Annotated in this window: 49 protein-coding genes and 4 pseudogenes; 29 read left to right on the plus strand and 24 right to left on the minus strand. The window is 67.3% G+C overall.

From position 1 onward, the window contains the following. The 3 genes from ACIRR9_RS52085 to ACIRR9_RS52095 all read left to right on the plus strand — a co-directional run. The coding region (locus ACIRR9_RS52085) for a TetR/AcrR family transcriptional regulator C-terminal domain-containing protein (RefSeq protein WP_403767884.1) at nt 1-426 on the plus strand (426 nt) is incomplete at its 5' end. A 230-nt stretch (nt 427-656) separates the two neighbouring features. Beyond that, on the plus strand, nt 657-1,238 hold the full coding sequence (locus tag ACIRR9_RS52090; RefSeq protein ID WP_403767887.1) for a GNAT family N-acetyltransferase: 582 nt from the start codon (nt 657-659) through the stop codon (nt 1,236-1,238). A gap of 10 nt (nt 1,239-1,248) precedes the next feature. Further along, entirely contained in the window at nt 1,249-2,031 is a 783-nt protein-coding gene (locus ACIRR9_RS52095) for an MFS transporter (protein ID WP_403767890.1), read from the plus strand. An 80-nt stretch (nt 2,032-2,111) separates the two neighbouring features. Here the strand turns inward: ACIRR9_RS52095 and ACIRR9_RS52100 are convergent, their stop codons facing one another. Together ACIRR9_RS52100 and ACIRR9_RS52105 are read right to left on the minus strand one after the other, a co-directional pair. Continuing rightward, complete coding sequence (locus tag ACIRR9_RS52100; protein WP_403767893.1) at nt 2,112-2,753, minus strand: DUF305 domain-containing protein; 642 nt, start codon at nt 2,751-2,753, stop codon at nt 2,112-2,114. A gap of 96 nt (nt 2,754-2,849) precedes the next feature. Further along, the gene (locus ACIRR9_RS52105; protein ID WP_403767896.1) at nt 2,850-3,299 is read right to left on the minus strand and encodes a hypothetical protein; all 450 of its coding nucleotides are present in this window, start codon (nt 3,297-3,299) and stop codon (nt 2,850-2,852) included. A 269-nt stretch (nt 3,300-3,568) separates the two neighbouring features. Here ACIRR9_RS52105 and ACIRR9_RS52110 point away from each other — a divergent pair, with 269 nt between their 5' ends. From ACIRR9_RS52110 to ACIRR9_RS52120, 3 genes are all read left to right on the plus strand, one after another. Next, nucleotides 3,569-3,940 (plus strand): hypothetical protein, encoded by a 372-nt coding sequence (locus tag ACIRR9_RS52110; RefSeq protein WP_403767898.1) that lies wholly within the window; start codon nt 3,569-3,571, stop codon nt 3,938-3,940. 385 nt (nt 3,941-4,325) lie between these two features. Next, nucleotides 4,326-5,105, plus strand: a complete 780-nt coding sequence (locus tag ACIRR9_RS52115) for a hypothetical protein (RefSeq protein WP_403767901.1) — start codon at nt 4,326-4,328, stop codon at nt 5,103-5,105. 227 nt (nt 5,106-5,332) lie between these two features. Continuing rightward, complete coding sequence (locus ACIRR9_RS52120) at nt 5,333-5,755, plus strand: zinc-binding dehydrogenase (RefSeq protein ID WP_403767904.1); 423 nt, start codon at nt 5,333-5,335, stop codon at nt 5,753-5,755. On the opposite strand, the gene ACIRR9_RS52125 is transcribed toward ACIRR9_RS52120, so the two are convergent. From ACIRR9_RS52125 to ACIRR9_RS52155, 7 genes and pseudogenes are all read right to left on the minus strand, one after another. Continuing rightward, nucleotides 5,756-7,657: a zinc ribbon domain-containing protein gene (locus ACIRR9_RS52125; protein WP_403767907.1), complete on the minus strand. Its 1,902-nt coding sequence runs from the start codon at nt 7,655-7,657 to the stop codon at nt 5,756-5,758. Between the two features lie 73 nt (nt 7,658-7,730). Further along, nucleotides 7,731-7,988 carry a hypothetical protein gene (locus tag ACIRR9_RS52130; protein ID WP_403767909.1) on the minus strand — a complete coding sequence of 86 codons (258 nt, stop codon included), beginning with the start codon at nt 7,986-7,988 and terminating at the stop codon, nt 7,731-7,733. Continuing rightward, entirely contained in the window at nt 7,985-8,209 is a 225-nt protein-coding gene (locus tag ACIRR9_RS52135; RefSeq protein ID WP_403768008.1) for a recombinase family protein, read from the minus strand. Before ACIRR9_RS52135 ends, ACIRR9_RS52130 begins: the two co-directional genes overlap by 4 nt. 9 nt (nt 8,210-8,218) lie before the next feature. Continuing rightward, a pseudogene (locus ACIRR9_RS52140) lies at nt 8,219-8,350 on the minus strand (helix-turn-helix domain-containing protein); the annotation flags it as partial. Nucleotides 8,351-8,567: 217 nt separating this feature from the next. Next, nucleotides 8,568-9,713 (minus strand): hypothetical protein, encoded by a 1,146-nt coding sequence (locus tag ACIRR9_RS52145; protein WP_403767912.1) that lies wholly within the window; start codon nt 9,711-9,713, stop codon nt 8,568-8,570. 59 nt (nt 9,714-9,772) lie between these two features. Next, nucleotides 9,773-11,335 (minus strand): hypothetical protein, encoded by a 1,563-nt coding sequence (locus ACIRR9_RS52150; protein WP_403767915.1) that lies wholly within the window; start codon nt 11,333-11,335, stop codon nt 9,773-9,775. A 225-nt stretch (nt 11,336-11,560) separates the two neighbouring features. Beyond that, nucleotides 11,561-12,526, minus strand: coding sequence for a hypothetical protein (locus ACIRR9_RS52155; RefSeq protein WP_403767918.1), 966 nt, complete (start codon nt 12,524-12,526; stop codon nt 11,561-11,563). Nucleotides 12,527-12,645: 119 nt separating this feature from the next. Between ACIRR9_RS52155 and ACIRR9_RS52160 the strand changes: the two genes are divergently transcribed. Then, nucleotides 12,646-12,864, plus strand: coding sequence for a hypothetical protein (locus ACIRR9_RS52160; RefSeq protein ID WP_403767921.1), 219 nt, complete (start codon nt 12,646-12,648; stop codon nt 12,862-12,864). Between the two features lie 361 nt (nt 12,865-13,225). Here the strand turns inward: ACIRR9_RS52160 and ACIRR9_RS52165 are convergent, their stop codons facing one another. Continuing rightward, the gene (locus tag ACIRR9_RS52165; RefSeq protein ID WP_403767924.1) at nt 13,226-14,029 is read right to left on the minus strand and encodes a hypothetical protein; all 804 of its coding nucleotides are present in this window, start codon (nt 14,027-14,029) and stop codon (nt 13,226-13,228) included. A 149-nt stretch (nt 14,030-14,178) separates the two neighbouring features. On the opposite strand from ACIRR9_RS52165, the gene ACIRR9_RS52170 reads away from it, so the two are divergent. Further along, entirely contained in the window at nt 14,179-14,817 is a 639-nt protein-coding gene (locus ACIRR9_RS52170; RefSeq protein ID WP_403767926.1) for a hypothetical protein, read from the plus strand. A 665-nt stretch (nt 14,818-15,482) separates the two neighbouring features. Here the strand turns inward: ACIRR9_RS52170 and ACIRR9_RS52175 are convergent. Together ACIRR9_RS52175 and ACIRR9_RS52180 are read right to left on the minus strand one after the other, a co-directional pair. Continuing rightward, nucleotides 15,483-15,716 (minus strand): hypothetical protein, encoded by a 234-nt coding sequence (locus tag ACIRR9_RS52175; RefSeq protein WP_403767929.1) that lies wholly within the window; start codon nt 15,714-15,716, stop codon nt 15,483-15,485. Nucleotides 15,717-15,757: 41 nt separating this feature from the next. After that, nucleotides 15,758-16,339 (minus strand): hypothetical protein, encoded by a 582-nt coding sequence (locus ACIRR9_RS52180; RefSeq protein ID WP_403767932.1) that lies wholly within the window; start codon nt 16,337-16,339, stop codon nt 15,758-15,760. A gap of 247 nt (nt 16,340-16,586) precedes the next feature. Between ACIRR9_RS52180 and ACIRR9_RS52185 the strand changes: the two are divergent. Further along, nucleotides 16,587-17,682 (plus strand): annotated as a pseudogene (locus tag ACIRR9_RS52185) (integrase core domain-containing protein). 50 nt (nt 17,683-17,732) lie between these two features. Here ACIRR9_RS52185 and ACIRR9_RS52190 read toward each other — a convergent pair. Next, the gene (locus ACIRR9_RS52190) at nt 17,733-20,312 is read right to left on the minus strand and encodes a tetratricopeptide repeat protein (protein ID WP_403767935.1); all 2,580 of its coding nucleotides are present in this window, start codon (nt 20,310-20,312) and stop codon (nt 17,733-17,735) included. Nucleotides 20,313-20,545: 233 nt separating this feature from the next. On the opposite strand from ACIRR9_RS52190, the gene ACIRR9_RS52195 reads away from it, so the two are divergent. The 5 genes from ACIRR9_RS52195 (at nt 20,546) to ACIRR9_RS52215 (ending at nt 23,612) form a co-directional block, all read left to right on the plus strand. After that, nucleotides 20,546-20,977, plus strand: a complete 432-nt coding sequence (locus ACIRR9_RS52195; protein ID WP_403767938.1) for a hypothetical protein — start codon at nt 20,546-20,548, stop codon at nt 20,975-20,977. Between the two features lie 175 nt (nt 20,978-21,152). Further along, complete coding sequence (locus ACIRR9_RS52200) at nt 21,153-21,563, plus strand: peptidase inhibitor family I36 protein (protein ID WP_403767941.1); 411 nt, start codon at nt 21,153-21,155, stop codon at nt 21,561-21,563. 343 nt (nt 21,564-21,906) lie between these two features. Continuing rightward, nucleotides 21,907-22,281, plus strand: a complete 375-nt coding sequence (locus ACIRR9_RS52205; RefSeq protein WP_403767944.1) for a peptidase inhibitor family I36 protein — start codon at nt 21,907-21,909, stop codon at nt 22,279-22,281. A 310-nt stretch (nt 22,282-22,591) separates the two neighbouring features. Beyond that, complete coding sequence (locus ACIRR9_RS52210; protein WP_403767947.1) at nt 22,592-22,993, plus strand: peptidase inhibitor family I36 protein; 402 nt, start codon at nt 22,592-22,594, stop codon at nt 22,991-22,993. Between the two features lie 184 nt (nt 22,994-23,177). Next, nucleotides 23,178-23,612 (plus strand): peptidase inhibitor family I36 protein, encoded by a 435-nt coding sequence (locus ACIRR9_RS52215; protein WP_403767949.1) that lies wholly within the window; start codon nt 23,178-23,180, stop codon nt 23,610-23,612. A 9-nt stretch (nt 23,613-23,621) separates the two neighbouring features. Here the strand turns inward: ACIRR9_RS52215 and ACIRR9_RS52220 are convergent, their stop codons facing one another. After that, nucleotides 23,622-24,284, minus strand: coding sequence for a transposase (locus ACIRR9_RS52220; RefSeq protein WP_403768011.1), 663 nt, complete (start codon nt 24,282-24,284; stop codon nt 23,622-23,624). Continuing rightward, nucleotides 24,209-24,514, minus strand: a complete 306-nt coding sequence (locus ACIRR9_RS52225) for a transposase (RefSeq protein ID WP_403768014.1) — start codon at nt 24,512-24,514, stop codon at nt 24,209-24,211. The genes ACIRR9_RS52220 and ACIRR9_RS52225 overlap by 76 nt, the downstream gene beginning before the upstream one ends. Before the next feature lie 114 nt (nt 24,515-24,628). Here ACIRR9_RS52225 and ACIRR9_RS52230 point away from each other — a divergent pair, with 114 nt between their 5' ends. The 3 genes from ACIRR9_RS52230 to ACIRR9_RS52240 all read left to right on the plus strand — a co-directional run bounded on the left by ACIRR9_RS52230 (nt 24,629) and on the right by ACIRR9_RS52240 (nt 26,758). After that, on the plus strand, nt 24,629-25,054 hold the full coding sequence (locus tag ACIRR9_RS52230) for a hypothetical protein (RefSeq protein WP_403767952.1): 426 nt from the start codon (nt 24,629-24,631) through the stop codon (nt 25,052-25,054). A 256-nt stretch (nt 25,055-25,310) separates the two neighbouring features. Then, nucleotides 25,311-25,631, plus strand: a complete 321-nt coding sequence (locus ACIRR9_RS52235) for a hypothetical protein (protein ID WP_403767955.1) — start codon at nt 25,311-25,313, stop codon at nt 25,629-25,631. 92 nt (nt 25,632-25,723) lie between these two features. Then, the gene (locus ACIRR9_RS52240) at nt 25,724-26,758 is read left to right on the plus strand and encodes an IS630 family transposase (protein WP_403767958.1); all 1,035 of its coding nucleotides are present in this window, start codon (nt 25,724-25,726) and stop codon (nt 26,756-26,758) included. 181 nt (nt 26,759-26,939) lie between these two features. Here the strand turns inward: ACIRR9_RS52240 and ACIRR9_RS52245 are convergent. Further along, nucleotides 26,940-27,971, minus strand: a pseudogene (locus tag ACIRR9_RS52245) (ISAs1 family transposase); the annotation flags it as partial. Nucleotides 27,972-28,195: 224 nt separating this feature from the next. Next, nucleotides 28,196-29,545, minus strand: a complete 1,350-nt coding sequence (locus ACIRR9_RS52250; protein ID WP_403767960.1) for an IS30 family transposase — start codon at nt 29,543-29,545, stop codon at nt 28,196-28,198. Nucleotides 29,546-29,824: 279 nt separating this feature from the next. Between ACIRR9_RS52250 and lexA the strand changes: the two genes are divergently transcribed. Together lexA and ACIRR9_RS52260 are read left to right on the plus strand one after the other, a co-directional pair. Further along, nucleotides 29,825-30,496, plus strand: coding sequence for a transcriptional repressor LexA (gene lexA, locus ACIRR9_RS52255; RefSeq protein WP_403767964.1), 672 nt, complete (start codon nt 29,825-29,827; stop codon nt 30,494-30,496). A gap of 88 nt (nt 30,497-30,584) precedes the next feature. Next, a complete protein-coding gene (locus ACIRR9_RS52260) occupies nt 30,585-30,989 on the plus strand; it encodes a hypothetical protein (protein ID WP_403767967.1) in 405 nt (134 codons plus the stop codon). On the opposite strand, the gene ACIRR9_RS52265 is transcribed toward ACIRR9_RS52260, so the two are convergent. The 5 genes from ACIRR9_RS52265 to ACIRR9_RS52285 form a co-directional block, all read right to left on the minus strand. After that, nucleotides 30,932-31,510, minus strand: coding sequence for a GNAT family N-acetyltransferase (locus ACIRR9_RS52265; protein ID WP_403767970.1), 579 nt, complete (start codon nt 31,508-31,510; stop codon nt 30,932-30,934). The genes ACIRR9_RS52260 and ACIRR9_RS52265 overlap by 58 nt on opposite strands. Before the next feature lie 591 nt (nt 31,511-32,101). Beyond that, nucleotides 32,102-32,422: a DUF1048 domain-containing protein gene (locus tag ACIRR9_RS52270; RefSeq protein ID WP_403767973.1), complete on the minus strand. Its 321-nt coding sequence runs from the start codon at nt 32,420-32,422 to the stop codon at nt 32,102-32,104. Between the two features lies 1 nt (nt 32,423). Next, on the minus strand, nt 32,424-32,780 hold the full coding sequence (locus tag ACIRR9_RS52275) for a DUF1048 domain-containing protein (RefSeq protein WP_403767975.1): 357 nt from the start codon (nt 32,778-32,780) through the stop codon (nt 32,424-32,426). Beyond that, nucleotides 32,777-33,103 (minus strand): PadR family transcriptional regulator, encoded by a 327-nt coding sequence (locus tag ACIRR9_RS52280; RefSeq protein ID WP_123982899.1) that lies wholly within the window; start codon nt 33,101-33,103, stop codon nt 32,777-32,779. The genes ACIRR9_RS52275 and ACIRR9_RS52280 overlap by 4 nt, the downstream gene beginning before the upstream one ends. A gap of 245 nt (nt 33,104-33,348) precedes the next feature. After that, entirely contained in the window at nt 33,349-33,693 is a 345-nt protein-coding gene (locus ACIRR9_RS52285) for a hypothetical protein (RefSeq protein WP_403767978.1), read from the minus strand. A gap of 142 nt (nt 33,694-33,835) precedes the next feature. Here ACIRR9_RS52285 and ACIRR9_RS52290 point away from each other — a divergent pair. Then, nucleotides 33,836-34,075, plus strand: a pseudogene (locus tag ACIRR9_RS52290) (transposase); the annotation flags it as partial. Nucleotides 34,076-34,188: 113 nt separating this feature from the next. Here the strand turns inward: ACIRR9_RS52290 and ACIRR9_RS52295 are convergent. Then, nucleotides 34,189-35,073, minus strand: coding sequence for an alpha/beta hydrolase (locus ACIRR9_RS52295; protein WP_403767981.1), 885 nt, complete (start codon nt 35,071-35,073; stop codon nt 34,189-34,191). Nucleotides 35,074-35,269: 196 nt separating this feature from the next. On the opposite strand from ACIRR9_RS52295, the gene ACIRR9_RS52300 reads away from it, so the two are divergent. The 9 genes from ACIRR9_RS52300 (at nt 35,270) to ACIRR9_RS52340 (ending at nt 42,301) form a co-directional block, all read left to right on the plus strand. After that, nucleotides 35,270-36,064, plus strand: coding sequence for a leucine-rich repeat domain-containing protein (locus ACIRR9_RS52300; protein ID WP_403767984.1), 795 nt, complete (start codon nt 35,270-35,272; stop codon nt 36,062-36,064). A 176-nt stretch (nt 36,065-36,240) separates the two neighbouring features. After that, complete coding sequence (locus tag ACIRR9_RS52305) at nt 36,241-36,414, plus strand: hypothetical protein (RefSeq protein WP_403767986.1); 174 nt, start codon at nt 36,241-36,243, stop codon at nt 36,412-36,414. Nucleotides 36,415-36,663: 249 nt separating this feature from the next. Next, the gene (locus ACIRR9_RS52310; RefSeq protein WP_403767989.1) at nt 36,664-37,365 is read left to right on the plus strand and encodes a GntR family transcriptional regulator; all 702 of its coding nucleotides are present in this window, start codon (nt 36,664-36,666) and stop codon (nt 37,363-37,365) included. 211 nt (nt 37,366-37,576) lie between these two features. Next, a complete protein-coding gene (locus tag ACIRR9_RS52315; RefSeq protein WP_403767991.1) occupies nt 37,577-38,158 on the plus strand; it encodes a TetR/AcrR family transcriptional regulator in 582 nt (193 codons plus the stop codon). Between the two features lie 37 nt (nt 38,159-38,195). Continuing rightward, the gene (locus tag ACIRR9_RS52320; protein ID WP_403768018.1) at nt 38,196-38,375 is read left to right on the plus strand and encodes a 2Fe-2S iron-sulfur cluster-binding protein; all 180 of its coding nucleotides are present in this window, start codon (nt 38,196-38,198) and stop codon (nt 38,373-38,375) included. A 125-nt stretch (nt 38,376-38,500) separates the two neighbouring features. Then, nucleotides 38,501-39,619, plus strand: a complete 1,119-nt coding sequence (locus ACIRR9_RS52325; protein WP_403767993.1) for an SRPBCC family protein — start codon at nt 38,501-38,503, stop codon at nt 39,617-39,619. Nucleotides 39,620-39,628: 9 nt separating this feature from the next. Further along, on the plus strand, nt 39,629-40,558 hold the full coding sequence (locus ACIRR9_RS52330; RefSeq protein WP_403767996.1) for a 3-keto-5-aminohexanoate cleavage protein: 930 nt from the start codon (nt 39,629-39,631) through the stop codon (nt 40,556-40,558). After that, nucleotides 40,545-41,537 carry a 3-hydroxyacyl-CoA dehydrogenase NAD-binding domain-containing protein gene (locus ACIRR9_RS52335; protein ID WP_403767999.1) on the plus strand — a complete coding sequence of 331 codons (993 nt, stop codon included), beginning with the start codon at nt 40,545-40,547 and terminating at the stop codon, nt 41,535-41,537. The genes ACIRR9_RS52330 and ACIRR9_RS52335 overlap by 14 nt, the downstream gene beginning before the upstream one ends. Next, nucleotides 41,534-42,301, plus strand: a complete 768-nt coding sequence (locus ACIRR9_RS52340; protein ID WP_403768002.1) for a VOC family protein — start codon at nt 41,534-41,536, stop codon at nt 42,299-42,301. Before ACIRR9_RS52335 ends, ACIRR9_RS52340 begins: the two co-directional genes overlap by 4 nt. 152 nt (nt 42,302-42,453) lie before the next feature. Here the strand turns inward: ACIRR9_RS52340 and ACIRR9_RS52345 are convergent, their stop codons facing one another. Further along, complete coding sequence (locus ACIRR9_RS52345) at nt 42,454-42,675, minus strand: integrase core domain-containing protein (protein WP_403768005.1); 222 nt, start codon at nt 42,673-42,675, stop codon at nt 42,454-42,456. Nucleotides 42,676-42,851 lie beyond the last annotated feature (176 nt).

Here is a 42,851-nt window from a genome sequence, read left to right on the forward strand (position 1 = left end):
ACCCGCCACCCCTGGCTCGTCCAGGCGTTCGGCAGCCACCTCCTGTACGGGCCCGGCCAGGCCCGGCACAACGACCTCAGCCTCGCCATCTACGAAAAGGCAGGCTTCAGCGCCGCCTCCGCGGACCAGGCGGCCGCCACCGTGTTCACCTTCGTGCTCGGCAGCGCGCTCGGCCCTGCCGCACAGGTCTCGCTGAACCGCCGGCTGAGCAAGAACGGCGCAGACGCCGAGCAACTGATGGCCGACGCCATGACCCGCGCGACCGAGACAGCCATGCAATTCCCGCGCCTGCGCGAACGCCTCGACACCATGGCCGCGACGGAGTACGGCGCAGCGCCCGACAACACCTTCGCATTCGGCATTCAGTCCCTCCTCGACGGCTTCGAGGCCCGCCTCGCCGCCGACCGCGCCACCCAGCGCGAGTGACCCGCCTCGGCCAGCACCCGCCCGACCAGCCACGGCCCCTTTCCGGCTTCGCACCGACACACGAGGGCGTGTTGCGAAAGTGGATCAAGGCCGTGGTTGCTCACTCACTGCGAGATGAGGCGATCTCGCATCGATCTCGCTCACCCACTGCGTTCCACTCGACGAGCCATGGTCTCGATCCAGCACAAAGTGCCTGATCACCAGGAGGTGCGGGTGTTACCGTCCCTCGCATGGCTGAACTGATCGCTCCCACGGGACGGCTGCATTCCTCGTGGCTCACGGCACGTGACGAGTGGCAGCCTGGTGCTCACCAGGACGGGACCGGCCTGCGTCTGGTTGCTGACGATGACCTCAACATTCCTGCAGGATTCGCCTCCTGGGTCGAACGACTGCGTCAGCAGTCAGACCGGTCGCTGCCTGTCGGGGAAGGACGCGTCCACGCCACCCACTGGTGGATCGTAGACGGCGAGACCTACCTCGGAGCCATCGACCTTCGGCACTATCTGAACGCCTTTCTGCTGGAAGGCGGCGGACACATCGGCTACAGCATTCGGCCTTCTGCCAGAAGACGCGGACTTGCCACGTGGGCGCTGGGAGCGGTTCTCCTCAAGGCGCCGGCGCTCGGTCTGGACCGAGTCCTTCTCACCTGTGACGATGGCAACGTCGGTTCGGCGCGCACCATCGAAGGCAACGGCGGCGTCCTTGAAGATGTGCGCAGCACCGAAATCGGGGTCAAGCGCCGTTACTGGATTGCCCTCGACGACGCTGGTCACAGCCATTCATTGATGACAGCGACGAGGACGGTCTCCTAGGCCCAATGCCGTGACTCTGCTGGTGATGTTGACGAGTGGCCGCGGGCTGGGCTGGCGGGGTGCTTTGCTGGGAAGAGTGCGGGGCGGTGTCGTGGTGGAGGTGGTCGCGGTGTCGCTGCGGCCGGAATGTCATCAGCGGATCCCGGCGAGGACACTGCTGACAGCGCGGGCGGCGTGCCCGAAGGGCACCCCGGCGATGCTCATCCGGGACCGGCTCGATGTCCTGTTCGAGGACGAGGAGTTCGCCGCGTTGTATCCGGACGACGGCAGGCTGGGACGGGGCTTCAGCCTGTTGAGGATGGGGCTGGTGTTCCTGCCGGTGGCCGTGGCGACCGGTATCGGCGCCCATCTCGGATCCCGGCTGGTCGGGCGGATCGGCAGCCGTCCCACCGCCGTGGCCGGCATGGCGATCGCGGCGGGCGGCAGTGTCCCGCTGACCCGGCTGTCGGCCGGCGGCAGTGTGTACGCCGGACTGCTGCCCGGCCTGGTGATCGCCTCGTTCGGCCTCGGCGCGGTCTTCGTCACCGCCACGACCACGGCACTGGCCATGGTCGCCCACGAGGAGGCGGGTCTGGCCTCGGGCGTCGTCAACACCTCCCGCGAAGTGGGCGGTTCGATCGGCGTGGCCGTGATGTCGACGGTCGCCGCGGCCGGTATCGAGCATGGGGCGGTCGGCGGCTTCGGACGCCTTCATGCTCAGCGCGGTCGCGGCGAGCGCGCTGGTCGCCCTGGCGCTCGTACCGCGCGGGAAGCCGCAGATGACCAGGGGCCCGCACGTCCACTGAGACTGTGACGAGGGCAGCGGTACTACAGGCCGCTGCCCTCGCCGACCATCTCGGGTGTCAGTGCGGGCGGTCGGTGAGCGGCGGAGGCTCAGAACCGGTCGAGGATGCTCTGCAGCTGCTTGACCTCTGCGGACTGGCCCGTGACGATGTCGCCCGCCATCTTCTTGGCGTCGGCGTTGTGGCCCTTCTTCTGCTCGTGCTTGGCCATGGTGATCGCGCCGTTGTGATGCTGGATCATCATCTGGGCGAACATCTTGTCGAACTCGGCGCCCTCCATGGACTTGAGCTCCTTCACGTCCTTGTCGGACATCATGCCCTCGCCCATGCTCATCCCGGGCATGTCGCCCATGGCTTCCGGCTTGGCCCAGGACTGCAGCCAGCCCTTCAGGGTCGTGATCTCGGGGTCCTGGGCCTTCTCGATCTTCGCAGCGATGTTCTTGATCGCCGAGTCGGAGGCGCGGCCGTCGGCCAGCTTGGCCATTTCCAGGGCCTGTTCGTGGTGCGGGATCATCATCTGGGCGAACTTGACGTCGGCCTCGTCGTAGGTGCCGGTCGTGGACGTCGACGTGGCGGAGGACGTGCTGCTGCCGTGGTCCATGCCGGGCATGCCGCCCATGTCGTCGCTGTTGCTGCCGCAAGCCGAGAGGATCAGGGCTCCCGCGGCTATGACGCCCAGGGCGGCGATGGGGCGGGTGGGCCTGCGGCGCAGGGTGCGGGTGAAGGCGGTCATGGTCGATGTCACCTCGTGTGTCTGGTTCTTGTGGCTGTTTTGGCGCATACGGCATCGCGGGTCGCGTGTTGCACGCGACTGCGAGGGCGGTTCGGCCTACAGCCGCAGAACCGACAACTGTGTGAGATGGGGGCCGCGCGGAGGCGGGTTGGGCCGCAGCAGGACGGGAGCCTGGGCCAGGAGATGCGCCAGCCAGTCGGGGCGGCGGGCGAGTGCCGCGCGCAGAAGCGCGGCAAGAATCCAGGCTCCGAACAGCACGGCCAGACACAGCGACAGCATGTCCATCGGCGGCAGGGGCACGTGAGCCGACGGCGACCTGCCGGTGTTCATCGCCGGGCGCGCCCCCGTGGACGCGTCGGCTGAGCTGGCTTCGTGAACCGCCGGACCGTCTCCCACCGCCGCTGCCGGAGCGTGGGATGCCGTGATCATCCCGGCGGAAGGGGAGTCAAGGTGTCCCAGGGTGTGCATCACGAAGACGCAGACCGCGAGCACGACGACGAGCAGCAGATGCCCGAGGGCGCCTGCTGTCCGTACGCGTCGGCTCACGTGCACGCGGGACCTCCGGGGCGGGCCGCTGTGGATTCCATGTGGATCTCGGCATCCGAGAGTACAGAAGCGGACGAGGGCGTGCCGCAGGTGTTCGCTGTTCTGGATACGCCCCTCACTCTACTAAGCTATTTGGTATTCATGGTTGTGGCAGAGGGCGGGCGGATGCGTACCTGGACGCCGCGTCAGTGGCCGGCGGCGGTGGCCCTCGTCGCCGGTGTCACGATCGGCGTGCCGACCGGAGGCGTCCCACGCCCTCCTGTACCCGGATGGCCCCCGTGCTGTGGTGGAACTATCCGGTCTGGACGGTGTCGTCGCTGCTCATGGGTCCGCTGGTGGCGACCTGCATCGGGCAGCCTCCGGCCGTGAGGAGGAGTGGGCCGCGCTCGCGCCGCGTCATCTTCGCCGGGCTGCTGTCCGGCTTCGCCATCGGCTGTCCGGTCTGCAACAAGCTGGTGGTTCTGGTCGGCGGGGTCAGTGGCGCCCTTTCGTGCTGGGCGCAGGCGCAGCCCTTCCTGGCGGTCGCCTCGTTGGCGCTCCTTGTGCACGCGCTCGTACGGCGCCTGCGTGCGGCCGATGCCTGCCCGATGCCGCGGGCGCCGCACCAGGGCCGACGGAAACGCCGTGCGCCGGCTGGGTGAGCTGGAGCGGCCGGGCCTGGGTCCTGTACGCCCACCGGTGCCTGTCAGCAGTGCACGGCAGCGCTCATGCAGGTGTGACCTTCAGTGATAGACGGCCAGAGACGTCCGAGACTCCGCTGGTGGACGATCGGTGCTCAACGACGGTTGGCCATTTCGCTCAGAGACAAGTGGCCCCCGCTGGCTCGACTTCGGCGTGGATGCGTCACTGGCAGGCATCCGACCGCGCCTGGGACACCGGTCTTGTCGTCCTCAGGTGGGCCGGTCGTCGCCAGGGTGGGCCGGATGGCCCCTGGGGCCTCTGCCGGCCCGCTGGGAGTCTGGGAGCAGACAGGCCCGCGGCCTCACTCGACGGCCGTAGGCGGACCGGCGGGAAGAGGTGAGGATCATGACCCGCAGGCGCACACGCGCGGCCGTCGCCGCCACCCTGGCCCTGACAGGCGCGCTGGCCCTCGGGGCATGCGGGGCCGACGCCGTCAGCAGCGGCAACGCCGGAGCCACCATCCCCACCGCATCGGCCGGTACGACGCCTGGACCTTCGGCGGGTGGTACCTCACCCTCCGCAGGGCCTACCAGCGGGTGGGGCCCGGGCATGTGGAGCGGCAACCGGGGCCCAGGGATGATGGGCGGCGACTCGGGCTCGTGGGCGCCCGGCATGATGGGCCAGGGCATGATGGGCAACTGGTGGCTGGCGGGCAACGGCAACCGGGTACAGACCCTTGGCCAGGCCCGTCAACGGGCGCAGGTGTTCGCCGACCGACTCGGCCTCAAGGCCGGCGAGGTGATGCAGTTCTCCAAGAACTTCTACGCCGAACTGAAGACCGGCGGCGGCCGTATGGCCACTGAGGTCCTGGTCAACCCGGTCGACGGCGCCGTTCAGATCGAGTACGGACCGGCGATGATGTGGAACACCGACTACGGCATGCACTACGGCAGCCAGAGTCAGGTGCGCGTCTCGGCCGCGCAGGCCCGCAGCATCGCCCAGCAGTGGCTGCGCAGCCAGGGCACCGGTCGCACCGCGGGCGAGGCGGATTCCTTCCCCGGCTACTACACCCTGCACACCCTCAAGTCCGGCAAGATCACCGGCATGCTGTCGGTCAACGCCACCACCGGCCAGGTCTGGTACCACAGTTGGCACGGCGACTTCGTCGCGATGAGCGGCGGGTGACGAGTACCCCTCGGGCCACGGCAGGCGCAGCGCACTGGAAGCGTGACGATCGTCGCGCAGGAAGCTCGGCAAGCAGACCGCGACGAAGTCCCACACCGTCACCCCGCCGTTTCCTCACGCCTTGGCCAAGTGGGTCTGCGACTGGCCGTCTATCGCTGAAGTCACAGCAGGACGCCCTCGCGGACACGCCGGACCCGACGGGCGCTCTGGCCGGTCTCGTGGGACAGATGAGTACGGTGGAGGTGGACGCGCTACGGGGCGCCACCCATGCTCTGGACGGCGCGAGCGAGGACCTCGTCGAACAGATCCGTGAACTGACCGGGGGAGGTGCCCCACACGCCTTCGACACCACCGGGGTACCGCGCGTGATCCGGAACGCGGTCAAGGCCCTGACCGCACAGGGCTCCCTCGTATTCGTCGGTCTCGGTGCCGGTGAGACCGGGATCGACACCATGGATCTGATCGGGGCAGGCAAGTCCGTCCGAGGCAGCATCGAAGGTGACGCGAATCCGCAGGACCTCATCCCACTGTTGCTCGACTGGCAGGCCCAGGGCCGCTTCCCGGCCGAGCGGATGATTTCCGCCTTCCCGTTCGAGGACATCGACGAAGCGGTCGCACGCATGCGGGAGGACGTCGTGAAGCGTCTCTGATCAGCTAAGTGATCCTGCGTGATCCGCGTGTTGCGGGATCGGTTGGATCGTTTGCCAGCGAGGCGGGGTGGCGTGGGCGTGGAGGTGGAATCCAGCGCCCAACGCTGCCCCGCTCGGCTTGTGCCGCCTGGTGGTCTTGCTGATCGTCTTCACGCCCTGGTGCCGGTGGGCTGCGCGGGGCAGCCGCTTCCGGCCCGGTGGTGCGTGCCCCTCCGGACGCTGGCCCGCCCGGCCACGGGGCCGGGTGGGGGAGGGTGCCCCGCGTCGCCTGGGCGCGGGGCGTGTGGTTCGGTTCCGGGTCGGGCCGGTCTTCGACCGGTCGCCCCCGGTGGCCGTGGGTGTGATGACCGCTTTGGCTTCGAGCTTGTCCACCACGGCGCGGATGGTCATGGTGCCGGTGGCACGGTCAACGACGGTCTTGGCCTGGTGGGCGAGTCCGCGTGTCGCGATGCGCCGCCATGCGCCTTGGTCGCGGTCACCCTGCCAGCGGCAGGGCGGGTTGGGGCAGATCGCCCACTTCCAGCCGGTCACGGTGGACCGGTCGGGGGCTTTGCGGTGGCGTAGCGGCATCAGGCAGTGCGGGCAGTGCTTGGAGGTGTTGCGCGCCGGAACGGTTACCACGGCGATCCCGGCTTCCGCCGCCAGGTGGTGCATGCGGTCGGCGATCTGACCGCGCACCTGCTGCGCCAAGCGGGTGTTGTGGGTGCGGCCCATGTCCTTTGCCTCCATCGAGCGGAGGTCTTCGAGGTAGATGACGGTGGCCCCGGCAGCGATCGCCTGATCGACGGCCCACCGCGCGGCGGACCACGCCAACGCGTCGTTGAGGTTCGACCGGCGGTCGGCGACGCCCCGCATCTCGCCCAGCAGGACGGCGTGCTTAGCTGTGAGCGGGTGCTGTTCCTGTCCGGCGATGAGCCGTGTGTAGTGGTCGGTCTTGGCGTGCAGCTTCTCCCCGTGACGGCGCAGCCGGTGCTGCTTGGCCATCACCCCGCCGGCCCGGTACTGCGCGCCGGAGCCGAGTGCGGTGATCGTCCCGTCCTGGTGGAGCCGGGCCGCGCCCGCGCTGAGGAGGGTGTTCAGGCCCCAGTCCACCCCGAGCGCGACCATGTGGCCGCTGCGCTGGGCCTTGGGGACGGCGTGGGTGTAGGCGAGATCGGCCCTCACCATGCCTGCGACGATCCGCAGTGTCGGCAGGTGCAGCACCGCCGACGCCGGGACGGTCGGGGGCAGGGTGATCGGGCACGCCACCCACGTCCAGTCCCGATACCCGGCCGGGTCGGGGCGAGTGGGCAACTGCAAGCGGACCAACGCCCGCCCCGGGTTCATCTCGCCGCGTTCGATCGTGGCCTGCTGCCCGTCGCACGCGGACAGCAGCAGCATCCGGGCCACCCTGGGCGTGTCTTCGAGCTCGAACACGTCCACGGGCAGCCGACCGCAGTCCTGCCGGTACTTGGCGGCCTGCCGTGTGCGGCCTTTGATGATGCTGGAGGGCAGATGCTCCCCGCCCGGCACCGCGGCCCGTACCTGCGCCCACTCCGCAGGGGTGCGCCCCCGTGGATCGGCCGGCCACGTGGCCACAACCCCGGTAGTCAGGTCAGCGCGCCACTTCGCCGAGCGCAGAGCCCGCCCGGCCGGCTCCTGGGCCATGCGCACGATCCGGTCATTGACCTTCACCCCCTCGGGAGCGGTCACGGTCCAGCCCAGGCGCCGCAGCGCCATCCATGCGTTCGACGGCAGCTTTTGGCCCCCGGCGTCCTGCCCGGAGGCGAGGGCATCGACGTCGCCTGCGTTCCAGTGTTCGCCCGTCAGCGCACCGGCCATGCCCGCTACCAGGTCGGCGCACCAGCCGACGCGCTCCGCGAGCGTGGCCTGCGACAGGACTACGCCGCTCTTCTCGTCCACGCCCGTGTGCGCACAAGCGCGCGGGCGCACGCGGTGCGCGAAGTCTCACCATCGGTGAGCGGCAGTTTCCGGCTCACTGCCCACCGCCAGGACGGCACTGCCCGGACTCGGCCAGCAGACGACGTCGGTCATCGGCCGACCGCATCCCGTACAGACGGCCGGCGAAGGTGGTTACCAACGACACGAAGTCTTCGAGGAGTTCGTCCCGGCCGCCGAGCTTCTTCGGGTGCGCTACTTCGAGGGCTGCGCCGTGCACGGCCAGCAGGTGCCCCAGCCAGCCGACCCCGAACCGTGCGAGCCGGTCCCCGTGCGTGACACGCACGACCGTCACCGAGCCACATCGGCGACGGCTCGCAGCAGACGGTTGAGACCTGGCCGGTCCTCCCGCAGGCCCGACGCCCGGTCACGGAAGACCTTGACGATCTCACCAGTGGAGGTGGCCCGCAGCTCCTTCTCCTGTGCTCCCAGCGAGGATTCCTGCCCGCTGGAGCCGGACACGCGCACGTACAGGCCCTCCAGGCGGACACACTCGCTACCGGTGGAAACCTTCATCGCCTCGACGTCGATCGAGGAGAACCGGCGCTCACGGCCGACCCAAGTAACCGGAATCTTCCCCGAGTCAGCCCACACACGAAGCGTCACCGGGTGAACACCGAGACACTTCACGGCCCTTGAGAGCCGGAGAAGTCCCACAGAGTCACCATATGAACACTGAGGGTTCTTAAGCAAATCGGTGAGCCTGTGCTGACCTTCTGAGCCAGCGGCCGAGCCCTGGGGCGGTCAACGGACGGCGTCCAGCACCGATTCCACCTGGTTGAACGTCTGATCGAGCGGTCCGGTCAGCTGTCGACGCCGTCGTTGTCCTCCCAGTGGTCCAGGACGGTAGCAGCGTTTGCAGGGCTTTCGCGGCTCAGCGGCGGCGGGTCCAGGAAGTGGCGAGTGGTGCGGCGCGGTAGCCGGGCACGGATGCCGCGCTGAGGTTTTGTGCGACCGCGGCCGGCTCGACGGGCGCGGGTGCCGCCTGCACGCAGGCGTTCTTGGGCTGCGTGGTGCTCTGTCCGAATCGGCAGGCCACGCCGGTCAGTTTGATGGTGATGAAGTCGGCGATCTGCGCGCCGAACTGGATGGGCTTCCCGTTGATCTCGATGTCACCGACGGTGAATCCCTTGTCCTGGGGTACCTCGTAGATGAACCGCACGGGGTGGGTCGCGTCGCCGCGTTGCCTGATCCAGTAGTCCTTGGGATCGGAGCCGTCCGGGGTGGCCCAGCCGTCCGTGGCCAGTTTGTCGAAGTAGAGACCGACCGGGTCGGCGAGGGAGACGTCCGCCTTCTGCCGGGCGAGGTCGTTCACGGCTCCACCGATGTGCGGGTCGCTGTTGCGCTCGGGCTCGCCGTACTTGCTGCAGTGGATGAGTTCCTGCTCGGTGGTCAGCTCGTGGCCGTCGATGACCCGCACGACGGTGGCCGCAGCCGCGAGTTCGATCTCGGCGCCCAGGGTGTTGTTGGGCTGGATCAGATGCATGGCGCCGTCCGTCGCGGAGTCGTTCCACCGGTTACGGGGGTTGTAGGTGCCGGTGGCTCCGAACAGGTCGCTGTGCTGGACGTTCGGGTCGATGTGCGTCCGGTAGAGATCGAGGACCTTGGCCGGGTTCGACTGGCCGAGCAGATGCCAGTACTCGGGTCCCTCGCAGGTGAACATGACCTTGGTGATCTTCCCGGCGGCATTGCGGGTGACGCTCCACTCGCAGTACTCGTCCTGGACGTCCCGGCTGGCGTCGGCCCGCCGCCACCGCTGGGCGTCCGACAGAGACTGGATCAAGACCAGACGGGGGAAGGCCGTCCAGGTGACGGTAGCCTCCCGGGCGTCGGCCGCTGTGTCGGTCTTGGTCAGGTTGTAGAACTGGCTGCGAGGGCTGTCGTTGAGTACCTCATGGGGATCGGGGCCCGTGATCGAGTTGTCGACACGGTCGCTGATGAACATGTTCCAGGCCTTCAGACCGGTCTCGTCGAGATCGTCGAGGTGTCCGGGCGGGCTGTACGAGGTGAGCAGGCTCATGGGGCACTCCTTCGCTGAAAGGTGGCCGGGGACGGGCGAGCCGGGGGCAGCGGTGGCTGTCAGGGGGTGGGCGCGACCGTGCCGTCGTCGTTCATCCTGAGCCGCGGGGCGTCCGCGGGAATGTTGGTGGTCGGCAGCGTCAGCTCGAACTCGTTGAGCCGCATCGCCTTGAAGTCGCGGCGGCGGGACTCTGCCAGCCGGACGTAGTCGTCGAAGCCGGCGGACTCCTGGATTCGCCGGCCGATGTGGCCGAGGTAGTCGTCGATCCGCTGAGCGAAGGCCTTGGGCCAGGTGTCGTCGGCGAGGACCCAGTCGGCGGCGAAACGGCCTTCAGGGCTGCCGGGCGGCAGACTGGCGGCGGCGTCCACGATCGCCTGTGCGATGTGGTCCTGCAGCTCGGTCACGGCGGTCGGCGTGGTGGGGACATGGGTCATCAGCTGCTCCCGCACGGGGCTGAAGACCGGGTTGGTGAAATCGACCATGAACGCGCAAGCGGCGAACTTGCCCGTGATCAGGCCCTGTTTCACCATCTGCCGTACCACCTCGTTGTCCTCGCAGGCCGGCTCCGGTACGACGAAAGCGAAGAAGGTGTCCCCCGGCTGGGAGAAACCGCTGCTCTTCTCCTCCAGGGCGAAGTCGAAGGTTCCCAGGCTCTCGACGTAGTGGGCGGCCGGGACCATGGGAGGACGCGCGGCCGTGACAGGCAGTTCGAGATCGCTCAGGAGCGCGTCGCTGTTCAGCCAGAAGCCCGTGGGCAGCAGCAGGTCACCGCTGGAGGGGGTGATCGTCGAACTCTGGGTCGCCGTACTGGCCAGGTTCACAGCGGTCGAGGTGAACAGATGGCGCATCAGCTGCTCGGGATGCTCCACGGTGCCGTCCTGTGTGACGGCCGCCAGGCGGGCGGAGGTCCAGCGGCTGATCAACGCACGGACGGTCAGCTCGAGATTCTCGGCGCCGATGACCTGCTGATACAGCGGGTCGGAACGGAAGGGGTCGTCCGAGGCCAGGCGAATCGTCGCCGCCTGCGACTGCCAGTTGTTCCAGGGCGCTTTCAGCTCCTTCATCACCACGCTGCCATTTATGTGGCTGTCGAAGCAGCCGTGGCCGCGGGAGCCGGGGGCGAGGGCGGACCACGAGTTGCCCGCCCACACCCACACGGGGCTGATCCGCATGTAGTAGTTGAAGACCTTCGCGGCCGGATCCCAGGCGGCAACCTGGAGAAACGTCGCGGCCGGATCCTCGTCCGCCCCCGTGCTCACCAGCAGGTCCACGTCCCGGCCGGTGGCGGCGCGTGCGACGGCGAACCGCATGGCACGCGGCAGTTCGGGGGCGGAGCCGAGCGGAATCTGCCCGGCCTCGCCGATCAGATACACGGACTGGTTCGCCTTCGTCGCCGGCTCGGGCAGCCCAGCGAGGAGATCCTGCACCGTCAACGGGAAGATGCCCCTGCGGAAGAACGACTCGGCCATCGGATCACCCAGCTCCGCCAGCTCCTGGGCGGCCAGCGGACGGGCCTGCTGGTCGACCCCCACCACGAAGCGGTACAGCCTCGGTGCTTCCCGGGCGTGGGAGTCCGGGTCACCGAGGGCGGCCAGGACCGCGCGGCTGGCGGGGGGTGTCATTCCAGGAGGGGAGCCGCGGGTCCCCTCGGCGTGAGCCTGCTGCAACCAGGCGGTTGCCCGGCGGTGCTCTCGTATGCCGTCCACCGACTCGACCTTTCGTCACCCACAACTGTCCGGTGAGGTGGGAGCGGTGTGTCAGGGGGCTTGAGTGCCTCGCACTCCATGACCAGTCTGCCTCGCCCGAGGACGTGTCGCATCCTCAGCCGTGGAGGACCGCGCACGTGGCTAGTGGTGGCTGTCCGGCCCGCCTGTGCACATGGAGACGTTCAGCTCCTGCAGCACGGAGGCAATCGGATTGCCGACCGTGTTCGCCCCCGATCCGGCGAAGAGCAGCGCCACCACGAAACCCTGCTCGTCGACGATGGCGGAACCCGAGTCACCGTGGTCGGAGAAGACGGCGTCGGGGGAGGTGGCGGCCGTGATGCTCACCTGGTCGCGCAAGGTGTGCACGCCGAGGCCCTCGCCGTAGTCCACCTGGACGGTGGCCGAGATGCCGTCGACCGAGCCGCGGGTCAGTTCCGTCGTCCGCCCGCGCTTGCGTACGGCCATCCCGAGTGTGGCGGTCTTCGTTCCGCGTACGCCGCCGATCTCGACGATGTCACACGACGTCTGCCGGTCCTCGTCGATGGAGACCACCGCACCGTCGACGTGGTCGGACAGCACCAGGCGGAGGGTGGCTCCGAACTCGTCCTGAGGAACACTGCCGTGCTCGATACGGCTGGGCTGCACCATGCGGTCGCCCGCCTGGCCGGTCGCGTCGACGGCGGCGACATGGAAGTTGGTCAGCCCCGCACGGGCCTGGCTCTCGTTGTCGATGACGACGGCACCGAGCGTGCCGGCGAAGATGCTGCCGCCGATGGCCCTGCTCGGGCCCATGCTCACGCCTCCCTGAAGGGGCGAGTAGTGCTTGGCATCCGCCAGCAAGGACTTCTCGGGCAGGGAGGTGACGTGGAGTTCGTAGACGCGTTCCAGCACGTCGGTGACGGCGCCGTGGATCTCCTCGGGAACTCTGAGGTCGGCCGGTATGTCATCGGATTTCCGTGCCACATGAATGCGCACGGCGATCTGGTCCGTGAGCTCGCCGCCGACTTCCTTGTAGCCGACGTCGATTCCGGTGACGCCCGGCTGGTCGATGTAGTGCTGCTCGACCTGCTGCTTGATGGCGACGAGTTCGTCGATCGTTGGCATCATGCACCCCTTCGGTCATCATGGGCACCACATATCACGCTCCCACGTACGCTGCGGCTTCGCTCGGCGAATTGCCTGCACAGGTGATCTCAGCGCCGAGCACGCACAATGGAGGAGTGAAGATGACCCTCGAACAGGCGCTGTCCATTCAGCGCCGCCATGAACAGGGCATCATGTCCTTGCCGTCCGTGACCGGTATCGGCGTGAAACTCAGGGACGACAGGCTCGTGCTGGAAGTCACCGTCGAGCCGGAGACGGAGGTGCCCGCGCAGTTGAAGGTTCCGGACGTCGAGGGACTGCCGCTGGTGGTGGAAAAACGCCGGTACGAGGCGCAGCAGTAGGCGGCAGGAATTGAGAGTCGCTGGGCAATTCCGCAGAGACTTCGGTGTCGGGGCGATGTTGGGGGTACTGGTCGACCTTCCTCTCGCACACCAGTTAGGCCTGCGCAGCCGCGAGTTCAGGGACACAAGTGAGAGGTCTGGAGCTGCGTGACCGCGGCCGCGCACGGTTGCACCGGAGTCAACTCCGGCATCCGTAGCCAAGAACGCGAACGGCTCCCTGGAATCCAGGAGGGAGCCGTCGCGGGTACCGGGACGCCGCCGGCATCCCGTACCAGGTGAACCGCTTCGTCCGCAGGGACCCGCTCGAACGCCGCGTCGCGGCCCGGTTCGTACTCGATGCGTGCCGGCTCGGTGGTGCGCGTCAGCGGTGGTCGACATAGGCGACGAGTCCGCCGAGGGTCAGACCCACCGCGCATCCGTGGCGGAAGGATTCGTGGTGCATGCCCGGGGTGTACTGCGCGGCGGTCATCCCGTACGGTGCGCGGACCCCCAGTTCCACACCGCACAGGCACACGACGTATCCGTGACGCAGGGCGGCGGCCTCCCACTCGAGGTCGTGCGGGACCCAGGTCCGGGAGTAGATCTTCCCGTCGGGCGTCCGCAGCTCCAGCCGGGAATAGGTGTCTCCGAAGTCCTGCCACGGTCCTGGCTGGTCATCGGGTATCTCGTGCAGCTCCCACCCAGGGATCGAGCGCAGGTCGGCGTAGCCGGGCGGCCTGCGTTTCATGCCGAAGCAGACCTCGTCGGGGTCGCGTCGCGGTGGTTCACGCATGCGCAACTCGTCGAATATGGTGGGCCGCTTCTCGTCGCGGCAGACCCCGTCATCGTCGGATTCCGGCGGGTCGGGCAGGCGCAGGTCGGAGAACTCAGGTGGCAGGCGCCTCATGCCGAACAGGATGGCGCCTTCGATCTGCGGTTCCTTGGGTACCTCGGCGAGCGAGACTGCCTGCGGCACGGCCCACTGGATTCCGTAGCCGCCCACGCTCAGGGCACGCCTGAACTCGAAGAGGGCAGTGGGCATGTGACGTGTCTGTGCGTGATCGAGGGTGACCGTGCCTTCCGCAGTCTCCAGACCCATCAGGACGCCCCCGAGCAGCAGCGCGGGGTCGTCGCTGAACAGGATCTGCCCGTGGTCATCGACCTGTTCGTACTGACGCCTGCTCATCTCCTTCACCTCTCCGGCTGGTTACCGTTCCGCGTCCGCGAAGCAGACAACTGGATGTTGAACCATCCTATTGAAGGATCGTTGAACAATCCATACATTGGAACGCGTGCACCACCCAGGCGGCGGTTTCATCGAGAGCAGGGGTGAAGTTGAGTGTGGAGGAAGTACAGACGGGCCGGACAGGCGTGGGTCGGCGGGTGCTGGTGGGCGCGGCAAGCAGCGGCGCGGCGTTGGCGCTGTGGGCGATCGTGCGTCTGATCGTGCGCGTGGCCTCCGTCGCGCACGCCCCGTGGATCGACTTGCTGTGCGCGTTGGCGATCCTCCTCGGCTGCGTGTTCCTGTGCGTGTGCTGGTACTTGGACCTCCGGTGGCTGCTGTGTGCGGTGTGCCTCTTCGGGGTGCTGATCCTGCAGATCCTGGAGCTGGATCAGCAGGCACTGCACCAGCACGGGCGTACCGAACACGTCAAGGTCCGACAGATTCAGTGGTCCGCCGGCGACGGCATGGATCCGGGCGTCCACCGCTACACGGTCACCGTCCTCGACGGCCCGCCGCTGGCTCCGATCGAGGAGAACGGGCTCATGGGCTGGAAGTGGGTGGTAGGCCGCACTTACACGGTGACTGTCGATCCGCAGGGCAGTGCCCCGCTCAGTCGGGGGGACAAGCCCGGGCCTCCGGTGATCCAGCGGTTCCTGCAGATCCCGCTCGGCCTCGGCCTGGCCTTCGCCCTGTGGCGGCCCGCAGGCCTGCTCCTGCGCCGACAACGCGAAGACCGCGGCCGGGCCTGAGCCCCACCGCACGCACCATCGTGCACCACCTGCCGGCACGGCGGAGAACCGTGCCAGGCAGATGGCAGAGGTAGGCCCAGTTGTGATTCGGCTCTGGCTGCGTCCTTGAGGGCTGGCCACCCTGGTCCAGCATGCGTTCCGCGTTGTCGGGCACCCAGGGAAGGGGAACGTGGGGCCATCGTGTCGAGGCCCACTCGTCCACATCGACAGCGAGAACGGCATCGATGAAGACCTGCGGCGGGCAGTAGTCATGGGTGGTGACGTAGTGCGTGATGAGGAAGGGAGCGGCATAGGCGATGCCGGGCCTGCCCGGAATCCGTATCTCCCCGTTTCCCTCCGGGGCGTCTTCCTTACGACACAGGTTGCACTTGTGCACGCCCAGGCATCCGTTCATCCACTGGGCCTTCTGAATAGCCTTCAGCTGTTCCACGAAGGCCGTGGAGACCGTTCCTCTCGAGTAGGGCTTGCCGACTTCCGACCATCCGATGTTCAAGCGGGTGTACGCCGGGCGGTACCAGAGCGCGTAAAAGCCCGACTCAAGGTCCATGAACGAATCGTTGTCCAGGTAGTCGTACTCGCTGAGATCTTCGTAGAACACCCGTAGATGATCGCCGCATTGCTTGATCAAGACTGAGCGATTTTGCGACTCGGCGGACACCTCCTGGTCACAACAACCGGAGCACATCATGCGCGACCACTCCCGCCACGTCCGCCTGCTGCGCGATCTCGCCGACACCCTGGAAGCCGAAGCCGACCCCACTGGCGACCTCTTCACCCCACACCGCGACACATAAGCAATCCTCAACACCCGCCGCGGACAGCTCAAGCACGCCGTCTCCGAAGCCTTCCAAATCCAACGCCGCATCCGCCGATACAACGTCGACAACGGCATTCCTCACGTCGACGTCGTCGCCCTCGACGCCTTGCTCCGCGCCGAAGGTTACCCACCCGAACTCACCACTCCCTCGGAGAGGTAGCCCCCGCACCCCCAGGGCTTCGGCGTAGTTGTGTGACGCCCGTTTTGTGATCGTGCGAGGCCGAGGAGTGAGAGGGGGCGGCGAGGGTCGCGGGCGTTGCGGCGAAGACCGGCCGCGACGTTCTTCGCTCCGGCTGCCCGCAGGGCTCCGATGGCGAGATTGAGCCAGGTGGCCATGGCCCGGGGCGCGTTGCCGGTCCGTTGCTGGGAGGTTTCCTCGGCGAAGGTGGTGTCGCGGACGTGCTGAAGGGCCGCGATCTTCCAGTGGTCACGGATGAGTCCGGCGAGCTGGGCCGCAGTGGCCTGCTCGGCGATAAGGCTGGTGACGGCGTAGATCGTCTTGACGGTGGTCCTGCCGGTCTTGCGGTCGGTGCGCCGGCGCTTGATCTGGACGGCCTGGCGGGCTCCGGGAAAGAGGAGGCTGTTCGTCTTCTCGCCGACGTCCAGCTGGGCCAGGACCAGGCCGATAGCGTGCTCCAGTACGGCGAGCAGGTGGATCTTGCGGCCCTTCGCCTGTGCCGCGCCGCGAAGGCTCTTGCCGTCCACTACTGCGATGCCGCGCAGCCCGGTCGCCTTCGGGCGACGGTCGGCGAGCCAGCTCCCGACCGCCCGGTCCAGCGCGTCACCGTCGATGCGGGCCAGCAGTCGGCGGACCGGGCTCTCAGCGGGCAGGACCCTGCCCTTGCCGAAAACTCATCCGCCCTGGTGAGGGCCGGTGTGTGGGGCGTCGACCCTGGTCGCTTGCGCCGGCGCTCTCGCGCGGCCGGCGATCGCCGCGGCAGGATGATCGGCCGTGCTGCTGCGACTGGCCTATCTGTGTGACGAACGTGTTCGCGCTGCTGCGCCTACTCCCGATGAGCAACCGGGACAAGGACGCCGAGATCCTCGCTCTTTGCCATCAGAACACCGTTCTGGAACGCCAACTCGGAGGAAAAAGGCCGCGGTTCGACCCGAGCGACCAGGCGTTCCTGGCCGCGCTGCTGCATCAGCTCCCGATGGATGTGTTGCGTGGGCTGCGGCTGCCGGTGCGTCCGGACACAGTGCTGCCCTGGCATCGCGACCTGCTCGCACGCCGCCATGCTGCCGCATCCCGACCCAAGCGCCCGGGGCGACCGCGGACCGTGCACTCCATCCGCGCCCTCATACTGCGTCCCGCGCGGGAGAATCCCGGCTGGGGGTATCGGCGCGTCCACGGTGAGTTGCTGGTCCTCGGGGTGAAGGTGGCCGCCTCCATCGTGTGGGGAATCTTGCGGGACGCAGGGATCGATCCGGCGCCCGAACTCAGCTCCAGCACGTGGACCAACTTCCTGCGCTCCCAGGCCGACGCCCTGTTGGCATGCGACTTCTTCGAGACGGTCACCCTGACCGGAGCGCGGCTGTACGTGTTCGCGGTGATCGAGCACACCACTCGGCGGATTCGCATCCTGGGCGCCACCGCGCACCCGTCCGCGGGCTGGGTCGTGCAGGCCGCGAAGAATCTCGCCATGGACATGGAGGACGCCGACTGCCGGGCGCGATCCCTGGTCCGGGACCGGGACGGGAAGTTCCCTACCCTCTTCGACGCCATCCTCGTCGATGCAGGGATCGAGGTCCTGCTCAGCGGCATCCAGATCCCGCGAATGAACTCGGTCATGGAGAGATGGGTGCAGACCTGCCGGCGCGAGCTCCTGGACCGCACGTTGATCTGGAAACAGCGGCACCTGATCCACGCTCTGCGCGAGTCCGAGCAGTTCTACAACTCCCACCGGCCGCACCAGGGCATCGCCAACGCCCGTCCACGGCGCCCCGTTCCCACGCCGATCATCGGCCCGGAGCAGGTCGCCCACCTCGACATACGACGACACGATCGCCTCGGCGGCATCCTTCGCGAGTACGAACACGCCTCGTGACCTGCGCGGACGGATTATCGGCAAGAGCAGCGTTCGAAGATGGCGAAGCTTCAGGGATGAACTGGCTGGACGAGGTCGAGTGCGCGGGCGATGCCTTCTTGTGCCGTGGCTATGTCGGTTGGGGTGTTGGCCATGCGTGCGAGGTCGAGGGCTTGTCGGTGAAGGGGCAGGGCTTCGTGCGGTTTGCCAATGTCGGTGAGAAGTGTGCCGGTGCTGTTGAGTACTTGGCCGGTGCCGTGTGGGTCGCCGAGTTGAACGAAGAGGTCTCTGGCCTGCTGGTAGAGGTCTGCTGCGACGTCCGGGCGGCTGAGGTCTTGCTGGACGCGCCCGAGGTCGTGGAGGGTGTTGGCTTCTCCTTGGCGGGCTTTGATGTCGCGGTACTGCGCCAGTGCCGTCTCGTACAGCTCCGTGGCGCTGTCAAGTTGTCCCAGGCGGTGGCGTACGCGGGCGACTCCGGCCATGGCGTTGGCCTGTCCCAGAGGGTTGCTGATCTCGCGATAGATGTTTAATGCTTGTTCGAATAGCGCGGCGGCGGTGTGGAGGTGGTTGTCGGCCTGACGGATGCGGGCCAGCCCGACGAGAGCGTTTGCCTCGCCGAGAGGATTCGCTGCCCTGCGGTAGCCCTCGAGGGCTTCTTGCTGGAGACCAAGCGCGGATTTCCTGTCGCCGCTGAGGTGGCGGACCCGGGCCAAGTCGTGGAGCACATTGGATTCGCTGTTGTGGTCGCCCAACTCCTGGTAGAGGGGCTTGGCCTGTTCGTACAGAGCGCCTGATTGACGCAGTCCTACGGTGAACTGCGTGGCGCGCCCGAGATCCCAGAGCGTATTGGCCTCGCCTCGGCGTTCGCCGATCTGCCGGTAGACGTCAACCGCCTCGCGAAAATGTTCCGCCGCCTGCTGATACTCATTGATGGCGTAGTACAGGCGGCCCAGGCACCACAGAGTGTTGGCTGTGGTGAGTGGCTCACCTCGCTCCCGGACCAGTGCGACCATGTCGCGCTGGAGCGCTATGGCGCGCAGCCATGGGCCGTCCTGCTGGAGGAAGGAGTTCATGGCCAGAGCGAGTGACAAACAGCGTTGGGGCTGGACATCGCGAGCGTGGGAAGCGAGTGCGAGCATGTTCTCACGCTCTGTGCGCATCCACGACATGGCCGCGCCTCGGTCCGGCATGTCAACTGTCGCCAGTGGTGCGGCATCCGGGAATGGCAACTTCTGGTGGGCCAGCAGTTGGTCGGCGTTCCGCGCAGCGGCTTCAAAGTAGCCGAGCAGCCGGGCAAGTGGGGCGCTGGGGTCCGGTTCGGGTTCCGCGGTGGCCAGCTCAAGGGCCAGCAGACGCAGCAGGTCGTGGAGTTCGTAGCGGCCTGCGGTGGGCTGGGTGACGAGGTGCTCGTCCTGGAGCTGTTCCAGGGCGTCCTCGGCCTCCTCGGCGGAGATGTCGGCCAGAGCCGCCACTTGACCGGGGGTGGTATCGGGGCCGGGGTGGTGACCGAGGAGGCGGAAGATTCGGCGTAGCGGCTCGTCGAGTTCCTCGTAGGAGAGATGGAATGCCGGGCGCAGGGCGCGGCTGCCGACGCGGATGGCGCTCAGGCGCCCGGCGCGCAGTTTGTCGGCGAGGTGCTGCAGGGTCCAGGTGGGCCGGGAGCGCAGGCGGGCGGCCGCCAGGGAGACGGCCAGCGGCAGGTGACCGCAGTATTCGGCGATCAGGGCGGCAGCCTCTGGCTCTGCTGCCACGCGTTCGTGACCGGCGATCTGAGCGAGGAGGCCGAAGGACTCGGCTTCGGTGAAGACATCGATCAGGTACGGGGTGGCACTGTCCAAGCCAGCGAGGCTACGCCGACTGGTGATCAACACCAGGCAATCGGGGCCGGCCGGGATGAGGTCGCGGACCTGATCCTCGTCTGCCGCGTTGTCCAAAAGGATCAACGCGCTGCGTTCCCGCATTCGGTCGCGGTACATCGCCGCGCGTTCATCCCGATTCGCGGGGATCCCGTTCGCGGGCACGCCGAGCTGTCGCAGGAAAGCCTCCAGGATCGCTGCTGGATCGGCTGGGGAGAGCTCGGGGTCGAAGCCGTGCAGGTTCACGTGCAGCTGAACGCCGGTGAAATGGCCGGCACGGACGAGCTCGTGGGCGGCGTGGACCGCGAGCTGGGTTTTGCCCACTCCGGCCATGCCCTCGATCGCGGAGATCACGACAGTCTTCGCGCTACCGCTGTCGTCATCACGGGTCGCTGTGGCGATCAGACGCGCGAGTTGCTCTTGGCGTCCGGTGAACGTTGCAAGGTCGGCGGGCAGTTGACCGAACACTCCGGCCGGTCCACCGGTCTTGGCCAGTCCGTGCACCGTTATGCAGGCCTCGCGCCAGCGGGCCGTTCCGGCCTCGTCCACGCCCAGTGCCCGGACGAGCGCCACCACCAGGTCCACATCGAGGCGTCGGCGTCCGACCTTGAACGCGTCCACGATCGTGAAAGGCGACACGACGCGTGCCGGCCGTATCACTGCCCCGACCCGCTTGGCCAGCACCCGGTAAGAAGGCATTCCTGCCCATGCCCGCAACTCGCCCAGCAGGCCGATGAACTCGGCCAGATCGGTCGCACCGCTCGGATCCGGCATCACGCCCCGCTGCTCGACCACAACACACCCCCGCGTCACACTGCCGTGTTCCTTACAGCCAGAGTCTATGAGGCGGGTGTGTGGATTCGTGTGGGATACGGGACTCCACCCAGGTGCCTCGGGCACTGTGATCGTGCCGCTCCACGCAGGGGGGGGCCAAGGCAGCGCGTTCGGCTGGTCGGTGATCAGCGGACCCTTGAGCTCGTTGAAGGACACCCTCGCCGAAGGCGGCGATACCTCGATGGGAGGAATACATGCCACGCCAACTGCGTCGGCGTTCGACACGTGGCGGACGCCGGGTCACCGCAGGCGCTCTGTGCACTCTGGCGGCGCTGGCCGCCGGGGTGACGTTGGCGCCGAGTGCCCACGCGGCCGGCTCCAACTGGGCTGGCTGGTCGGGAAACTGCTACGGCTGGACAACGTGGGACGCCAACCACGTCACGGGACATGTCTGGGACCACGCCTACGACGACTGCCGCATCACGATCATCCAGTGGAACGCCTACGGGACTCCAGGCGCCGGCTCGTCCTACAGCAACGCCGATGCCTACGCCCCCAACACTGGCGCCAGTTCACCTACGTGGTGGCATGGGCCGACGGACAGCGGCAGTCTGCTCGAAGCCCAGGTCTGCGTCCAGGACATGACCCTCGGGTCCCAGGTCCAGTGCAGCAACGTCTACAACTGACCTGGCTTCCAGCCGTGTTGTTCTCGGGCTCTGCCGGTGCCGGAGGCACCTGCGGGGCGTTCCTGCCTGCATGGGGGAACTTGTCGGGGGCCACGCCCGATGCATCAGCCGTGAGCACCCGACCGGGCCGACTGCCACGAAGAGCCTTCGCCATCAAACCTACGGGAGCACCCACGTGAAGTGGACCATCTCGATCGGCATAGCCACAATCAGTATGGCGGCCGTGGTTCTCGGAACCTCGGGAGCGGCGTACGCTGCCGCCCCGGGCGGCGCCGAGAACTGCCCCAGCGGCAGCATCTGCTTGTACTACAACTCGCCGCAGAACGGCTGGGGATCATTTGAGCATTGGCCTCCCGGTCATTACGGAAATCTCGGAAATTATCAGTTCAAGAACTGGGGAAACGGCTCCGGTTACGGAGTCACGGTCGGCGGAAATGCAGCCTCCATTGTCAACAACACCGATCAGGACTGGATAATCTGTTCCGATACGGCTCTGAACGACTGCCAAAAGTTCCACCCTGGATTCGCCGGAGCTCTGCCCGACTTCCTGCACAATGCCGACTGGGCGATGGAGTCTACGGGCTGAGGGAGACCGACCGGCAACTGGGGGAGGGGCACTGCTCCTGCCGAAAGGACGCAGCGCGCCCACAGGAGCATCACGGCACGCCACACCGAGCGGAACAGAATCGGAAGATCGTCCACCGCCTTGCCCCCACCACGCGACGCGGCGACGCCCCGGGATATTCCGGAGTCCTGCCTCCACCGTCTTCACCCGCGATGAGGTTCCTACTTACGTGGGCTGACTCGCACCGCCACCATCGGCAAAACTCGAAGGGAATCCCATGAACTTGCGCATGAACGGAAAGGCCGGGAAGCGGGCGTCATCCCTCGGCGTTGTCACAGTGGCCCTGGTAGCCACGCTTGCCGCGATGACGGGATCGGCGTACGCCGCCGGCCCCACGGGCTCGGAGGCGTGCCCCAGCAACAGCTTCTGTCTGTACTACAACTCGCCGAACGCAGGCTGGGGTTCTTTCGAGCACTGGAGCCCCGCCACGGACCGCGATCTCAGCCAGGACACCTTCAGCAACTGGGGGAACGGCTCCGGCTACGGACAGACCGTCGGTGGTAACGCCGCTGCCGCAGTCAACAACACCGGTCAGACCGTCGCTGTCTACAGCGGCACCCACTGCAGCACGGAGCAGTCCCACAACCCGAACCCCGCGGTGACCTACTTCGCTCCCCATACGTCCGGCCAACTGACCGGCAGCCTCTACAACGGCGCGTGGTCGTTCTGCGGCGACTGACAGGTCGACTGCGGCACCCCGGACGGGCCTCTATGCGGGTTGTCATGGCAACCGTGCCGACCACGCTCGTCGGAATGACCGAATCGGCCTCCACCACCGTCCGCAAAGGGCGGAAGCCTGCCCCAGAAGCGGCGTCTGCCACTACTACAACTCGCTGCAGTACGCCCGGGGTTACTGCGTACACCGGAGCCCGGACGGCCACCCTGCCTCAGCCAGTTCATGTTCAGCAGCTGGGGTAACGGCTCCGGCTACGGTGTCCGCCTCGGCGGCAACGCCGCCTTGTCACATGGAATCTGTTTCAGGAGGATCAATGAAACGCAAGCTCGTGTATGGCCTGATCTCCGTGGCGACTGCGGCCACCTCGCTCATCGGGATGACCGGCTCCGCCTATGCCGCGGGTCCGGGCGGTGCCGAGACCTGCCCGAGCGGAAGCGTGTGCCTGTACTACAACTCGCCGGGGAACAACTGGGGCTCGTTTGAGAACTGGACGCTTCCTGTGAACGCCGACCTGTCCGGCAATAGGTTCACTCACTGGGCCAATGGTTCCGGCTACGGCCAGGTGGTCGCCGATAACGCCGCCTCGATCGTCAACAACACCGGCCAATACGTGGAGGTCAAAACGGATGCCAACGTGTGGGTCGGCTTCGTCCCGAACTATGCAGGACCGCTCGGGGACGGAGTCGCGAACCACGATACCTACCTATGGGGCTGACGCGCTTTCATGCGCGGAGCCCGTTGCGTGAGTGAGGCGGGGTGCTGCCCTGGCCGCGACCAGCGTCGCGGCCAGGGGTGAAGTCGCCGTCGGTTCTATCGTCCATTGGATCGGCAACTGACGACCAATTGGACACCAGCCATCTAGCGCAATTTGCCACACCTCCGGAGGAGATATGCGCAGCATGAAGCCGAGCCGTCGCACCACCAGGTTTGCATCGGCCCTCGCAGTCGCGGCGGCTGCCGTCACGCTGCTTGGCGCGACCACTCCCGCGTACGCCGCCGGCCCGGGCGGCGCCGAGACCTGCCCTAGTGGCTCCTTCTGCCTGTACTACAACTCACCCGGCGCGGGCTGGGGGGCGTTCGAGCACTGGAGTCCGGGCTCGTTCAGCGATTTGAGCCAGTTCACCTTCAGCAACTGGGGCAACGGCTCGGGTTACGGCCAGACCGTCTACAAGAACGCGGCCTCGGCGGTGAACAACACCTCCTACTCCTGGAACATCTGCGTCCCCGCCGCTCCGCCCAACAACATGAACTGCGGAATACCCATTGCTCCGGGATACGCCGGAAGTCTGCCCAGCGCCGCCTACAACAAAGACATCGCGATGTTCATCAACTAACAGGCACCCTCACGGAACCCCGCCCCGCATCGGCACACTACCTCGCCCCAGGGGGCAAACGAGTACGTGTCGATTTCGACCGCTCTGTTCGCGACTGGCAGGATACGAAGCGTCTCCGGCGCTAGGGTGCGTTTCGAAAGTGCTGGTCACAGCCATTCGTTGATGGCTGCGACCAGCACGGTCGCCTCGTAGCGGACCGCCAACTTGTCGCATCTTGTGGGCCACCGCTCGGTGCCTCTTGAGGCGATTGATCCCGCACTCCACCGCGTGGCGCTCCTTGTAGTCGGCCGGGTCGAACTTCGGTGGACGGCCCCTGTGGGAACCGCGCTTCTTGCGGTTGGCGATCTGGTCACGCCTCTCCGGGATCGTGCAGCGGATACCCCGCTTGCGCAGATAGGCGCGGTTCGCGCGGGATCCGTACGCCTTGTCGGCGCGAACCTTGTCCGGACGGGTGCGCGGGCGGCCCGGCCCGAGCCTGGGCACCCGGATACGTCCCAGGACCACCTGGAACTGCGGGGAGTCACCGCGCTGTCCGGCCGTGATCACCAGTGACATCGGCTTCTGGGCCTGCTCGACCGCCAGGTGGGGTTTGGTGGTCAGCCCGCCCCGGGAGCGACCGAGCCCGTGGTCGTCGGGCTCGGTGAAGAGACCACCTGGCGGCTCGACCTGCAGATCCCCTTTTTGCGGGCACCTGCCGCGTGCTGGTGGGCGCGGGCGATGGTCGAGTCCATTGACACGTCCCAGGTGATCAGCCCCTGGGCGTCGGCCCGGGCCTGCAGTTGCTCGAAAATGCGGTGCCAGGTGCCGTCGCGCTGCCAACGCCGGAACAGCCCGTAGACGGTCTGCCACGGGCCACACCGCTCGGGCACGTCCCGCCAGTGCGTGACAGTCCCTTGATCGATGGTGCTGGAAGCAGGACAGGGACGGCCTCCAAGATCCTCGGGCTATCGATCTCCCATGCCCGGGCGTTCATCCCGCCAGATGTGCCCCCGCCGCTGACAGCGGCGGTTCTGCCCATGCTCGACGCCAGCCGTCAGGATGCGTCAACTTCGAAAGGCATCCGCTTCATGATGACCCTCCGCACGTCCCTGCGATCCGCTATCACCGTCTTCGGCGTCGGTGCCGCGATCGCTCTGAGCTTCCCGTCCACGCCCGCCTTCGCAGCCAACGAGGGCGACCACTGGATCAACACGCCGAACTGCGCCGCCGATCAGGAGATCCAACTGCAGTATGTGAATGGTGCGTGGCATGACGAGCAGGAGCTCAACCCGACGGCTACCGACAACGGCCAGTGCACGTTCATTCTGACGGACAACGGCGCAGAGATCTGGCGTTCCAACGGCGCCGGCTCCGGCTGGTGGTACGACGGACCGGGCCACAAGATCTGCGCGCTCGTCTACGACCCCGCCCTCGGCAGGGGTGCCCTGGGCATCTGTAACTGAAACCACCCTGCCGACCGAGTCTACGAGCGGGGTGTGTGGGTTCGTGTGGGAAACGGGACTCCACACCGGTGCCCCAGGCACAGTGGTCGTGCCGCTCCGCGCAAGGAAGCAACAATCACCAGGAGGAGAAATGCGACGAGTGCTCGGCACCTGTGCCGCAGCCCTGACTCTGACAAGCGCATCCCTGCTCGGAGGGCTGGCCGCAGCGCCAAGCGCTTCCGCCACCGACTGGGGAGGCTGCCGCGCATGGGAACCTGTGGCAGCTGGAGTGACCCTGTCCCCCTGCGCCGCTCCCACCATCGACGGTCGGCTCAACGGTTACGTCTACGTGAGCGACCCGAACGGGCTCGACATCGACGTGTGCGCCCAGGTTCTCCGAGTCAACCCGGACGGCTCCACAACGGAGGTAGCGGACCTCCACTGCGCCGGCTGGAGTAAGCAACCCTGGGCCTTCCAGCCGGGCTACCTGACGATAGCTCCCGGCAAGTACGTGGTTCAGGCCGGCTTCTGGGCCACCATCAACGGCCACTACGGCTACCAAGGCTTCGTGCAGTCCCCGCGCGTCGACATACCCTGACGGGAGCTGAGCGGGCCACGTCGGCACTGCGCGAGGAGCTGTTTGAGGTTCGGATCTAGTGACCTGAGTCAGAGGTTCGTCGTTGGTTTGATGTGAATCGTCGTGGACCGAAGATCCCGCCGTTGTCGGTGACGGATGCCCAGCGGGCTGTGCTTGAGGGATGGGTGCGTCGACGGTCGACGGCTCAGGCTCTGGCCCTGCGGTCCCGGATCGTTCTGGAGTGTGCCGAGGGGCACTCGATCATGGAGGTGTCACGACGGCTGAAGGTCGCTCCGGACACGGTCCGCACCTGGCGAAGGCGCTTCCTCGATCGCGGTCTGGACAGCCTGTCCGACGAACCCAGGCCAGGCGTCCCCAGGAAGATCACCGATGCCGACGTGGAGCGGGTCATCGTCAAGACGCTCGAGGAGAAGCCGCTGAACGCCACGCGCTGGTCGACCCGGTCGATGGCGGCGGCGACCGGGATGTCTCAGTCGGCCGTCTCACGGATCTGGCGTGCCTTCGCCCTGGCCCCGCATCGTTCCGAGACGTTCAAGCTGTCCACGGACCCGCTGTTCATCGACAAGGTCCGCGATGTGGTCGGCCTCTACCTCGACCCGCCTGAGAAGGCTCTGGTGCTGTGCGTGGACGAGAAGTCACAGATCCAGGCCCTGGACCGGTCCCAGCCTGTCCTGCCGATGATGCCCGGCGTCCTTGAGCGTCGAAGCCATGACTACATCCGCGCCGACACCACCACCGTGTTCGCCGCTCTGGAGGTCGCCACCGGCAAGGTGATCGGTTCCCTGCACCGGCGCCACCGGGCCGTGGAGTTCAAGAAGTTCCTGGCCAAGCTCGACAAGGAAGTGCCGGCCGGGCTCGATGTCCACCTCATCCTCGACAACTACGTCACTCACAAGACACCCGCCATCAAGAAGTGGCTGCTGGCACACCCGCGCTTCCACCTGCACTTCACACCGACGAGTTCGTCCTGGCTCAACCTGGTAGAGCGGTGGTTCGCCGAGCTGACGCAGAAGAAGCTCAAGCGCGGCGTCCACCGCTCCGTCCAAGCCCTCGAACGCGACATCCGAAACTGGCTCGCCGACTGGAACGAGGACCCCAGGCCCTTCGCATGCAGGGCTTCGGCGTAGTCGGACGGCGTCCGTTTTGTGATCACGTGAGTCCGAGGAGGGCGAGGGGGCGGTGCGGGTCGCGGGCGGCCCGCCGCAGTCCGGCGGCGATGTTGGTGGCGCCGTTGAGTTCGTGGGCGCCGATGGCGAGGTTGCGCCAGGTCGCCATCGCCCGGGGCGCGTTGCCGGTCCGCAGTTGGGAGGCGTCCTCGGCGAAGGTCACGTCTCGCGTGTGGTGCAGGGCTTCGATCTTCCAGTGGTCCTTGATGAGGGCGGCGAGCTGTGCCGGGGCGGCCTGCTCGGCGCTCAAGCTGGTGACGGCGTACACGGTCTTGATGGTGGTCTTGCCAGTCTTGCGGTCGGTGCGCCGCCGCTTGAGCTGGATGGCCTGGCGGGCGCCGGGGAAGAGCAGATTGCTCACGGTGGCGACCTTGATCCTGCGGATCTCGCTGCGGCCGTGGCCGACGCCCTTGACTCTTCCCTGGAGCGGGATGTCTTTCCAGGGAAGGGACTTGAGCTGCGCACGGAGCCTCTTCGCGTTGCCCTTGACGATGACGATGTAGTGGGCGCCGCGTCCGAGCAGATAGGTGGCGTGGTCACGTTGCGTGTGGAGCGCGTCGCTGGTCACGACGGCTCCGGCGAGGTCGGCCACCGTGTCCAACAGCGGCTGGAAGCAGGTGATTTCGTTCGTCTTGTCGCCGACGTCCAGCTGGGCCGGGACCAGGCCGCAGGTGTGGTCGAGCGCGGCCGGCAGGTGGATCTTGCGGCCGTCGGCGCGGGCCGCGCCACGCAGGCTCTTGCCGTCCACGGCCAGTCCCTGCAGAGCGGTGGGCTTGCTCGGGCGGGTTCGCCGGTCGGCGAGCCAGCGCCCGACCGCGACGTCCAGCGCGTCGGCATCGATCCGGGCGAGCAGGCGGCGCACAGTGGTTTCGGCCGGCCGGCTGCGCTGCGGCATCACCGGGTCAGGGCGGATGCCGAGCTGCTCAAGCACAGCATCGGGGGCGTCGGCGATCCACTCGCCGACCGCCAGTAGCGAGGTCGCTCCGGCCAGGACTGCACAGGCCGTCAGTGTGAGCACGACTGCCAGAGCGTGGCGCACTCCGCGTGGATCACGCGGGTCGGGGACGTCGGTCAGGCGCTCCAGTAGCCCCGGCACTTCTGTCGAGGCGGGCGCGCGGTGGGCGCGGAGTTGGTCAAGAGCGGCAGAGATCGGGGATGATGCGTCGGCAGGCACGGTCTTCCATCGGGATCACGGGGCGTCGAGAACTCCATGATCTTGGAAGCCGTGCCTGCTTCGCTTGCCACCTCGCCACGTTTCTGACTTCTCGTCACGAACCGGACCCCGTCCGACTACGCCGAAGCCCTGCCCGCACCCCTGCTCCTCAAGCGCGACCACCTCATTGGTCATACACAGCACAAGGTCACTGACCAGGTTCAACCAGTGGATGCAACACCGGCTTATATGATCGATAGTAGATGGTCGTTGAGGGCTTCGGCGGGTGTCTTCCAGCCGAGGCTCTTGCGGGGGCGACTGTTGAGGGTGGCTGCGACCGCTTCGATGTCCTCCGCTGCCCAGCGGGAAAGGTCGGTTCCCTTCGGGAAGTATTGGCGCAGCAGGCCGTTCGTGTTCTCGTTGGTGCCGCGCTGCCAGGGGCTGTGCGGATCGGCGAAGTAGACCGGGAGGCCGGTCTCGATCGTGAACTGGGCGTGCGCCGAGAGCTCCTTGCCCCGGTCCCAGGTCAGCGATCGCCATAGTTGCGCGGGCAGGGTGCCGATCGTCGCCGCAAGCGCATCTTTCATCGTGACCGCGCCATAACCGGCCAGCGGCGGCCCGTTCTTGGTACGGGGAACGACGCCGTAGCCGTCCTGGCGGGGCAGGTGGACAAGCACCGTGTAGCGGGTCGTGCGCTCGACCAGCGTGCCGATCGCCGATCGCTCAAGTCCGATGAGGAGGTCGCCCTCCCAGTGTCCCGGCACGGCGCGGTCGTCGGCTTCGGCCGGCCGTTCGCTGATCAACACCTCGGGCGTGACGTGGGCCCACGCCTTGCGCTTGGACCGGGCGCGAGGCACCCGCAGGGCTCTGCCGGTGCGCAGGCAGGCAACGAGCTCACGCTTGAGCGCTCCGCGGCCTTCGATGAACAGGGCCTGGTAGATCGCCTCATGGCTGATGCGCATGGACTCATCATCGGGGAAGTCGGCCTTCAGCCGGTTCGCGATCTGCTCAGGACTCCACGCCATGACCCATTGGCGGTCGTCGCGGTGCGGCTTGTTCCTCCCCTTCCACCGCGGGCCCTGCGGCCCCAGTACCGTCCCGTCCGGGCGGCTGACCTGGCCGGGAAGCCTTTCCTGCACGTAGTCCCGCAGCCGGTCGTTCGCGGCCAGCTTCGCTGTCTTCGGGCGCCGGGCCACGAGGTCGGCCTTCCACTGCGCGACCGAAGCCCGGTAGTCCAGTCGGCCGCCACGGGTCGCGGCGTTGCGCCGCAGCTCCCGGGATACCGTCGACGGATCGCGGCCGAGACGTCGCGCGGTCTCCCGGACTCCGATGCCCTGCGCTTTGAGGATCGCGATCTCTTCACGCTCGTGGAAGGACAGGTACCGGCCGGACTGCAGAGCAAGATCCATTGGTGGCATGCCGCCACCGTGACGGAACCACCTGCAACCCGCCGCCTGGGATACGCCGACCGCAGCTGCCGCCTCCTCGGCGAGCAACCCCTTCGCGATCTCCCGCCAGAACTGACGTTCTACTTCCCGCCGAAGCGCCGGCGCACCCGGGGACTTCATCGGAGACCGTCCAGTGAGCGCCGCCATCCACCCTGCCGGCCTGCCCATCAACACCTCCGAGGACGAGGCGTTGCAACGACCGATTGAATCCGCCCTGTGATCGGAGCATTGAATGGAGCGCGTGGAGCGCCGCCCGCGCCAAATGAGGTGAAGTGGGGGCTTCCGGGGTCGTGACGCACCGCACCCGCCGGGGAGGCCCTCGGATTGCTACCCGCCTCACCCGAAGGGCGAAAGAGTGTTTCATTTTCCGGAGGTGGCGGGTTAAGGTCGCGCCAGCGGATCTTGTACGGATACAGAGGTGCCGGCATGGACGACAGAACGACCCCCCGCCGGGGCCGGCCCCCGGGCTCGCAGACCGCCGAGGGAGAGCTGACGGTCCGCCAGGCGGCCATCGTCCGCTACATCACGGAGACGGTCGCCCGGCAGGGCTACCCGCCGTCGATGCGGGAGATCGGCCAGGCCGTCGATCTCGCCAGCACGTCCTCGGTGGCCCACCAGCTGACAGCGTTGGAACACAAGGGCGTCCTCTACCGCGACCCGCGCACCCCGCGCGCCTACCGGGTCCGGACCTCGTGGGCGCCGGAGCTGCGCAGCAGAGACGACACGGCCGTCGAGGTCCCGCTCGTCGGGACGATCGCCGCCGGCGCCCCGCTGCTCGCCGAGGAGACATTCGAGGACGTCCTCGTCCTGCCCCGGCAGCTCGTCGGAGACGGTGAGGTCTTCGCCCTGACCGTCTCCGGCGACTCCATGATCGACGCGGCGATCTGCGACGGCGACATCGTCACCGTCAAGCGCCAGGACAGCGCCGACCACGGCGACATCGTCGCCGCACTCCTGGACGACGAGGCCACGGTCAAGGTGCTGCGTCGGCAAGGCGGCCGGGTGTGGCTCATGCCACGCAACCCGTCCTACGACCCGATCCCCGGCGACGACGCGCGGATCCTGGGCAAGGTCGTCGGCGTCCTGCGCGTGCTGTAACGGCCCGGCGTGCAATGACGTCGAGGGTGATGGCGCTATGTGGAAACGTCCGCCCGGTGGTCGGGGTGGCCTCAAAGTTACTCGCCTGATGATGCTGGACACCCAGAACGTCCACACGGCCGCTGGGGTCCCCGCCGCCACGACCGGCCGGGATCCGGCGAAGCGGGTGCCCGGCCGCAATCGGGCACTGGCTGCCGACGTGCTCGGGCTGGTCATCGCCGTCATCGTGCCGGCCGCGAACACGTATGACAACGCTGCAGGCACCGCCTTGCTTGACCAGGTTGCCGAGCGCCCCGGAGGCGTCGTCGAGAAGGCCCTGGCCGGCCAAGACTTCGAGAACCAGGCCGTTGACCATGGAGCGGGCCAGGGCATTGACGTCGAGATCGCCGAACGCAACCCGCAGGAGCCGCGGTTCGTTGTGCCCAGCGGTGGAACTCAGTGGGCGGGAACCGGCTCGGACGAGGGCTGCCACTCCCGCCTGATCAGTCCGTAGACCCACGAGTCGGAGACCTCGCCGTTGACGACGCAGTCTTCCCGCAACGTTCCTTCGCGCACGAAGCCGAGCTTCTCCAGCACGCGGGCAGAAGCCAGGTTGCGTGTATCGGTCTCTGCTTGGACGCGATTTAGGTACAGCGTGTCGAATGCCCACCGCAGCAGAGCTCGCGCGGCCTCGGTCGCGTAGCCGTGGCCCCACGCTGCATCGTCGAAGCAGTAGCCGAGCGACGCGCTGCGGTAGTCCGGATTCCACCTGTTCAGGCTGCACCAGCCGATGAACGCCCCGTCGGAGACGCGATCTACGGCCAGCCGCGCCCCGGTGCCCTCCTGTGCCATCTGCCGGCAAGCCGTGATGAACTTCTCGGCGCGCATGCGGTCGCTCCACGGTGGCGCGTCCCAGTAGCGCAGCACGTAGGCGCTGCTGTGCAGTGCGAAGAGGTCGTTCGCATCAGCGTTTTCGAAGGCACGCAGTCGAAGTCGAGCGGTGTGCAACGAGGGGGTGGGCAGCGACGTCCTCATGGTCCTTCCCCTGGTCGGTGGCCGACCAATCAGACATCCGATGTGGGTCACTCGCAAGGGGTTTTCTCGGAGGGCCGGCAGAACGACGTGTCCGCTCATCGGTGCGACAGAGCGCCCCCAGAGGGCGGCACCTGAGATGATGCCCGATTTGGTCTTTCGGTTCCGCTGAGCAGGTTGGTTGCGACCCGTGGGAGGGGTGTCGGCCGTGGCAGGATGAACAACCTCTGCTCGGTCTCGGCCAGGATCCCCCGTTCGGCGAGCCGCTTGAGTTTCGGACGGACGTTGTTGATGTTGCTCGGAGCGGTCTCCAAGTCCATGAGTGCGAGGGTGCTTTTCGACGATTACGCAGTGCCCTCGATCTCGGCCCGCAGCCGGGCGGCGAAGGCACGGACCCCTCCGCCTGGACTGCTACCCGGGCGACGTTGCTGGCGTTGGCGCGGCTGAGTCATGGCTTGCCAACCTGCTCGATCACCTCCGTGGGCAGGACCTGCGGCAGCTTCTGGTAGCCGATTGGCCCGCGCATGGTCGCGCGGCGCCGAGGCCGGCGGACCGCTCGGGCGGCCTGCGCTCGCCAACATGAGGCGGTGGGTGTTACTTCCCGTGTGCGCCGGGTTCCGTGCTGATGGATTCCTGGTAGACGTCCGCGTAGGTAGGGGAGTCCTTGACCAGGTCGTCGCAGAACGCGGCGACGTCCGTGCCGATGAGTTCCAGGACTCCTTTGCCTGCGGCGACGCCCTCCTCGAAGAAGTCGAGGATCCCGGGGAGCAGGACAGGCAAGCTGACCGGTCCGACCTTGAACAGGTACCTCTGCATCTCCTTGTAGACGATCTGGTAGTCCGGCGGGAGGGCCTTGACCCGAGCCAGGTGCGCCCGCCACTGTTTCTTTCCCTCGATGATGTCCTGGATGCTCACGTCAGCCTCCCAGCCGGCTCAACTTCCTTGCGACGTTCCTGTTCAACTGCTCGCGCCACCGGTCGCGGTAGGTTCGGGCGCCTTCTCCACCGGCAAGCGCGGCGCAGAAGCCCCGGATGTCGTCGCCGAGCACCTCGTGGACGCTCTGTCCGTCCGCCGCTGCTACTTCGAGCAGCCCCAGGGCGGCGTCGAGGATCGGCATCAGGTTGCGGCCGGTGAAGTCCCCGTAAGGGAAGAGGTGGGCGATGATCTGTCCCCACGCCGCCCGGTGGTCGTCCGGCAGGGTCTCGGACCGGGCTTCGAACGCCTTCCATTCTCTGGTGAGATCGCTGCCGGTGACCTTCTCCCAGAAGTTCATCTCCCGTCCTCCTTGAGCCTGTCGATGCGTGATGAGACGTACTGCCACTTCGCCCAGAACTTCGCGAGTTCCTCGCGTCCGGCGTCGTTGAGCGCGTAGAACTTGCGCGGCGGACCGACCCCGGATGGTCGTTTCGTCACCTGGACGAGCCCGTTCCTCTCCAGCCGCAGCAAGATGGTGTACACCGTCCCCTCGATGACGTCGGCGAAGCCGAGCTCGTTCAGCTGACGGGTGATGGCGTACCCGTAGGTTTCCTCGCTGCCGATGATTTCGAGCACGCACCCTTCGAGCGTGCCCTTCAACATCTCCGTCAGGTCGTCCATCGCGGGTGCTCCTCAGCCCTGCCAGTACTGCGTAGTACCGAGTACCGCTATACGGTACCACTGAGTAGTGGAGGTCGGGAGTGTCTCAGGTAGGCGTAAACCGGGGAGCTGCTGGCGAGGACCCGCGCTATGACGGGAGCCACTCATCGGCCCGGCTCCGAAGTCGGCGGGGGCTCGTAGGCCACTACCGCAACGCCCCGATCCTCGATCTCCCAGGCTGCTTGTCGGCCAGCTTGCGCCTGTCGTCACAGGCCGACAGGGGCGTCGGTCGTCAGTGGGACCGCCTCCATCGTGTGGGAAGCGGCGGTTGGTTCAGAGAACCGGCCACCGCGCGCACCCTCATCCACCACGGGCTGGACGCCGTCGGAGACGTCGCCCGTACCCCGCTCGCCACCCTGCAGCGCTTGCTCGGCGCCACCACCGGCCGTCAGCTCCACGAACGCGCCTATCTCCTGCCCAAGACCACCACCGTCACCCAGGCCTTCGACCGGGACGAACTCGATCCGGACGCACACCACCGAGCCGTTCACGCCCTCACTCACGAACTCGGCGCCCGCCTCCGCAGCGACCAGACCGTCGCCCGCCCCCACTCGCACCGTGCGTTACGCCGACCGCACCACCACCAGCCGCATCCACACCCAGCCCGAGGCCACCTCACACACCCTCGCCCTGACCCGCACCGCGACCGGGCTGATCGAGGCCCGATTCCGCGCACACGAGCTGGTCGAGATCGTGGCCGGCACGCCCGGCATCGGCCCGCTGCCGGGCGTCGAGTTCCTTGCCGCGATCGTCCCTGACCTTGCGGGCTTCGCCAGCCCGGACGGGCCGGCAGCATTCGCCGGCCTGGCGTCGGCACCGAACGATTCCGGGAAGCACAACGGCAACCTGCACCGCCCCCGCCACTACCACCGGGGCCTCCAGCGCATCTTCTACATGTCAGCCCCGACGAACGTCCGCTACGACCCCAACTCCCGGACGTTCTACGACCGCAAGCGCGCTGAGGGGAAACGCCACACCCAGGCCGTGATCGCCCTCGCCCGCCGCAGAGTCAACGTCCTGCGGGCCCTGATCCGCGACCGGCGCCCCTATGTAGTGGTCCCGTCCCGGCCGACCGGCTGGCCCGGACGGTCATCCGACCGCCACAACCAGCGCAGGGCATCAGGGAGCAGGACTCCACCGTGGTTGGGACTGTGGCCGCCGTCGCCCAGGACGAGGCGGAAGTCGTATCCGGCTTCCGCGAGCGCGGCCGCGACACGCAAGTTGTCGGCGAGCCAGTTCGCTTCGGGCTCGTTCCAGCGCAGGTCACGATGGCCCGCTTGCAGGAGAATGCGCAGCGGCTTGCGGGGAACGCGGGGGATCAGTTCGGGGTAGGGGTTGCCGCCCGGCATCTGCGTGAAGCTGGACAGATACCCGATGACGCGGCGGAACCTGTCCGGGCGCAGCCACGCTGCGGTGAAGGCGCAGTTGCCGCCACTGCTGCCGCCACAGATGCCCCACCGGTCAGGATCCGTGGTGATCGTGTACCGCTGTGTGACCTCGGGGATGATCTCGGCCAGGAGGAAGCTGACGTATCGGTCGTCGAATGCGTCGTACTCGGTGTTGCGGTTCTTCGGGTCCGCGGCGTCGGGGAAGACGCCGGGGTCGACGAACACGCCGATGGTGACCGGGATGTCGCCGCGGTGGACGAGGTTGTCCAGGACGATCGCGCCGCGGACCTCTCCTTCGGGGTCCAGGTACCACCATCCGTCCTGGAACACCATCAGTGACGCCGGCTGTGCGGGGTCGTACCGGGTGGGCACGTGAACCCAGAACTTCCGGGAGGTGCCCGGGTAGATCGCGCTGTCGTTCCAGTCGAAGCCGATCGTCTCGCCGACAGGTACGCCGGGCCGGACAGCCGAGTCGGGGCCGTGGGCGTACCGGACGTCCGACTGGTCGACCGGCAGCGGCTGGTAGGGCACCTCGATCGTCACGCGGGCCAACCTAGTACTCCAGCTGTAGATGGGTGAGCAACGGCCGCTGGCGTGGGCGTTGGTGAGATCGTCAACCCACACCGGGACTTGCTTCCTGGTGGACAGCATCACCAAGTACCTGACGGAGGGCGGCTGCGTCTTCGGTCAGGGACACTGGATGGTGCCGTACCGGGCGCCATGTCCCTATCGTTGCGCCATGACGGACGAACAACTGCCCGCGCGGGTCTTCCCGAACCGCTTTCCCGAAGCGGTGGACTCCCGGCCTGGGGTGCCGCAGGACCGCTGTCACTGCTTCAGCCAGATCCGGGTGAGTCCGCCCGCCGCGGTGACGTCCTTCCACGCCGATATCCAGGACACCAGTGCTCCGGGCTGGCTCCGGCTGCTGGAGCTGATCGAAGAGGCCGCGGCCGATGGGCGGGAGGAGTTCCGCCCGTTCCCGGAGCTGAGTCCTGAGGAGCGACGGCAGATCGTGACGCTGCCGGCGTCGATCGGGCGGCTGACGGCGGTGCGGACCTTTGTGCTGTACGGGAGCAACCTGGTGCGGATACCTCCGGAGATCGGCGACATGACGAGCCTGGAGGAGTTCAGCCCGTACACGTCGCGACGGCTGCACTGGTTCCCGTACGAAATCACGCGGTGCGCTGGGCTGGTGAACAGCACGGTGAGCACGCGGTCGATCTACGGCAACTACAAGTACCGGCCGCCGTTCCCGCGGCTCCTACCGCCCGGCGATACGGCCTTGGACCTCGACAGCCTGGCCCCCGCCCGCTGGGGCACCACGGCGGCCCGCACTTGCAGTGTCTGCACCAGGCCCATCTCGGCGACGGGCCCGCACCAGGCGTGGCTCTCCCGGGCGGTGGCGACCGATGTCCTGCCGCTACTGGTCAACGCCTGTTCCCGGACCTGTCTCGACGCCCTGCCAACTGGGTCGAAGGGCTACATCCCTGCACCTCATCGGGGCGGCGCGATCGAACAGCCTTGGTCGCGTTGACCGTCGTCACCCCGCCTGCGAGAGGTCGGACGGAACACAAGACACGGTGATGCTGATGCGGCTCGTGTCCCGTCTGGTGGAACGGGACGATGCTGGCGGAACGGGCATCATAGACTCGGTCCCCGCCTGCGGCCTGGAGGCCAAGCGGGTGTCGTCATCAGGAAGGGACCAGTACGGTGACTGCAACGGCGTGGAGCGACGCCCCGATCTACGAACGCCTCATACGCGAACGGGGCGATGTGGCCGCCGATGCGCGCAAGACGGCAGAGGCGACCTGGCGGGAGGTCGGCCGGGCCATGGACTTTCGTCTTCCGCACGTGATCGCCACACACGACATCAGGCCCCGTTGACCGTCCTGTGATCCCGACGATCGCTGGACTGCGCGCGAGGGCGGTCTCCTCCACCGATCATCGGTCGGCCTGCCCCTTCGGGCGGACGACACGACCGAACCGTCACCGGAGATGCCGACGGCGATGGCGTCCGACATGCAGTCGCGCTCGCCGCCTGCCTGCAGTTCGGCGGTCTGGGGCCAGGACCCGCCGGCGAGCCGGAAGGTGTAGGCGACGCAGGTGCCGTGGTACGGCGCGCCCGCTACGAGGGTGTCGCCCGTACCGGAGAGCGCGACGGCCTCGCCGAACCGCTCGGTGGCGACCGACCACACAAGCGAGGAACTGTCGCCTGCCGAGCGTGCCTACCGCGCGATCCGGGACCGGCTCGTCATGCTCGAGGTCAGGCGGGGCGCGCCGGTCAACGAGGAGCAGCTGGGGCAGTCCCTCGGTGCCGGACGCACGCCGGTGCGCGAGGCGCTCAAACGGCCCCAGTACGAGCGGCTCATCAGCACCTGTCCCCGGCGCGGCACCTTCGCCACCGAGGTCGACATCACCGACCTGGCCCATATCTCCGGGGTACGCCAGGAACTGGAGCCCCTGGCCGCGGCGCAGGCTGCGCGGCGCGCAACGGCCACGGACCGTGCGACCTCGACGGCCCTGCGGGAGGAGCTGGAGAACCCGGGTTCCCGTCGGTACGCCGCGGCCGAACTCATGCGCCTGGGCCTTCAGGTCCACCGTGCCGTCTACGCCACCACGCACAACCTGTACCTGGAGGACGCCCTCGTCCGCCACGACCGCCTGGCCACCCGCATCTGCTGTCTGTCAGTCGACCGGCTGTCCGACATGGCCGGCGACGTCGAGGAGCACGGACCGTTGATCGAGGCGATCGTCACCGGGGACTCCGACAGGGCGGCACAGTTCGCTCGCGGCCACGTCGCGGGCTTCGAGCGGGCCATTCGCGAGGCCATCTGAGAATCCGCCGCCGGGCCCTGGCGTCGGTGGGCGACGTCGTCATCGGAGACCCGGGCGGTCATGCAGCGGGTACAGCGCCCGATCTCGACCCGCCACAGGCGGGCGCCCCACTGCCGTCCGCGTCGCGTAGCGCTGAGAGGTACGTCTGGCAAGCGGCGAACGCTCGCGGCGAGCGATCTGGAGATCGCGGCTGTGTGGCTATGCTGGCGTGGTGACCAGTCCTCCTGCCGACGCTCCTGGGAAAGACCGGCAGGAGCGCATCATCGACGCCGTTCTCAGCCTGCTTTCGCAACAGGGCATCTCCGGTGTGAGCATGCGCGCCGTCGCACGTGAAGCCGGCGTCGCACTCGGCCTGGTCAACTACTACTTCGATGACAAGACGAGCCTCATCTGCGCCGCCTTGCGTCGTATCGAGGAGCAGGACGTCGCCCTGGTCGAACTCGTCCCCGGGGCCTCGCCCGAACGGCAGTTGCGCGCGGCGCTCCGGCGAATCGCGGCGCCGGAGTTCCTGACCACGGAGTACCTGTCGCTGCGACTGCAGCTGTGGTCTCTTGCCCAGGCCCACGAAGACTTCGCCCAGATCAACACGCAAGCGCAGAAGCGATACCGGGTCGGCCTCGCCGCGCTGATTCGTGCCGCCCGACCAGATCTCAGCCGGGCGGAGTGCAACAAGCGAGCAGCCGACGTCGACGTCGTGCAGAACGGCATGTGGCTCACTGCCCTGCTCGGTCTGGACAAGGCTTCGCTGCGACGTGCGGTGGCGCGGTGCGAGGAGATCGCGCTGGCGCCGTAGTCCGCACGGGGTGAACTGGACCGGGGCACCATCTGGCGTGAGAGGGGTTCGAGGTCCTGGCCGAGAGCCGATCCTGCTGGTGCTTCGCGCCGCGGGCCGCGAAGTCGACTGCGCGTGCTCCGAGGGAGCCTGCGGTACATGCGTCGCTGATGTGCCGGCGGTGAGATCGCCCATCGCGACTCCTTCCCGGCGGATCGAGACCCGAAGAACAGATTGAACGATCGTCCGAACGGGGGGTTGAACGATCGTCCAGTCGTGGGTAGCGTGATATCCATGATTCCCGTCACGATCGATGATGTACGCAGCATCTCCGCGGGTTTTCATCAAGATCCCGCACTCTCCATGTCCCTCCGCTCGGAGGCGTATGTGGACCCGAAATGGCTCGACACCGAACTCAAGAGCGTCTTCGCTCGTACATGGCAATGGATCTGCCACGTCGAGAACGTCAAGAAACCGGGCAGCTACGTGGCCGCGACCGTCGCGGGAATGCCCATCATGGTTGTCCGTGATCGTGCGGGAACCCTGCGCGCCTTCTACAACGTCTGCAAGCACCGCGCGCACGAACTCCTTTCGGGATCCGGTACCACCCGGAACATCGTCTGCCCGTACCACGCCTGGACCTACGACCTCGACGGTGCACTGAGGGCAGCGCGTCGCGCCGACGCGATGGAGACCTTCGACAAGTCGGCGATCTGCCTGGACCAGGTCCAGGTGGAGGAGTTCAGCGGTTTCGTCTACGTCAATCTGGATCCGAACGCCGCCCCCCTCGGGCAGCAGGCCCCGGACCTGGCGGCCGAAATCGCCCACTGGGCACCGGACGTGGCCGGGCTGACGCACGCCAAGCGCCTGACGTACGAGCTGCAGAGCAACTGGAAGAACGTCATCGACAACTTCCTGGAGTGCTACCACTGCCACGTCGCCCACAAGGAGTTCGTCGACCTGGTCGACATGGACACCTATGACGTCAGGACGCACGGCATCTGGTCCAGCCACTTCGCGGAGGCGGGAAAGAACACCAACTCCGCCTACGACGTGTCGGGTGCGACGATCAAGCAGCATGCGGTGTGGTGGCTGTGGCCGAACACCTGCCTTCTGCGCTACCCGGGGCGCGGCAACTTCATGGTGCTGCAGATCGTGCCCGCCGGACCCGAACGGACTCTGGAGACGTGGGACTTCTACTTCGAGACCCCCGAACTCGTCGAGGCCGAGGTCCAGTCCGTGAAGTACATCGACGAAGTGCTGCAGCAGCAGGACATCACCATCGTCGAGAGTGTGCAGCGCGGCATGCGCACACCGGCGTTCGATCAGGGGCGCATCGTCTACAACCCCTCTGGGGCGGGCCTCTCCGAGCACGGAGTGCACCACTTCCACGGCCTTCTCATCGACTCCTACAAGCAACTGGTCGGCATGAGCGACGAGGCCGCGGATGGTTCAGATCGCATCGCACCGATCAACGTCTGAAAGGACGCCATGCCGAAGCCCGTCATCGTGACCTGCGCCCCCACAGGCGGTATCCACACCCCGACGATGTCACCGCACCTCCCGGTCACACCCGACGAGATCGCAACGGCAGCCATCGAGGCGGCCGAGGCCGGTGCAGCGATCATTCACCTGCACGCCCGCGACCCGGAGACCGGAAAGCCTGATCCCAGTCCTGAACTCTTCCAGGAATTCATGCCGAAGATCGCCGGCGCCTGCGACGCGGTCCTCAACGTCTCCACCGGTGGCGGACTCGGTATGACCCGTGAGGAGCGACTGCGGGCGGCCGTCGCGACATCGCCTGAAATGGCCTCGCTCAACGTCGGCTCCCTGAACTTCGGCATCTTCCCCATGCTGGAGAAGTACTCCCGGTGGAAAAACGCATGGGAGCCGGAGTTCCTGGAGATGACCCGCGACTTCGTCTTCAAGAACACCTTCGCCGATCTCGAGTACATCGTGAAGGAATTGGGCCACGGCCACGGAACGAAGTTCGAGTTCGAGTGCTACGATCTCGGGCACCTCTACAACCTGGCGTGGCTGATCGACCAGGGATGGCTCGAACCGCCCTTCTTCGTGCAGATGGTCTTCGGTGTGCTGGGCGGCGTCGGCGCGGACCTCGACAACCTTCTTCACATGCACACGATCGCGGAGAAGCTCTTCGGCGACGACCACGAGTGGTCGGTACTGGCAGCCGGCCGGCACCAGATGCCGTTCGCGACCCAGGCAGCCATGCTCGGCGGCAACGTACGCGTCGGGCTGGAGGACAGTCTCTTCATCGGGCGTGGTGAACTCGCCCCGTCCAACGCCGCCCAGGTCCGGAAAATCCGAGGCCTGGTCGAGTCCCTGGGATACGAGCCGGCCACGCCGGCCCAAGCTCGGGAACGACTCGGACTGAAGGGAGGCGGCAATGTCGCATTCTGACCCGAACAACGACTCGCGCGCGAGTTCCGGCGGGCGCGTGGCGACCCTGGGGGGCGGGCTGATCGGCCGGAGCTGGACAGCCCTCTTCCTGGCCGCCGGCAAGTCCGTCGCCGTCTACGACCCCGACCCCGCCACCGAGGCCCGGGTCAAGGGGACGATCGAAGAGGCCTGGCCTGTGCTCACCGCTCTCGGATTGGCGAAGACCGAGGCCCCCGAGGCGGAACTGGTCATCTGTGACGACCCGCGCGTTGCCGTGGAGGGGGCTGAGTTCGTCCAGGAGAGCATCCCCGAGCGGATCGCTCTGAAGCACGAGTTGTACAAGGTCATTGAGCCGACCCTCCCGGAGAACACCGTGGTGGCCTCATCCACCTCCGGTCTGACCCTCAGTGAACTGCAAGGAGGCTGGCGGAGTCCGACGAGATTCGTCCTCGGCCACCCGTTCAACCCTCCCCACCTGATCCCTCTCGTCGAGGTGATGGGCAACGAACTCACCGGCCCCGGCATCGTCGACTGGACCCGTCGGTTCTACGAGTCGGTCGGCAAGGTGACGATCGAGGTCAAACGCGAGGTGCCGGGCCACGTCGCCAACCGGCTGCAGGCCGCTCTCTGGCGCGAAGCCATCCACCTCGTGAACGAGGGGGTGGCAACGGTCATCGATATCGACACCGCCGTCTCGTCCGGCCCGGGACTGCGGTGGGCCGTCATGGGACCCACAACGCTGTTCCATCTGGGAGGCGACGACGGGGGCCTCACCACCTTCTGCGAGCGGTACAGCGACAGTTTCAACCGCTGGTGGGACGACCTCGGCCGCCCCCATATGGACGACGCAACCGCGGCGCGCCTCGTCGAAGGACTGTCGGCGGTTGCGGACCGAGACGACATCACGGCCCTGGCCGCCAAGCGAGACGACCTCCTGACCGCTGTCGTCGCAGCCACGCACGGTGGTCGACGCGGCGATTCCAGCGAGGCGGGCGCGTGAAGTCCGAGTTCGACATCGATCACACCTCGTTCGCCGTGCATGACGCACTGGGCTGGGCGAGACGGCTGCGCCGAGAACTGGGGGCCGTGCCCATCTGCGGAGAAGTCCTTGCGGAATTCCGCTACTTGCTCCTCTACGTGGGTACGGCCGACGAGGGCGGACGACTGGAGCTCCTGGAACCCGTCCGTGACGGCTTCCTCACGCGCTTCCTCAAGGCTCGCGGCGAGGGACCGCATCACCTCACGTTCACCGTCCCCAACCTGGAGAAGGCCGTCAGCCGAGTCCGTTCGCTCGGTATGACCGTGGTAGGTCAGAGCTACGGCAATCCGGCGTGGCGCGAGGCCTTCGTCTTGCCGGATTCCGTCCACCGCACGGTCATCCAGCTCGCCCAGTCCGACCGGGCCTACCCGGAACCTCACGAGCTCATCGAAACCTCTGCCCGCGACCCCTCAACCCTGCCGAGCGTGGAGGGAGCGACGGAACCCCTGTGGTGGATCTCGCTCTGGGACACGCTGAGCGGAAACCCCGCGCGACTGGGGCCAACGCACCTCGGAACCTCGGACGCGGGTTTGTCACGGCGCTTGTTCGAGGAGATCCTCGGTGCGCAAGTGCGCGAGCACGACGGTTCGTTCGACCTCTCCTGGCCGAGTGGATCGATCCGTGTGCATCCCGGTCACAGCCTCGGAATCACTGGAATCAGCCTCTACGGCGGGCCGACGGAAGGAATGGCAATCGGCTCCTCCAGATTCGTGAGCGGAATTTGACCAAACACCGCTCAACTGCTCTGGCAGACGGGTCCGGAGCTCATTGCCCAGGCGCGGACGACGAAGTTTCAGGTCGTCTGTCGGGATCCCCGTCTTTCGGTGGCTCGCCTGTCCGATGTGCCCCGACGTGTGTGGAGCCGTGTCGCTGGGTTTCACGCTACAGGCGGTTGCGGTAGCTCGTGCTGGACCGGGGTGAGCATTCCCAGGGCGGAGTGCCTGCGTTGCCGGTCATGGAAGATCTCGAGGCACTCGAACAGTGCGGTGGAAAGCTCCATCCGGGTTCGCCGGCGTCGGTGGTTGAGGAGTTCGGTCTGTACCCGGCCACAGAAGGAGTCCATCAGCGCGTTGTCCGCGCAGTCGCCGATCGAGCCCATCGAGGCCACCAGCCCGCTGGGCCTGGCGCGTTCGATGAAGGCCCAGGAGTTGAACCGGGTGAGTTCAACTGGTGGTACCTACTAGAGGGCGTCTGAAAGGCCTGTCAGCGGGGTGATCTTGCGAGGCGTCGCACGAGGAGCATGGCCATGGTGAGATAGATGGCGTTCTCCGAACA

The sequence above is a fragment of the Streptomyces sp. NPDC101234 genome, assembly GCF_044767525.1.
Taxonomy (GTDB): domain Bacteria; phylum Actinomycetota; class Actinomycetes; order Streptomycetales; family Streptomycetaceae; genus Streptomyces; species Streptomyces sasae.

Coding starts and splice junctions, on each gene's coding strand:
- ACIRR9_RS52345 (WP_403768005.1), bottom strand. CDS start 42,675: ATGGGCTCGATCGGCGACTGCGCGGACAACGCGCTGATGGACTCCTTC.
- ACIRR9_RS52280 (WP_123982899.1), bottom strand. CDS start 33,103: ATGGACGACCTGACGGAGATGTTGAAGGGCACGCTCGAAGGGTGCGTG.
- ACIRR9_RS52260 (WP_403767967.1), top strand. CDS start 30,585: ATGATGCTGGACACCCAGAACGTCCACACGGCCGCTGGGGTCCCCGCC.
- ACIRR9_RS52325 (WP_403767993.1), top strand. CDS start 38,501: ATGTCCCTCCGCTCGGAGGCGTATGTGGACCCGAAATGGCTCGACACC.
- ACIRR9_RS52150 (WP_403767915.1), bottom strand. CDS start 11,335: ATGACACCCCCCGCCAGCCGCGCGGTCCTGGCCGCCCTCGGTGACCCG.
- ACIRR9_RS52215 (WP_403767949.1), top strand. CDS start 23,178: ATGAAGCCGAGCCGTCGCACCACCAGGTTTGCATCGGCCCTCGCAGTC.
- ACIRR9_RS52165 (WP_403767924.1), bottom strand. CDS start 14,029: ATGAGCAGGCGTCAGTACGAACAGGTCGATGACCACGGGCAGATCCTG.
- ACIRR9_RS52335 (WP_403767999.1), top strand. CDS start 40,545: ATGTCGCATTCTGACCCGAACAACGACTCGCGCGCGAGTTCCGGCGGG.
- ACIRR9_RS52155 (WP_403767918.1), bottom strand. CDS start 12,526: ATGATGCCAACGATCGACGAACTCGTCGCCATCAAGCAGCAGGTCGAG.
- ACIRR9_RS52195 (WP_403767938.1), top strand. CDS start 20,546: ATGCCACGCCAACTGCGTCGGCGTTCGACACGTGGCGGACGCCGGGTC.
- ACIRR9_RS52110 (WP_403767898.1), top strand. CDS start 3,569: ATGGCCCCCGTGCTGTGGTGGAACTATCCGGTCTGGACGGTGTCGTCG.
- lexA (WP_403767964.1), top strand. CDS start 29,825: ATGGACGACAGAACGACCCCCCGCCGGGGCCGGCCCCCGGGCTCGCAG.
- ACIRR9_RS52300 (WP_403767984.1), top strand. CDS start 35,270: ATGACGGACGAACAACTGCCCGCGCGGGTCTTCCCGAACCGCTTTCCC.
- ACIRR9_RS52115 (WP_403767901.1), top strand. CDS start 4,326: ATGACCCGCAGGCGCACACGCGCGGCCGTCGCCGCCACCCTGGCCCTG.
- ACIRR9_RS52210 (WP_403767947.1), top strand. CDS start 22,592: ATGAAACGCAAGCTCGTGTATGGCCTGATCTCCGTGGCGACTGCGGCC.
- ACIRR9_RS52205 (WP_403767944.1), top strand. CDS start 21,907: ATGACGGGATCGGCGTACGCCGCCGGCCCCACGGGCTCGGAGGCGTGC.
- ACIRR9_RS52120 (WP_403767904.1), top strand. CDS start 5,333: ATGAGTACGGTGGAGGTGGACGCGCTACGGGGCGCCACCCATGCTCTG.
- ACIRR9_RS52100 (WP_403767893.1), bottom strand. CDS start 2,753: ATGACCGCCTTCACCCGCACCCTGCGCCGCAGGCCCACCCGCCCCATC.
- ACIRR9_RS52160 (WP_403767921.1), top strand. CDS start 12,646: ATGACCCTCGAACAGGCGCTGTCCATTCAGCGCCGCCATGAACAGGGC.
- ACIRR9_RS52145 (WP_403767912.1), bottom strand. CDS start 9,713: ATGAGCCTGCTCACCTCGTACAGCCCGCCCGGACACCTCGACGATCTC.
- ACIRR9_RS52250 (WP_403767960.1), bottom strand. CDS start 29,545: ATGGCGGCGCTCACTGGACGGTCTCCGATGAAGTCCCCGGGTGCGCCG.
- ACIRR9_RS52265 (WP_403767970.1), bottom strand. CDS start 31,510: ATGAGGACGTCGCTGCCCACCCCCTCGTTGCACACCGCTCGACTTCGA.
- ACIRR9_RS52330 (WP_403767996.1), top strand. CDS start 39,629: ATGCCGAAGCCCGTCATCGTGACCTGCGCCCCCACAGGCGGTATCCAC.
- ACIRR9_RS52275 (WP_403767975.1), bottom strand. CDS start 32,780: ATGAACTTCTGGGAGAAGGTCACCGGCAGCGATCTCACCAGAGAATGG.
- ACIRR9_RS52135 (WP_403768008.1), bottom strand. CDS start 8,209: ATGAAGGTTTCCACCGGTAGCGAGTGTGTCCGCCTGGAGGGCCTGTAC.
- ACIRR9_RS52090 (WP_403767887.1), top strand. CDS start 657: ATGGCTGAACTGATCGCTCCCACGGGACGGCTGCATTCCTCGTGGCTC.
- ACIRR9_RS52230 (WP_403767952.1), top strand. CDS start 24,629: ATGCTCGACGCCAGCCGTCAGGATGCGTCAACTTCGAAAGGCATCCGC.